Raw genomic sequence first — 57,671 nt, forward strand, 5'->3', positions numbered from 1 at the left:
GACGCACGCACGGGAATCGGCCATTTGCGGCGGGCCGGCCGGGGGGCGGTCTCCGACCTCAACGCGCACCCCCACCTCGACAACGCGGGCCGGGTGGCCGTCGTCCACAACGGCACGCTGGCCAACTCCGCCGCGCTGCGTGCCGAGTTGAGCGGGCGCGGCCACGAACTCGTCTCGGACACGGACACGGAGGCCGTCGCGCATCTGCTCGCCGAGGCCCTGTCGTCCTGCGGGGAGCTGGCCGAGGCCATGCGTCAGGTCTGCCGGCGGCTGGAGGGCGGCTACGCGCTGGTCGCCGTGCACGCCGACGCGCCGGGGGTCGCCGTCGGTGCCTGCCGGGGCGCGCCGCTCGCGGTGGGCGTCGCGGACGGCGACGGCGACGGCGAGTTCCATCTGGCCTCCGACACCGCGGCCTTCCTCGCCCACACCCGGGACGTGGTCGAGCCCGACCCGGAGCCCGGGCGGATCGTGGAGGTGCGCCGGGGCGGCGGGGTGAGCGTCACCGATCTCGACGGCAGGGCCGTCGACGCGCGGGTGCGGACCGCCGGGGAGGACCGTTGATCATCGGGGTGGGGATCGACGTCGCGGAGATCGACCGGTTCGCCCAATCCCTGGAGCGCACACCGCAGTTGGCGAACCGGCTGTTCGTCGACGCCGAGCTGTGGCTGCCCAGCGGGGAGCGGCGCGGTATCGCCTCGCTCGCCGCCCGGTTCGCCGCGAAGGAGGCGCTGGCCAAGGCGTTGGGCGCGCCGCAGGGGCTGCGCTGGACGGACGCCGAGGTCTGGGCGGCCGATTCGGGGCAGCCGTTCCTGCGGGTGCGGGGCACCGTGGCCGAGCGGGCGGCGGAGCTGGGCGTGCGCGGCTGGCATCTGTCGCTCTCGCACGACGCCGGGGTGGCCTCGGCCGTGGTCATCGCCGAGGGGTGATGCCGCGGGGCGCCGGGTGCGGGGCACTGGTGCCGGGGTGCCGGGGCCGGGCGTGCGGTGGGCGTCGGGTGTGCGGCGTGGGTGTGCGGCGTGGGGTGCGAGGGCGCGCGGTGCGGGCGGGGTGCGGTCGGCCTCGGGTGTGCGGTGGGGGCCGGGTGGGGCTGATGTGGTGGTGCGGGGTCCGGGCCGGGTGCGCACACTGGGGGGATGAGGAGTGGTTTCCGGGTCGAGACGGTGCGCGCCGCCGAGCGCGCGTTGATGGAGCAGCTTCCCGAGGGCGCGCTGATGTCCCGGGCCGCCGCCGGGCTGGCGGCGGCGTGCAGCACGCTGCTGGGCCGTACGTACGGCGCCCGGGTGGTGCTGCTCGTCGGCAGCGGCGACAACGGCGGCGACGCGCTGTACGCCGGTGCGCGGCTGGCCCGGCGGGGCGCGGGCGTCACCGCCGTCCTGCTGTCGCCCGAACGTGCGCACGAGGGCGGGCTGGCGGCGCTGCGGGCCGCGGGCGGCCGGACGCTGGTGGCGCCCGGCGCCGTCGTGGACGCGGAGGAGAACGCGGCCCGGCCGGTGGCGCCGGTGCTCGCCCGTGCCGATCTCGTCGTGGACGGCATCGTCGGCATCGGCGGCCGGGGCGGACTGCGGCCCGCCGCCGTGGAGTTGACCGATCTGGTGCGGGAGGCCGGGGTGCCGGTCGTGGCGGTCGACCTGCCCAGCGGGGTCGACGCCGACACCGGCAGGGTGGACGGGCCGGCGGTCGACGCCGCGGCGACCGTCACATTCGGTGCCTACAAGCCGGGCCTGTTGATCGACCCGGCGCACGAACGGGCGGGCGCCGTCCGCCTCGTCGACATCGGGCTGGGCCCCCATCTGCCGGCGACGCCCGACGTGGAGGCGTTGCAGCACGAGGACGTGGCGCGGCTGCTGCCCCGTCCGGCGCCGGAGAGCGACAAGTACCGGCGCGGTGTCGTCGGCGTCGCGGCCGGTTCGGCGACGTACCCGGGTGCGGCCTCGCTCACCGTCTCCGGTGCGCTGCGGGGCGGCGCCGGGGCCGTGCGGTTCCTCGGGGAGAGCGCGCAGGTGCGCGAGCACGTCATCCAGCGCTTCCCGGAGGTGCTGCTGTCCGAGGGGCCGGTGCGGAAGGCGGGCCGGGTCCAGGCGTGGGCGGTGGGGCCCGGCCTCGGGGACGGCGCCGAGGCCCGCAGGACCGTCGCGGACGTGCTGGGCACGCCCCTGCCGGTGCTCGTCGACGCGGACGGGCTGCGGCTGATGAGCGAGGGGCCCGACGGGCTGGAGGCCGTGCGGGCCCGGCAGGCGGAGACGGTGCTCACCCCGCACGCCGGCGAGGCCGCCGCGCTGCTCGGCTGCGCCCGCGAGGAGGTGGAGGACGCCCGGCTGGAGTCCGCGCGCCGGCTGGTGGAGCTGACGGGGGCGACCGTCCTGCTGAAGGGCTCGACGACGCTGGTGGCCTCACCGCCCGGCGCCGGCGGGGAGACGGTCCCGGTGCGCGTCAACCCGACGGGCACGGGATGGCTGGCCACGGCCGGCAGCGGCGATGTCCTCTCCGGGCTGATCGGCTCCCTGCTGGCGGCCGGCCTCTCCGGACGCGACGCGGCCTCCGTCGGCGCCTATCTGCACGGATACGCCGGGCGGCGCACCCGGGAGCCGGCCACCGCGCTCGGCGTCGCGGGCGCGCTCACCCGGGCGTGGGAGGACGTCTCGCACTCCGGCTGAGCCCGCGGCTGAACTTCTGGCTGAGCCCGCGGCTGAACCTCGGCTGAGCCCGCGGCGGGAACTCGGGCTGAGCCCGCCGCGGGAACTCCGGTCGGCTCCCGGACGCCGAGGAGGGACGGGCGGTCGTCGTTGTCGGACGGGACCGGCGGGACCGGCGGGACGGGGCTCCCGCGCGCTCTCCCGGGACGACGGCCGGGGCCTCCAGGCGCCGCGGAACCGGAACGGCCCGACCGGGTCGCGCCGACTCCGTCCGTCAGGGAAGCCGGAGGCTCTTGGCGAACCAGTGGTCGGCGTAGGGGGAGTCGTTGTACGGCGGGGTCTCGGTGTAGCCGTGCCGTACGTACAGCCGCTTGGCCTCCACCAGGTCCCGCCGGGTGTCGAGCCGCATCAGACCGGCGCCCAGCTCGCGGGCCGCGCCCTCGGCGGCGGCGAGCAGAAGGTCCGCGAGCCCGCAGCCGCGCACGGGCGGAGCCACCCACACCCGGCGCAGCTCCGCCGTCTCCGCGTCGAGCAGCTGCACGCCCACACAGCCGACGACGCCGACGACGCCGCCGACGGCCACGGTGCCGGCGCCGCTGCCGGAACCGTCCCTTCCGGCGTCGGCGTCGGTGCCGCCCCGCGTCCTCGCCAGCAGGAACAGGCCGTGGGGCGGGGCCATTCCGGCGTCGGGTTCCTCGCCGAGGGCCTCGTCGACCTCCTCGGCGGTGGCGGGGCGGCCGTAGTAGCGGTCGGCCAGTTCGGCCACGTAGCCGCGTATGGTCGCGGCGGCCTCGGGGCTGTCGACGGGCGTGGGCGCGATCGTCCAGTGCACGCCTCCAGTGTGCGGGCGGCCTCAAGCGGTTTTCCGGACGCCGCCGGAACCGGGGCGGCTGTCGGTGGCCCCTGTCACACTCCCCGGATGAGTGAACAGCACGCTGTCTCCCCTCCGGCCGCCCCCGCTCCGCGGCAACTCGCACCCCGTTGGCCCGGGGACCCGCGCGAGCCCCTGCCGCTCGTCGGCGACGAGCGCGAGGTCCTCACGCGTTATCTGGACTGGTACCGCGAGACGCTCGCCCTCAAGTGCGCGGGCCTGGCGCCCGAGTCGCTGTCCGAGCGCTCCGTCCCGCCGTCCGGAATGAGCCTGCACGGCCTGCTGCGGCACCTGGCCGGCTGCGAACGCTGGTGGTTCCGCATCCAGTTCGCCGGTGAGGACGTGCCGATGCTGCACTACTCCGACGACGATCCCGACCAGGACTTCGGGCGGCTGGACGGCGATCCGGACGAGGCGCTCGCCGTCTGGCGCGCCGAGTGCGCCCGCTCCCGGGAGATCACGGCCGCGGCCGGGCTGGACAGCACGGGCATCCACCGGGCCACGGGGCGTCCCGTCTCGCTGCGCAAGGTGCTCGTCCACATGCTCGCCGAGTACGCCGGGCACTGCGGTCACGCCGATCTGCTGCGCGAGCGCATCGACGGCACGACCGGCCTGTGAGGGCCCCGCCGGCCGCTCCCGGCGCTGTGCCCGGGGACGGCCGGAACGGTCCGATCCGGACACACCTGCGACACTGAAGCGGTGAACGCGCAGCAGGCCCCGTACTCCTCGTACTCCTCCGCCCCGCAGCCACCGGTGTCCGACGAGGTCGGACCGGACGAGCCGGCCGGGCACGGCACACCGGACGTCCCCGGGGCCGAGCGCGTACGCGCCGAGATCGATCTGGACGCGGTGCGGGCGAACGTCCGCTCCCTGCGCGAACGTGCCGCGGGCGCCCAGGTGATGGCCGTCGTGAAGGCGGACGGTTACGGGCACGGCGCGGTCCCCTGCGCCCGGGCCGCCCGGCAGGCGGGCGCCGGCTGGCTGGGCACGGCGACGCCGCAGGAGGCGTTCGCGCTGCGGGCCGCCGGCGACGAGGGCCGCATCCTGTGCTGGCTGTGGACACCGGGCGGCCCGTGGCGGACGGCGATCGAGCAGGACATCGACGTCTCGGCGAGCGGCCGCTGGGCGCTCGCCGAGATCGTCGCCGCGGCCCGGGCCGCGGGCCGTCCCGCGCGGGTGCATCTGAAGGCCGACACCGGGCTGGGCCGCAACGGCTGCCAGCCCGCCGACTGGCCGGATCTGGTCGCCGCGGCCCGCGCGGCCGAGGCCGAGGGCGCACTCCGGGTCACCGGCATCTGGTCGCACTTCGCCTGCGCCGACGAGCCGGGGCACCCCTCGATCGCCGCGCAGCTCACGGCCTTCCACGAGGCGCTGCGGGTGGCCGAGCGCGCCGGGCTCGACCCCGAGGTGCGGCACCACGCCAACTCGCCCGCGACGCTGACGCTTCCCGAGACGCACTTCGACCTGGTGCGGCCCGGTATCGCCGTCTACGGGCTGTCGCCGGCGCCGGAGATCGGCACGGCGCACGAGCTGGGCCTGCGCCCCGCGATGACGCTCAGCGCCTCGCTGGCCCTGGTCAAGCGGGTGCCCCGGGACCACGGGGTGAGCTACGGGCACACCTACCGCACGCCGGGTGAGACGACGCTCGGCCTGGTGCCGGCCGGTTACGGGGACGGGCTGCCGCGGCACGCGAGCGGCTGCGGCCCGGTGCTGGTGGCCGGCAAGTGGCGCACGGTCGCGGGCCGGATCGCCATGGACCAGTTCGTCGTCGACCTCGGCGGCGACCACGCCGAGGCCGGTGACCGCGCGGTCCTCCTCGGTCCGGGGGACGAGGGCGAGCCGACGGCGGAGGACTGGGCACGCGCCGTGGGCACCATCGGGTACGAGATCGTCACCCGGATCGGCCCCCGCGTGCCCCGGGTGTACCGGAACGTCTGAGGGGCAGACGGCAGACGGCAGACGGCAGACGGCGGACGGTGGGCAGCGGACGGCAGGCGGAGCCCGGTACCCGGCGCCCGGACGGGACGACGGGCCGGCACGAGCGGCGAGGGCGCCGGAGCGGGGGCGGGACGATGAGCGGAGCCGACGCGGTGCACGCGGTCGACGCGGCGAGCGCGGGGAACGCGGGAAACACGGCGGACGCCGCACGCGCGGTGCTCACGGCGGACGCGGCGCGGACGGCGGGCGGCGGGCTGTGGCCGCGCGGCGCCGGTCTGGCCGGGCTGGCGCTGGGCGTCGTGGCGGCGGGCGTCGCCGTGGAGCGGCTGACGGTGCACCGCGCGGTACGCCGCGAGGCACGCGGTGCGCTGGACGTCTCGGGCCCGTACGGCACCCTGCGCGGCACTCCCGGAACCGTCGCGGCCGAGGACGGCACGGAGCTGTACTACGAGATCGACGAGCGGGACGGGCCCACGGGCTTCGCGGGCGCCCCGGACGCGGGCGCCGCGGGCCGCGCGGGCGACGGCACAGGCGGCCCCCGGGTCCCGCGCGCCGAGCTGACCGCGTCCCCCGCCGGTACCGGCGACCGGCTGCCCGGGCTGCTGCGTCTGCTGCACGGCCCGGGCACGGCGGGCGGCACGGAAACGGCGGGCGGCACGGACGTCGGACACGAGAGCGCGGACGGGCCGGGCGAGAGCGAGGGCGAGGGCGAGGGCGGGGCCGGGGGCGTGCTGCCCACCGTCGTCTTCGCGCACGGCTACTGCCTCGACCAGGACAGCTGGCACTTCCAGCGCGCCGCCCTGCGCGGCGTCGTGCGCGCCGTCTACTGGGACCAGCGCAGCCACGGCCGTTCGGGGCGGGCGCCGGAGGGCGAGCCGGTCACCATCGAGCAGCTCGGCCGGGACCTGAAGCGGGTGCTGGACGCCGCGGTGCCCGAGGGGCCGGTGGTGCTGGTGGGCCACTCGATGGGCGGTATGACGGTCATGGCGCTGGCCGAGCAGTACCCGCGGTACGTGGCGGAGCGGGTGGCGGGCGTCGCGCTGGTCGGCACCAGCGCGGGCGGCATGGGCGAGGTGACCTACGGGCTGCCGGCCGCCGGGGTGCGCGCCGTGCGCCGTGCGGTGCCGGGTGTGCTGCGTGCGCTGGCCTCCCGCTCGGAGCTGGTGGAGCGGGGCCGCCGGGCCACGGCGGATCTGTTCGCCGGGCTGGTCAGGCGGTACTCGTTCGGGAACGCGGCGGACGTCGACCCCGGAGTGGCACGGTTCGCCGAGCGGATGATCGAGTCGGTGCCCGTCGATGTGGTCGCGGAGTTCTATCCGGCGTTCGGGGCGCACGAGAAGACCGCGGCGCTCGCCGCCTTCGACGGGATCCCGGCGCTCGTGCTGGCCGGCGACCGGGATCTGATCACGCCGTGGGAGCACGGAAGGCGCATCGCGCGGGCGCTGCCGTCGGCTCGGTTCGCCACTCTGGAGGGCGCCGGGCACCTGCTGATGCTGGAGCGGCCCCGGGAGGTCGGCGAGCACCTCGCCCGGCTGCTGGCGCGTACCATCCGGACGCATGGAAGCACCGCACCACCCGCGTCCGGCCGCGCCCGGGGAGCAGCCGCTCCCGGAGGCCCGGCAGGCACCGACACCGCAGGAGCAGCCCGTGAACCCGGCGCAGGAGAGGACGGCCGTCACCGTCACCGCTGAGACCGCCGAGCAGATGCGCGCCCTGGGCACCCGGCTCGCCGGGCTGCTGCGCGCCGGTGACCTCGTCCTGCTCACGGGTGAACTCGGCGCCGGGAAGACGACGTTGACGCGCGGGCTGGGCGAGGGGCTCGGGGTGCGCGGCGCGGTCACCTCGCCGACGTTCGTCATCGCGCGGGTGCATCCGTCCCTGGCCGGCGGGCCGCCGCTGGTGCACGTGGACGCCTACCGGCTGAGCGGCGGGCTGGACGAGATGGAGGACCTCGATCTGGACGTGTCGCTGCCCGAGTCGGTGGTCGTCGTCGAATGGGGCGAGGGACGCGTCGAGGAGCTGGCCGAGGACCGGCTGCACGTCGTCATCGAGCGCGCCCTGGGCGGCGACGGACCCGGCGCGGTGGACGACGCCGCGGCGGGCGGGACGGACGACGGCGCGGAGGACGTGCGCACCGTGACGGTCACCGGCGTCGGCGCCCGCTGGGCGGACGCCGACCTCTCCGCACTGCGCGCCTAGCGCCGCTCCCGGCTCCCTCCCACCGGCGCCGGGCCGCAGTAGGCCACGCACCCCTTCCCGGGTGCGTGGCCTTCGTCGTTCCGGGCCGGTCCACGTGATCGGCGCCGTGCGCGGCCCGGCCCGGTGCGCGATTCCGGTGCGACGGCCCGTGCCGCTGTGCTGCGCCGTTGTGCCGCGCTGTCGTGCCGTGCCGTCGTACCGACAGGGTGTCGGCAAATTGTTGCGCGGGCGGTGGGGGCCGTGGTCCCATGGGAGGTACGACGACGGTTAGGTAAGCCTAAGTCGGATGGCCGGCGGGCCGCTGGGTCCGCCCGGCTTCCGCGATCACGGCGCCTGGAGCCCCCGGGAGGGAGCATGACGGCACACGAGCGCGCTCAGCGGCCGGGGACGGCCCCCGCGCGTGCGGCGTCCGGCGCGGCCCGTGCGGAGCGGATCGCTCCGGTGCCGCCGATGAGCACGCTGCTCGCCTCCTGCGCCGCGGCAGCCGCGGTCTCCCAGCCCCCGGACGAGCGGGAAGCGGACGAGCGGGAGCACACCCCCGCCGAGCCCGTGGAGCTGAACCTTCCCGCCGAACAGCCGGACCGCGGGGCCGCCTAGGCTGCTCGGCCTCCGGGCCGCCCCGGGGCGGCAGGCCAGGTCAGGGCGTGGGGCAGCGGAACGGCGAGCGGCAGCGGCGGGTCAGCGGACGACGACGACCGGGGTGCCCACCGGCGCGTGCTTCCACAGAGCCGCGCCGTCCTCGCGCTTCTCCCGGACGCCGCCCGTGCGGTGCGAGGCGTCCGGGTCGGGCATCGATCCGTCGAGCGCGGCGCTGAACCCGATGGTCACGCCGTCCACGGTGGTGAACCGGACGACGTGTTCGATCGGCACACCGTCCGAGCCGGTCACATGCGCGGAGCGCGAGGTGACCTTGTAGGAGCCCGGCTTCGGGCTGACCGTGCTGGGCACGACGGCGAACGTCCGCTCCGCCCGGCCGTCCTCGCCGACGAGCCACACCCGGCGCTCGGCGAGCGCGTAGACGATCCGCTCACCCGTGCCGGAGTTCTTCGGCAGTGCCGTGCTCTTCTCCTTCTTGTGTCCCTTGTCACCCGAGGAGGAGCCGGGGGAGGACGAGGGAGAGGCCGAGTGCGAGGCGGACGGCTTCTCGGCACGGTCCTGCGCGGCGGACGCCTGGTAGGCGAAGAAGCCGATCACCGCGAGCGCCGCCACCGTCAGACCGGTGACGACCACCCCCGCGCTGCCGCCGCTCTTGCGTGCCACCGTCTGCCGCCACCTCTCGTGCCTGTGGCCGCCCGTGCGGCCGTGCGTGCGGCCGCCGGGGCGGCCACGGAACCGGTGGGGCGGCGTGCGCCGGTGCCACCGCGCGCCCTCGAACCGACGGTAGCAGCAGACGCGTTCGGGCCGGAGCGCGCGAGCCGGGCAGCGGGCCGGAGGAACCCCGGTGCACGGCGGCCGGGACCTGCCGGTGGGGCCCTTCCGCGAGGGCGCCGACGGGGTTTCGGCGGGGGCCCGGGAGGACGCCGCCGGGGCGCCGGGGGAGCCCCGGGAGGTCTCCGTGAGGTCTCCGAGCGGTATCCGTGAGGTCTCCGACGGGACTTGGAGTAACGCCCGGGCCTGTGTTCGCATATGGCGATGACCCCCCACGGTTCATCGACTCCCCCCACAACCCCCATACCGAGGTCATCGAACCCCTACGAGGAACTGGCCTCACTCGCGCCGCCGGACGCGCCGGAGCCCACGGGCCCGCCCAAGCCGAATCCGTACGAGGCGCTCGCGGAGGAGCCCGCACCGGGAGACAACCCGCACGATCATCCCTACGAGGAGGGCCCGCTCGGCTTCAGCCTCCGCTCGGACTACGACGAGCCCGAGTACGAGGACCGCATGCCCTATCTGCGGGCCGTGCGCAGGCGGCGCCGCTCGCGGCTCACGATGACGGTCAAGCTCGGCATCGCCTGCCTGGCGCTGCTCGCCTTCGTGGCGCTGGGGGACCGCTGGGCCGCGCTGTACGCGGAAGGCCAGGCGGCGGACAAGGTGCAGGAGGCGCTGAAGCTGCACGCGCGGCCCGAGGTGCACATCGAGGGCTTCCCCTTCCTCACCCAGGTCGCCGGCGACCGGCTCGACCACGTCGAGGTGAAGATCCCGGACGTGCCGGCGGGCCGGGTCTCCGTCGCGCAGGTCAGCGGCACCGTCAACGATGTGCGGATCGTCGGGGACGCGCCCTCCTCCATCAAGGGCGCCGTCCTCGGCCGGATGAAGGGCAGGGTGCTGCTGGCCTTCGACGACCTCGACCGCGAACTGGGCACCTCCCAGGTGAAGTTCACCGCGGGCGGCCGGAACACCGTGCTGGCCGACGGGCGGCTGCCCGTCGCCGGTACCGAGGTCAAGGTGCGGGCCCGCGCCGCCGTGCAGCGCACCGGCGACCACGCGGTGGGCACCACCGTCGACAACATGCGCCTCGACGTCCCCGGGCTGTTCCGCTTCGTCCCCGGTACGGGCGACGGCGCGGGGCTGCGGCTGTCCCGGCCGCTCGCCCAGCGCATCCAGCACGACGCGGCCAAGGCCAAGGCGCTGTTCGGGGTGCGGGCCGTCGCGCAGCGGTTCGGGCTGACGCCCGAGCGCGCCGAGCGGGTGCGGCAGAGCGAGGACGAGCTGCACCGGGTCACCGGCGCCCCCCGGTTCGTCGACAAGCTGATGCGCGTCAACATGCTGGACGCCCTTGTCGACCACCCGTGGCTGCTGAAGAAGATCGGGCTCGATCCCGCGCTGATCGAGGGGCTGAAGAAGATCGAGGAGCCGAAGCTGGCCGACCGGCTGGCGCTCAACCTCCAGCTGCCGAAGATGCCCGGTGACGTACGGCTGCGCGGCATCAAGGTGGAGAAGGACGGCATCCGCGCGGACGTCACCGGCAGCGAGGTGCCCTTCGGTGACGCCGCGAAGAAGCAGACGGCCGCCCACGGCCCGGCCCGCGGACAGGCCGGCGGCTGAGGGGCCGCCGGGCCGACGGCCCCAGGGCACGGCCGCGGGCGCCGTAGGCTGGTCGGGTGTTGATGCTCGCCCTGGATACCGCCACACCCGCCGTCACCGTCGCCCTGCACGACGCGGACGGCGACCGAACGCTCGCCGCCGGCCACCAGGTCGACGCCCGCCGGCACGGTGAGCTGCTGCTCCCCTCCGTCGACCGCGTCCTGAGCGAGGCCGGGCGCAAGCTCACGGATGTCACGGACCTGGTGGTCGGCGTCGGCCCGGGCCCCTACACGGGGCTGCGGGTCGGCCTGGCGACGGCCGAGGCGTTCGCCGCCGCGCTCGGCCTGCCCGTGCACGGCGTGTGCACGCTGGACGGCATCGCGTACGCCGCCGGGCTCGACGAGCCGTTCCTCGTCGCCACGGACGCACGGCGCAGGGAGGTCTACTGGGCCCGCTACGCCGACGCGCGCACCCGCGTCGGCGAGCCCGCCGTCGACCGCCCCGCCGAGCTGGCCGAGGCACACCCCGAGGTGACCGGGCTGCCCGCCGCCGGCGCCGGCGCGCTGCTGTACCGGGACGTCTTCCACGGCGCCCGCGAGGATCTGCCCGCCGACCAGTCGGCCGCCGCGCTCGCCCGGCTCGCCGCCGAACGCCTCGCCCGCGGCGAGGAGCTGCTGCCGCCCCGCCCGCTGTACCTGCGCCGCCCGGACGCGAAGGTCCCGGCCAACTACAAGGTGGTCACCCCCCGGTGAGCCCGCAGGCAGCGGCCCCGCCGGACGGCACCGGGATCCTGCTGCGCGAGATGCGCTGGTGGGACATCGACCCGGTGCTCGCCCTGGAGGACGAACTCTTCCCCGAGGACGCCTGGTCGGCCGGCATGTTCTGGTCCGAGCTGGCACACGCCCGGGGGCCCTTCGCCACCCGGCGCTACCTCGTGGCCGAGGCCTCCGACGGGCGGCTCGCCGGCTACGGCGGGCTCGCCGCGGTCGCCGGCACCGGCGACATCCAGACCATCGGCGTCCTGCCCGCTCACCGCGGCACCGGCCTCGGCGCCCGCCTGCTGCGCGCGCTGCTGCGGGCCGCGACCGACTTCGAGTGCGGGGAGGTGCTGCTGGAGGTGCGGGTCGACAACGCGCCCGCCCAGCGGCTCTACGAGCGCTTCGGCTTCGTCCCGATCGGCATCCGGCGCGGCTACTACCAGCCGGCGAACGTCGACGCACTCGTGATGCGGCTCGCGGACCCGGCCGACGCCGAACCCTCCGCGCCCCCGGAGCCCGCCGCGCCCGCCGATCCGCCCGAGCCCGCCGGGCCTGCTGAACCGCCCGGGTCCGCCGCGTACGCCGAGCCTCCGGAGCCCGCCGAGCCCGCCGACCCGCCCGCGCCCGCGGGGTCCGCCGCGCACGCCGAGTCCCCGGAGCCGCCGGAGCCCGCGGGGCCCTCGGGGTCCGCCGCGCCCCCGACGGCCCCCGGCACGCCTCCCGTTCCCGGCGCATCCCCGGCCCCCGGCACGCCCCCCGTTTCCGGCCCCGGTTCCGAGGAACCCCACGGTTCCGGTGGCGCACCTCCGCCCGGCGGCCCGCACGCCCCCGCACCGCACGACCCCGGCGGCCCGGCCGGCCCCACGCGGCGCCGCACCGGCCCGTCCGCTCCCCGCACCTTCCGGGACACCCGGCAGACCACCCAGCACACCCCTCAAGGAACACGAAGCGATGGCTGACGAACCGCTCGTCCTCGGTATCGAGACCTCCTGCGACGAGACCGGCGTGGGAATCGTCCGCGGACACACCCTCCTCGCCGACGCCGTGGCCTCCAGCGTCGACGACCACGCCCGCTACGGCGGCGTCGTCCCCGAGATCGCCAGCCGGGCGCATCTGGAGGCCATGGTCCCCACCATCCGCCGCGCCCTGGACGAGGCCGGCGTCGCCGCCTCCGACCTCGACGGCATCGCCGTGACCGCCGGGCCCGGCCTCGCCGGTGCGCTCCTCGTCGGCGTCTCGGCGGCCAAGGCGTACGCCTACGCGCTCGGCAAGCCGCTCTACGGCGTCAACCACCTGGCCTCGCACATCTGCGTCGACCAGCTCGAACACGGCGCGCTGCCCGAGCCCACCATGGCTTTGCTGGTCTCCGGCGGCCACTCCTCCCTGCTGCTCGCGCCCGACATCACTTCCGATGTGCGGCCCCTCGGCTCGACGATCGACGACGCGGCCGGCGAGGCGTTCGACAAGGTCGCGCGCGTGCTGAACCTCGGCTTCCCCGGCGGCCCGGTCATCGACCGCTACGCACGCGAGGGCGACCGGGACGCCATCGCCTTCCCCCGCGGCCTGACCGGCCCCCGCGACGCCGCGTACGACTTCTCCTTCTCCGGCCTCAAGACCGCCGTCGCCCGCTGGATCGAGGCCCGGCGCAACGCCGGCGAGGACGTGCCCGTCGCGGACGTCGCCGCCTCGTTCCAGGAGGCCGTGACCGATGTGCTCACCCGCAAGGCGATCCGCGCCTGCAAGGAGGAGGGCGTCGACCACCTGATGATCGGCGGCGGTGTCGCCGCCAACTCCCGGCTGCGGTCCCTCGCCGAGGAGCGCTGCGCCGATGCCGGTATCACCCTGCGTGTGCCGCGCCCCAAGCTGTGCACGGACAACGGCGCCATGGTCGCCGCGCTCGGCGCCGAGATGGTCGCCCGCAACCGTGCCGCCTCCGACTGGGAGCTGCCCGCCGACTCCTCCCTGCCGGTCACCGACCCGCACGTGCCGGGCACCCGCCCGCACGGCCACGCACACGGTCACCCCCACGCGCACGGTCACTCGCACGACCATGTGCACGAGCTGAGCCGTAAGAACCTGTACGCCGGGTGATCCCCGCGTACACCCCCGCCCCCGAGCAGCACTGGAGCGTACCGATGTCCGTCGTCGCACTGATGTGGGAGGCCAAGGCCGCCCCCGAGCAGGGGCACGCGCTGTTGCAGTGGGCCCGCGCCCAGGCGCTGGAGCCCGCGCCGGTCCGCCGGGAGCACTTCACCGCCGAGGGCGGCCGCGTCCTCGTCATCACCTGGTGGGAAGGCGACTACCCGACGCCCGGCCACGCCGACGTGCCCGAACTCCCCGATCCGCCCGGCGACCTGACGGCCCGCCCGGTGCACCGCTGGCGCTTCGCACGCGCATGAGCGCCACCCCGCCGGAGGGGTGCACGGCCGCACCCCGGCGGCCGGAGGACGCCGAAGCCGTACTCGAAGCCCTCGGCCGGTCCGCCGACAGCGCCCGCGCCGTCCTCCGCCCCGGCCGGCGCCCGGCGGCGGGCCGGGCCCGGCGCCCGCCGGTCCTGCGCGACGCCCGCGGCGCGGCTCAGCCCTCCGGCTGAGGCCCGGGCTCCTCCTGGCCGCGGCCGTACCGCGCCGGCGGCACCGCCGTGCGTTCCGCGACGAGGACGAGCCAGGCCGCCGGGGTGTACGGGGCCGGCGGGTCGACCTCCATGCCCAGTTCGGCGACGGCCCTCGCGTAGTCCGGCTCCGCCAGGTCCAGCGCGAGCAGCTCCTGGAGCTCCCCGCACACGCGGGCCACCAGGCCCGGGTCGGTGGTGGCCAGATAGTCGGCGAGGGCCGCGTCGTGGTCGTCGAACTCGTCCGGCATGTCCTGGGAGAACCAGCCGCCCAGCAGCTGTCCCAGCTCCGGGAAGCGCGCGTGCCACTCCCACCGGGTCTGCGGCGGTGCCGGCGGCGGCACGTCGCCGCTCTCCACACTCGCGCGGATGTGCTGCGCCAGCAGCCGCAGCCACTCCTGGACGCCGCTCTCCGGAACGCCCACATCCGGTACGGCGTAGAACTCGCCCAGCTCGTGCCGCAGCCGCCCCGGCGGGTTCTGCGCGTACTCCCGCAGCTGCTGCTCCGCCGCGCCCAGCGCCCACGGGCGGGTGTGCCAGGTGTGCCGCAGATACGCGGTGAGCGCCGCTCCGCGCCGCTCGGCCGTGTCGTCCGCCGGCTGCCCGAGATAGGCGCCGACGACCTGGTCCAGCTCGCCGTACTTGCGGTCGTGGACGAGGGGTGCCATGGACATCCGGGGCTCCTGCGGGGAGAGGGGGCGGCGAGCGGGGCTACAGATGGACGGGGAACGAGGCGTGCACCGAGAAGCCGTTGGGCTGCGCCGGATCCCGCTTGAGGATCACGCGGGCCGCGCGGACGTCGACGGCGCCGCGCCCGGCGAGCATCATCGCCTGCAACAGCACCCGGCCCACCGGCTCCTCCCGCGACGGCCACGCCGCCTCGATCGTCAGCCGCTGCCGCGTGCCCTGCGCCAGCCACCGGTGGATGCGCTGCTCGTTCTGCGTCACGACCTGCTGGGTGCACCACTGGGCGGTCGCGGAATCCGGATAGCTCGCGGCTCTCGTACGGGACGTCACGTCCGCACCTTAACGGGGGAGCGGCCCGGCCCCACCGGCGCGTTCACCGGCGCTCCCAGGACAGCGGGTGGTGCTCCCGCATGTGCTCGATGCACAGCCCGGCGAGCATCGGGAGGAACTCGGTGAAGTCGGCATCGCCCGAACCCCCGTGATTCTCCTGGCAGAAGAACCGGTCCAGCTCGTCCTCGGTGTGGAACAGGGCGAGAGCTTCGTTGCATTCGGCGGCGAGGGCCGGGAGTTCCCCCTCGCAGTCGTTCGGATGCGACTGCCCGATCCACATCCGGATACCGTCCTCGGCGGTCGCGTCCGCCATGTCGTTCTCGACGGCGAGGCCCCCCTGGCCGAAGTAACTGCCCAGCCTCCGGGTCAGCATCGGGAAGAACAGCCGCAGCTCGCCGGTGGTTCTCGGGGCGGAACGGAGGCGTTCCGCTGTGGGGCGTTCCGTCCAGGTGGCGGCGTAATCCGCGATCTCGCGCAGGACCGCCGATGTGTCCCGGGCGGGGTCGGTCACCGGGAAGGCGAACCGTTCACCGAGTTCCTCCGGGGAGTGTCCGTCGGCGAACCCGGCCGCCTGGCGCAGCTGTGCGGCCACCTCGTACAGGGTGCGACCGCCCCGCTGCTGGCGGAACCAGATGCCCCGGGCCAGCGGGGCCAGCGCAGGCTCCCACACGTCGCGGGCGCGAGGGAGTGTGCGCGGACGCCGGTAGGGCGCCAGCAGCGTTCTGGCGCCCTCGAAGGCGAAGAATTCGGCGTGATCTGCGCGGGCCATTGCGGTTCGGATCCTCCAGTCACTTCACCGGCATCGAGGACAGCACGGTGAACGGCGGGTCGAGGTCGGGATCGTAGACGAGTTCGGTGCGCACCCCGTGGACGGTCTCGGCCTTGTCCGCCGGGAAATCCGACTTCTGGAGGTGTTCCTTGTCGATGTTCCGGCCCGTGGCCCCGTACGGCGTGGAATCCGAGGTGAACGGCTCGGCCTTTCCCGGCTCCGGGCCGGATCTGAGCCATTCCTCGATCGCCTCGCCGTTGTTGTCGATGTTGTACTGGGTGGCCTTCTGCGCCGTGTCCATGTCGGGGAACGTCGAGGCATTGCCGATCTTCGGTTGCCCGTACTTCCACTTCGTCGGCTCCTGCCCGTTCTTCGGCGGCGGGCGGTCCTCCGGGTACTCGGTGGGGGTCTTCTTCAATTCGTCCCGCAACCGCATGGCCAACTGCTCGTCCGTGAGCCCCACATGCTTGTTCACCGTGTGGGAGTTGTTGATTCCCTCGGTGCCGGCCAGGTCGATGACGTATCGGCCGTCCTCGGTGTCGCCCTTCTTCGTCCACCGGTGGCGGTTTTTGAATTCGTCCAGGGAACGGGCGCCGTACGCCTGGGCGCGGGCGGCCTCGGCCTTGTAGGTGGGGGCCTTGTGGTACGCCTCCTCCAGTTCCGGCAGGAGTTTCCGCAGGGCGTCGGCGCCGGTGTGGAACGCCTTCTGGTAGGCGTCGACGGCGCGGTCGACGCTCTCCTTGTCCATGTGGGAGCGGAACGTCATGACGATCTCGCCGAACGCCAACGTGGCGGTGAGCCGGGTGAGTTCGCCCCAGTCGAGGTCGGTGGTCAGATCCCGCCAGGTGGCCTTTCCGGCCTCGGCGCCCAGCCGTGAGGTGGTCTCCCGCGTCTCGTCGGCGACCCGCGCGACGGCGTCGAACTCCTTCTTCACGGCCTTGGCGGTCTTGTCGAGGATCTCGATGACGGGCCGCCGGTCCTCCGGCTTGATCTTCTCGTTCGTGCGCCACTCGCGGTCGTCCGGCTGCTGTTTGTTCCGCAGGACCTGCCGCCCGCCGCGGGTGCGCGGTGCGCCCCAGGCGGTGGTGCCCCAGATCTGCTGGCAGAACCGGTTCATCGCGGCCTGCCACTCGTCGTTGCTCTCGTCGGTGAGGTAGCCGATGTGGCCGGTGAGCCGGCCCGCGGCGGTCTCCGCCGCCTGGCCCGCGGCGTGCCAGGCGTTGCCTATCGTGCGCAGGTCGCCGGTGTCGGCGCCGGGTGTGATGTCGTGGGTCTTGCCGAGGCGGAGTCCTTCCTTGATGGCCGGTTCTATGACCTCGGAGAGCCAGTCGGGGAAGTTGCCCATGGCGGCGATCAGCGGAATGTCCGTGCCGTCACCCGTTCCGGTCCACTTGATGTCGGCCAGCGAGCCGTAGTCGGCCTTTCCGACGCCGATCGGGGCCTCGCGGCGCGGCGGCGGCCCGTACTGGCCGTGCGAGAACCACTCGGCGGAGCGGTAGTTGTTCGCCGTCTCGTTCAGCCCGAACGAGGCGCCGCCGACGGACTGGATCGCACGCGACCACACGCCGAGGAACTTGGCGGCGACCTTCGCGTACACCTCGGCGAAGTCGTCGGGCCCCGAGCCCTTGCCCGCGGCCTGCCGGCAGTCGGCGTCGTCGACGAGCCGGTTCAACGCCTTGTGCAGCGCGAACTGTTCGTCCCGCACCAGGGCCGAGACGTAGTAGACGTGGCTCGGCTTGATGTGGAAGCCCGTGCCCGCGTTGGGCGGTGCGGGGCGCAGCTTCCTGCGTTCCCAGGCGCGCCGTTCGTCGCTGGGCCGCCCGTCGTGCCCCTTGCGGTCGGGCTCGGGCTCGTAGTCGGGGTCGGGGGAGTGGCCGGGCGACGGCTCGGGTGTGGGCTCGGGGCCGTCGTCCTTCCCGCCGCCCCCGCCCCGTTCCGCGTCCCCGGCCGACGGCGTCTCGGACGGGGTCGGCTCCGGGGTGGGCGTCGCCATCAGGCGCCGCCCCAGCCGTTCAGCACCGCGCGGTGCGCCGAGGCGTAGTTGACATGGCCGTTGGTGACGACCTCGTGCAGCCAGCTCTGGGCGCCTTCGAGGTCCTGCACGGACCGGTCCCAGCGGTCGAGGACGTCCACGCACATCTCGCGTGCCTCGCCTTCCCAGCTGCGGACGACCTTGCCCGAGCGGGTCCAGAGCGTGTCGAGTTTCTCGGTGAGGTCGGCGAGGATCTCCTCCATCTCGCCGGACAGCCGCTTCAGCGTCGCGAAGTCGACCGCGAGGTCGTCGTCGTTGTGGTCGCCGGACACCTGTGCTCCCCTCCCACCGCTCGCGCGGGGCCTGCCTGGTGTGCCTCCCGGGCGGAGGGCCACTGACCGTCGGGACGTGTGCGCGCCGCCGCCCGGTTCACAGCTCGGACAGCTTGCTCTTCGGCAGCCCCGGCTCGGGGGCGGCGTCCGCCATGCCCAGCAGCCTGTCCTGGCCCGCCGCGGTGTCCTGGAGCTTGCGCATGGCCTGGAGGACGTCCAGTTCCTGTGCGGTGAAGCCGTCCCTGCTCGCCTTGACGGCCTCCTCGATGAGGACCAGGGACTCGCGCACGGTGCGGGCGTCCTCGTTGACGCTGCGCTGAAGGTCCTTGTAGGCGCTCGCCGTCGGGCCGCGCCAGCGCTGTCCGACGATGTCGAGCAGGCCGTCCATTCTGTCGATCTTCGCCTTCAGATAGCGCTCCATCTCGTCCAGGTCCGAGATGAGCTGGGCGAGATCGACGCCGTGAACCTTGAGCCGCTCCATCTGTTCACCCCCGTGAGCCGGTCCTTCCCCACAGCACGGCGAAGCGGCTGTCCGCGGTTCCCTCCTCTGCTGCGGGAGCCGGACGTCTCCCGGCGGGCGAGCGGCGGGAGCCCACCGGGCGCTCGACGGGGCTCGACACGCTCACCGGGTGCTCGACGGGTCTTCGGCGGGTGTCCGGCCCCCGTCTCAGACGGTTCCGGAGCCGCCGAGCCCCGCCGGCTGCCCCAGCAGCACGCTCGGCGCCCCGTCGACCCGCGTCAGGAAGACCACGCACGACTCCCGGTCGGTCCGGGGCGTGAGCTTCAACTTCCGGCGCAGCTCCTCGGGTTCGACGGCCGAGCCGCGCTTCTTGACGGTGACGATCCCGATCCCGCGCTCCCGGAGCACCGCCCGCAGCTTCTTGACGTTGAACGGCAGCACGTCGGTGAGCTCGTACGCGGTGGCGAACTCGGTGGCGACGGGCGCATCGGCCGTCACATACGCGATGGTGGGGTCGATGAGCCGCCCTCCGATCGCCTCGGCCACCCGTCCGACGAGGTGTGCGCGGACGACGGCACCGTCCGGCTCGTACAGATACCGCCCCACGGGCCCGGCCGCCGCCGCCGACCGGTCGTGCGAGTGCAGACAGGCCCCGCCGGGCAGCAGGGTCGCCCGGACGCCGCCGGCCCCGTCCGGGAGGCCGGACCACAGCACGGCCTCCTTCACGTCGCCGCCGTCCGAGACCCACTCGGCCTCGGTGTCCTCGGGCACCGCCTCGTGCGGGATGCCGGGCGCGACCTTGAGCGCGGCGAGCGGCGCGGCGCGGGCCGCCCGGAGGGCCCAGCTGAGCGGCGGCGAGTAGGACTCCGGGTCGAAGATCCGCCCCCGGCCGCCGCGCCGCGCGGGGTCGAGGAAGAGCGCGTCGCAGCCGTCGGTGCGTACCTCGGTGACGTCCGCGCACCGCACCTCGACGCGGTCGGCCAGCCCGAGGGCCTCGGCGTTCGCCCGTGCGACGGCGCAGGTGAGCGGGGAGCGGTCGACGGCGAGGACGTCCATGCCGGCGCGGGCGAAGGCGAGCGCGTCCGCGCCGTTGCCGCAGCACAGATCGGCGACGCGGCGCGCGCCGGCGGCGCGCAGGCGGGCGGCCCGGTGTGCGGCGACGGGCGCGCGCGTGGCCTGCTCGACCCCGTCGGGGGTGAAGTACATGCGCTCGGCGTCCGCGCCGAACTTGGCCCGGGCGCGCTGCCGCAGCCGGGCCTGGGCGAGCGCGGCGGAGACCAGCGCCGGGTCGTGCGCCCTGCGCAGCCGGGTCGCGAGCGCGAGTTCGTCGGCGGGGTCGTGTGTGCGCAGCGAGGCGAGCAGCTCCTGGCCCTCGGCGGTCAGGAGTGCGGAGAAGGTGTCGAGCTCGTCCACCGCCCCATTGTCGCGGTCGCCGGCACCGCCTTGCCGGGCGCCCCGGGCGGCGGGCCGGAGCGGGACCCTCCGGGCAGGTGCGGGCCCGTCCGGAGCCGTGGGGAGCGGGCGCCTCGCCGGACGGCTAGCACTCCGCTTGACCGAGTGCTAACCCCGGCATAATCTCGACCCTGGCACTCTCCCAGCGGGAGTGCCAGCAGTTAGCGACGGGCAGATCCGGCACCCGCGACGGCGGATCCACCTGGTCGCCACCCCAGACATAAGACCCCATTTGAGATCTCCGAAGGGGGAGGTCGGATCGTGACGACCGCCAGCTCCAAGGTTGCCATCAAGCCGCTCGAGGACCGCATCGTGGTCCAGCCGCTCGACGCTGAGGAGACCACGGCCTCCGGCCTGGTCATTCCGGACACCGCCAAGGAGAAGCCCCAGGAGGGCACCGTCCTGGCCGTCGGCCCGGGCCGCTTCGAGGACGGCAACCGCCTGCCGCTCGACGTCAAGGTCGGCGACATCGTGCTGTACAGCAAGTACGGCGGCACCGAGGTGAAGTACAGCGGCGAGGAGTACCTCGTCCTCTCGGCGCGCGACGTTCTCGCGATCGTCGAGAAGTAATCAGGTCCAGTCGCAGCCCAGCCGCAGCAGACTGCACAGTGAACCGCGCCCTGGTGCCCGCTTCCCCATCGAGGTAGCCGGGGCCAGGGCGCGGCGCGTGCGAGAAGTGTGAGAGGACACGACAGCTCCCATGGCGAAGATCCTGAAGTTCGACGAGGACGCCCGCCGCGCCCTCGAACGGGGTGTCAACAACCTCGCCGACACCGTCAAGGTGACCATCGGCCCCAAGGGCCGCAACGTCGTCATCGACAAGAAGTTCGGCGCCCCGACCATCACCAACGACGGTGTGACGATCGCCCGTGAGGTCGAGGTCGAGGACGCCTACGAGAACCTCGGCGCCCAGCTGGTGAAGGAGGTGGCGACCAAGACCAACGACATCGCGGGTGACGGCACCACCACTGCCACCGTGCTGGCCCAGGCGATGGTCCGCGAGGGCCTGCGCAACGTCGCCGCCGGCGCCTCCCCGGCCGCCCTGAAGAAGGGCATCGACGCCGCCGTCAAGGCCGTCTCCGACGAGCTGATCTCCACCGCCCGTCCGATCGACTCCAAGGAGGACATCGCCTCCGTCGCCGGGCTGTCCGCGCAGGACAAGCAGGTCGGTGAGCTGATCGCCGAGGCGATGGACAAGGTCGGCAAGGACGGCGTCATCACCGTCGAGGAGTCCCAGACCTTCGGCCTGGAGCTGGACTTCACCGAGGGCATGGCCTTCGACAAGGGCTACCTGTCGCCCTACTTCACCACCGACCAGGAGCGTATGGAGGCCGTCCTCGACGACCCGTACATCCTGATCCACCAGGGCAAGATCAGCTCCATCCAGGACCTGCTGCCGCTGCTGGAGAAGATCATGCAGGCCGGCTCCAGCAAGCCGCTGCTGATCATCGCCGAGGACGTGGAGGGCGAGGCCCTCTCGACGCTGGTCGTCAACAAGATCCGCGGCACCTTCAACGCCGTCGCCGTGAAGGCCCCCGGCTTCGGTGACCGCCGCAAGGCGATGCTCGGCGACATGGCGACGCTGACCGGCGCCACCGTCATCGCCGAGGAGGTCGGCCTCAAGCTCGACCAGGCCGGGCTCGACGTGCTGGGCACCGCCCGCCGCGTGACCGTCACCAAGGACGACACCACCATCGTCGACGGTGCCGGCAAGGCCGAGGACGTCCAGGGCCGCGTCGCCCAGATCAAGGCCGAGATCGAGACCACCGACTCCGACTGGGACCGCGAGAAGCTCCAGGAGCGCCTCGCGAAGCTGGCCGGCGGCGTGTGCGTGATCCGCGTCGGCGCCGCCACCGAGGTGGAGCTGAAGGAGAAGAAGCACCGCCTGGAGGACGCGATCTCCGCGACCCGTGCGGCCGTCGAGGAGGGCATCGTCTCCGGCGGTGGCTCCGCGCTGGTGCACGCCGTCAAGGTGCTGGAGGGCAACCTCGACAAGACGGACGACGAGGCCACCGGTGTCGCCACCGTGCGCCGTGCCGCCGTCGAGCCGCTGCGCTGGATCGCCGAGAACGCCGGTCTGGAGGGCTACGTCATCACCTCCAAGGTGGCCGAGCTGGAGGCCCCTCAGGGCTTCAACGCCGCCACCGGTGAGTACGGCGACCTGATCAAGGCCGGCGTCATCGACCCGGTCAAGGTCACCCGTTCCGCGCTGGAGAACGCCGCCTCCATCGCCTCGCTGCTGCTGACGACCGAGACGCTGGTCGTCGAGAAGCCGGCCGAGGAGGATGAGGGCGCCGCCGCGGGCCACGGCCACGGCCACGCCCACTGAGCCCGGCTCGGCCCACCGCTTTCGGGCGCACCCCTGCCGCGGGGGTGCGCCCGACGCGTGTGTCCGGCCCCGTGCCCGCGACCGGCGGGCGGCGGGCCGGGGAGCAGGGGGACGCCCTCAGTGGTCCGTCGTGAGCATCGGCAGGGCGTCCAGATGCTCGTCCGGTACGGCGAACGCCTCGACCAGCGCGTCCTGGTACTGCCCGAGCCGCCCCACCAGCACCCGCTCCCGCTCCGGCATGGCCAGTACCTGCTCGGCCGTCAACCAGCCCTCGGCCAGCAGCAGTCCGGCCCGCGGCCGCACCATCCGCACCAGGAACAGCCGCAGCAGATCCTCCAGCACGGCCCGCGCGGCGTCCGGGATGCCGTCCCGCGCGAGCGCCGTGGTGAACGCGTCGGCCGCGAGCCCCTCGGCGTGCGCCGAGACCAGCTCCAGCGCCGCGTCGCAGGCGTTGTTCCACCGGCCGAGCGCGTCCGCGGCCCCCGGCCTGCGCAGATCCTGCCGGGCCCGCTCGCGCCAGAAGCCCTCGGCGGCGGCGAGCAGCGAGCGCCAGAAGCGCGGATCGTCGGCGTCGGGCCGCCCGCCGGGCAGGGCGGGACCCGTGTCGGGCCCGTCGAACAGCATCTCGGCCGCCGCCTTGCTCCACACCGCGAGGTTGTCGCCCTCGGCGGTGACGGCGCCGTCGGCGTTGGCCGGGTACTCGGCGAGCCCGTTGACGGGGAAGAGCCCGCGGGCGCCGCAGCGTTCGCGGCACTCGATGGTGATGCCGCGCGCCCGCCAGGTGATCCAGCCCTTGGCGACGGCCACGTGGCGTTCGGCCGCCCGCTCGTCCCCGGGCGTCCGGCGTGCCCACCGGTCGGTCACCGACCGGTGCAGGAAGGTCATGGCGTAGGCGTCGGCGAGGTGACCGACCAGCCGGGCGTAGTGGCCGCGGTGGGCGGCGAGGGGCACACGGCTGCCCTTGGCCGGGCCGGAGACGTGCCGGGTGAGCGAGTAGCGGACGGCGACGGCCAGCGCGGCTCGCGAACCGCCGAGGGTGGCGGCACTCATGCACAACTTGCCGGTGGTGACCCGGCCGATGGAGTGCAGGACGCGTCGGCGGGGGCTGCCCAGCGCTGAGGCGAGGGACCCGTCGGGCAGCAGCCGGCCGTGCGGGCCCTGGACGAGTGCGGAGCGCTCCAGCGCGACGTGGTCGAAACCGGTGACGCAGTGGTCGACGGGGCTGCCGGCGCGCTGCGGCAGGGGTTCGACGGTGACGCCGGGCAGCGGGCGGCCCCGCTCGTCGGTCAGATCGGCCAGGAACAGGAAGACGCCTTCGTCACGGCCGTCGACGAGCAGCCGCGCGGCCACCAGCGCGCTCTTCGCCCCGCCGGCGGGGCCGGTGTTGGGCATGTACTTCTGGGCCGGGCGGCCGGGGGTGTGCAGGGTGAAGCCGCCGGTGGCGGGGTCGAGGCGTGCGGTGGTCTCCAGCGCCGAGGCGTCGTTGCCGTGGCCCCGCTCGGTGCACAGGAACGTGCCGATGCGTTCCATGGTGAGGAAGCGGTCGAGGTCGCGGGCGGGGGAGACCCGGTCGTCGAGCAGGCTGCCGAGGAAGAGGTTGTAGTGGATACCGGCCACGGTGGAGGTCGCCCCGTCCACGATCGCCGTCCACTCGTGCAGCGCCGCGAGCGCGCGGGGATCGTCGGCCAGGGCGCGCGGTGCGGCGGCCGAGCGGTTGAGCAGGCGCAGCCGGTCGTAGGCGAGTTGCCACCGCTCCCGGGTACGGGCCCCTTCGGGGTGGCGGAAGAGCGGATCGCGTACCGCCTCCCGCCACCGGGTGTGGACGTCGTCCGGGCTGTCTTCGAACAGCACCCCGGTGAGGTGTGCGGCGACGGGCGTGCGGTGCGGGCCCTTCGCGTCGGTGTCGCATCGCTCATCTGTTTCCAGCATGCGCTGTACAACGAAACGGTGCGGCCCGGGGCAAGGACGATTTTTAGCCCGGCCGCGGAACGGAACCGGCCCATCGGCGGCCGTCCGGCGGCTACTTGGGGCCGTACTTGCGGCCCGTCCCGGTCGAGGCACGGGCCAGCACCGCCCGCGGCACCAGGCGTGAGGCGCCGAGCAGCGCCTTGTACCGCGGGTCGGGCACGCACAGCGTCCTGCCCCGGGCGAGATCCCGCAGCGCCGTGTCCACGACCCGGCCGGCCTCCAGCCACATCCACCGGGGGACGTCCCCGGCGTCCATCCCGGCCCGCGAGTGGAACTCCGTCTGCACGAAGCCGGGGCACAGGGCCATCAGCCGCACCCCGGACCCGGCCAGATCCTGGGCGACGCCCTGGGTGAACTGGGTGACCCATGCCTTGGAGGCGCCGTAGGTGCCCCGGGGGAAGAAGGCGGCGACGGAGGCGACGTTGATGACGCCGCCGCGCCCGCGCTCGCGCATGGTCCCGGCCGCGGCGGTCGTCAGCCGCAGCACCGCCTCGCAGTGCACCTTGAGCATGGTCAGTTCGTCGTCGACCGGGACCTCCAGAAAGCGCCCCTTGTTGCCGAAACCGGCGTTGTTGACGAGCAGCTCGACGGGCTCCCCGGTGTCCCGCAGCCGCTTCTCGACGGCGGCGATGCCGTCCTCCGTCGACAGGTCGGCGGTGAGGATGGCGACTTCGACGCCGTACCGGTCGTGCAGCGTCGTCGCCTCGTCCCGCAGCCGTTCGGTGTCGCGCGCCACGAGGACGAGATGGTGGCCGCTGCCGGCCAGCCGGCGTGCGAAGGCCGCGCCGATGCCGGCGGTGGCTCCGGTGATCAGTGCTGTCGTCATGCCGGAACGCTATCGGCTCCGCGTACGACCCCGTCGCGCGGCGGAACCCGCGGCGCCGGACACCGGAAGCCCAACGCGGCCGCACCGCGCGGGCGTTGCGCACCGCCCGCGACACCTCCCGGCCACCCCCGGCTCTCCCCGCCCGCAGCCGCACGGCGGGCGGACGGGCCCCGGCGGAGCGGACGGGCCGGAGCGGACGGGCCGGAGCGGGGCGGAGCCGGGCGGACGGGGTGCGCGGAGGAGTCGGGGCGGAGCGGGCGCGCGCCCGGGTCATCCGCGCCGGGCGCGCGCCGGGCTCATGCGGTACGCCGCAGCGCCCGGTCCCGCGTCAGCGGATGCAGCGCGTCACCCGCGGCGAGGACGCGGGGCAGCAGGGCCGGCTCCCGGGTGAGCGCGCGGAACGCGAAGGAGACCGTCACCTCGTGCTCGGGCCGGTGCGCGATCTGCACGGCGTCGCCCGCGCGCACCTCGCCCGGCTCGATCACCCGCAGATAGGCCCCGGGCATGGCGTGCGCCATGAACCGCTTGACCCAGCCCTGCTCGCGCAGCCACCCGGCGAACGTCCGGCACGGGATCCGTCCGGCGGACACCTCCAGCAGCGGTCCTGTCCCCGGCTCACCGATCCGCCACCGCTCGCCGATCAGTGCGCCGTCGACGTCGACGCCGCTGGTGGTGAGGTTCTCCCCGAAGACGCCGCTGGCCAGCGTGCGCCCCAGCTCGCCCTCCCAGTGGTCGAGCTGCTCGCGGGCGAAGGCGTAGACCGCCTGATGCTCGCCCCCGTGGTTGCGCAGATCGCACACCGCGTCGCCGAGCAGCCCGCTGCCGCCCACCCCGGGGGCCCCGGGCGGAAAGACGGAGACGGGCCCCTCGACGGGCCGCTTGTCGATGCCTGTCCGTCCGCCGGGCGCGTCGGTGTGCTCCGAGGGGACGGGCCTTCCGATGTTCACAGTCAACAGCCGCATCCTCCGAGGCTAGAGCCGATGCCCTCCAAGGCGGACCCGAATTTTCCGGTTGTCGCCCAAGGCGCGCTTATGCTCGAAGGGTGATCGAACCCCGTCATCTCCGCGTCCTGCGCACGGTCGCCGCCACCGGCTCGTTCTCGGCAGCGGCACGCGAACTGGGCTGCACCCAGCCCGCGGTCAGCCAGCAGATGAAGGCGCTGGAGCAGTCGGCCGGCACCCCCGTTCTGGTCCGGGCCGGGCGGGAGATGCGGCTGACCGAGGCGGGCGAGGCCCTGGTGCGGCACGCCGCGGGCATCCTCGCGGGGCTGACCGCCGCCGAGGAGGAGGTCGCGGCGCTGGCCGGGCTGCGCGCCGGACGGGTGCGGCTGGTCTCCTTCCCCAGCGGCAGCTCCACGCTGGTGCCCACCGCGGTCGCGGCCATGCGCGCCGACCACCCCGGCACCCGGGTCTCCCTCGTCGAGGCCGAACCCCCGCGCTCGGTCGACATGCTGCGCGCCGGCGACTGCGAGATCGCGCTGGCCTTCCGCTACGACGCGGCCCCCGAGTGGGACGACCTGGTGGTGCGCCCGCTGCTCACCGACCGGCTGGTCGGCCTCGTCCCGGAGGGCCACGCCTTCGCCGACGCCACGGAGGTCGGGATCGGCACCCTCGCCGAGGAGCCCTGGATCGCGGGCTGCCCGCGCTGCCGGCGGCACCTGGTCGAGGTGTGCGAGGAGGCGGGCTTCACCCCGCGCATCGACTTCGCCACCGACGACTACCCGGCGGTCGTCGGCCTCGTCGGCGCGGGGCTGGGCGTCGCCGTGCTGCCCGAGCTGGCCGTGGAGTCGGTCCGCACCAAGGGCGCCCGCGCGGTGCGGGTCACCCCGGCCGTGCAGCGCGAGGTGGTGGCGCTCACGCTCCCGGACCTCGACCAGGTGCCGGCGGTCGGCGCCATGCTGGACCGGCTCGCGGCCGCCGCCCGGCGCTGACCCGGCACGGACGCACGGGCCCCGGGCTGCACGGGCTCCCGGGCCGCACGGGCTTCGCGTACTCCCGGGCCCCGGGCCGCACGGCCTTCCGGGCCTCGGGCCTTCGCTCGTCACCCGCCAGGAGCGTCGCCCGTCGCACGTCCGCAGCGTCGCCCGTCGCCCGTCGCCCGTCAGTCCTCGCCGGAGCCCGGCGCCGAGACGAGCCGGTTGCGTGCGCGGCCGAGCAGCTCCTCCCGCTCGTCCTCGGTCAGCCCGCCCCACACGCCGTAGGGCTCGCGCACCTGGAGCGCGTGTGCGGCGCACTCGGCGCGCACGGGGCAGCGCATGCACACCTCCTTCGCCGAGGTCTCCCGGGCGCTGCGCGCTGCTCCGCGCTCCCCCTCGGGGTGGAAGAAGAGCGAGCTGTCCACGCCCCGGCAGGCGGCCAGCAGTTGCCAGTCCCACAGGTCGGCGTTGGGTCCAGGAAGGCGGGAGAAGTCTGCCATCGCGTCTCTCCTCGTTCTGCGGTTCTGCGGGTCGCTGCGGGTCCGCCGTGATCTCAAGGGCTCTGACGAGCCGCTCGTGCGTAAATATGACTCTTTGGGAATCTAGCCAGTGATCCCACAAAACGGAAGGAATGGATCCAAATAGGGCACTTCGGGATGGATGCCAATGGGGTGGTCACCTCGCCGTCCATGGCTCGGGATGGTGCTGATCTGTGCTCGCTTGCTCACGTAGAGTGCTGACGACGACCCCGGGGAGCCGTAACTCTTTCGGGTGACCGTCGTTGAGACAGCGAAAGCGGTTGGCGGCCAATTCGCAGGGGCACAGGTGTCCGAGCCGGTCAACCGCGCAGGTGATGAATCCGACGAGCAGCCTGGAGGCTCAAGGTGATGCGCATCAGCAGCGGAGGGCGGCCATGACATCCGTCCTCGTATGCGACGACTCCCCGCTTGCCCGAGAGGCGCTGCGCCGCGCGGTTGCGACCGTGCCCGGTGTCGAGCGCGTGACGACGGCGGCCAACGGCGAGGAAGTCCTCCGCCGCTGGGGCGCCGACCGTTCCGACCTGATCCTGATGGATGTGCGGATGCCGGGGCTGGGAGGGGTGGAGACCGTCCGCCGGCTGCTCTCCGCCGACCCCGGGGCGCGCATCATCATGCTCACGGTGGCCGAGGACCTCGACGGCGTCGCACTGGCCGTCGCGGCCGGAGCACGCGGCTATCTGCACAAGGACGCGTCCCGCGCCGAGCTGCGCGCGACCGTCACCCAGGCCCTGGCCGACCCGACCTGGCGGCTCGCCCCGCGCAGGCTCCGGTCCGCCGAGATGGGCGCGGCGCCCACGCTCACCGCGCGGGAGATCCAGGTGCTCGAAGGCATGAGCCACGGGCGCTCCAACGCCGAGATCGGCCGTGAGCTCTTCCTCTCCGAGGACACGGTCAAGACCCATGCCCGCCGGCTGTTCAAGAAGCTCGGCGCCTCGGACCGCGCACACGCGGTCGCGCTGGGCTTCCGCTGGGGGCTGGTGCGCTGACGGGCGGACGGCCGGCGGCCGCGGTGGGCCACGCGGCAGCCGGCGCCGACCGTCCCTCTGCCCGCCGGGCCCCGCCCGGCCTGCCCCGTATCTCCGTCTCCCACTTCTCCCGGCGTCCCCGGCGTCCCTCGCGTCCCGGCATCTCTCGCCGTCCGCCGCCGTCCGCCGCCGTTTCCCGACGTCCCCCGATGCCTCCTGACGACTGCCGACGACTCCCGACGTCCCCCGGCGGCGCCCGGCCCGGCCGCCGGATCCGTCACGACTCGACCGCCCTCCCCGACCGCCGCGAGCGGGCGCGCGGGACGACGAGGAGGGCCCAGCACCCCGGGGGGAGCCGGAAATCCGGCGCGTGCCGCATCCTTGAAACATGGAGTTCCTCGGGGAACGGTCGGCCAGGCGTGAGGGGAGGGCTCGCAACATGAAGGTGGGAACGCCCGCCCATAACGCTTCGGGCCACATCCGTACGGGCGGTGCGGCGGACCGCGCGGGGTCCGTGCACCATGGACCGATGCGCGACGACGAGAACGGGCCACCGCCCGCGGCCGGTTCCGGCCAGGGCGAGGCGTCCGGTGTGGCCGCGGAGGTCAGCGAGCTCGTCCGGCGCGCCGTCGAGGGGGACCGGCAGGCCACTCACGACCTCCTCGCGCACGTGCACCCGCTGGCGGTGCGCTACTGCCGCACCCGGCTGACCCGACTGCCCGGTGACGCGCGCCACTTCGTCGACGACCTCGCCCAGGAGGTCTGCATCGCCGTGCTGTGCGCCCTGCCGCGCTACCGGGACACCGGCAAGCCCTTCGAGGCGTTCGTCGTGGCCATCGCCCAGCACAAGGTCGCCGATCTCCAGCGGGCCGCCATGCGCGGCCCCGGCAGCACCGCCGTCCCCTCGGACGAGATGCCCGAGCGGCCCGACGACTCGCTGGGGCCCGAGGAGCGCGCGCTGCTCAGCAGCGACGCCGAGTGGGCCAAGAAGCTGCTGGCGAACCTGCCGGAGCACCAGCGTGAGCTGGTCCTGCTGCGGGTCGCCGTCGGGCTCACCGCCGAGGAGACCGGCCAGATGCTGGGAATGTCGCCCGGTGCCGTCCGCGTTGCGCAGCACAGAGCGCTGAGCAGGCTGCGTGCGCTGGCCGAGCAGTAGCCGGCCGTGGCCGGGAGGTTTTCCACAGGCCGTCCGGCCACCCTCGCGGGGCCGATAGCATGGAGCGTGCGGCTGGACAAGCAGCGGTAACCCGCCGAGCGGGGGAGATCCGGGAAAGGTGTCATGACTGAGAACGTCGACGGAGTGCCCGCCAAATTCGCCACCATGGGGTTGACCTACGACGATGTCCTGCTGCTGCCGGGCGAATCGGACATGGCCCCGCAGGACATCGACACCGGGTCGTACATCTCGCGCAACGTGCGGGTGAACGTGCCGCTGCTCTCCGCCGCCATGGACAAGGTCACCGAGGCCCGGATGGCCATCGCGATGGCGCGCCAGGGCGGTGTGGGCGTCCTGCACCGCAATCTGTCGATAGAGGACCAGGCCAACCAGGTCGACCAGGTCAAGCGCTCCGAGTCCGGCATGGTGGCCGACCCGATCACCATCCGCCCGGACGCCACCCTGGAGGAGGCGGACGCGCTGTGCGGCAAGTTCCGCATCAGCGGTGTCCCGGTCACCGACGGCGCCGGCAAGCTGCTGGGCATCGTCACCAACCGCGACATGGCCTTCGAGCTGGACCGCAGCCGCGAGGTCCGCGAGGTCATGACGCCGATGCCGCTGGTCACCGGCCGGGTCGGCATCTCGCGTGACGACGCGATGGAGCTGCTGCGCCGCCACAAGATCGAAAAGCTTCCGCTGGTGGACGACGCCGGTGTGATCAAGGGCCTGATCACGGTCAAGGACTTCGTGAAGGCCGAGCAGTACCCGAACGCGGCGAAGGACTCCGAGGGCCGACTGCTGGTCGGCGCGGCCGTCGGCGTCGCCGGTGACGCGTACGACAGGGCCGAGGCGCTCATCGAGTCCGGCGTCGACTTCGTCGTCGTCGACACCGCGCACGGCCACTCGCGGCTCGTCGGCGACATGGTCGCCAAGATCAAGTCCAACCACGCGGGCGTGGACGTCATCGGCGGCAACATCGCCACCCGGGACGGCGCCAAGGCGCTCGTCGACTCCGGCGTCGACGGCGTGAAGGTCGGCGTGGGCCCCGGCTCCATCTGCACCACACGGGTCGTCGCGGGTATCGGCGTCCCGCAGGTCACCGCCATCTACGAGGCGTCGCTCGCCGCCCAGGAGGCCGGAGTCCCGGTCATCGGGGACGGCGGCCTCCAGTACAGCGGCGACATCGCCAAGGCACTGGTGGCCGGTGCGGACACCGTCATGCTCGGCAGCCTGCTGGCCGGCTGCGAGGAGTCCCCGGGCGAGCTGCTGTTCATCAACGGCAAGCAGTTCAAGTCGTACCGGGGCATGGGCTCGCTCGGCGCGATGCAGACCCGCGGCGGCAACAAGTCCTACTCCAAGGACCGCTACTTCCAGGAGAGCGTCAGCGGGGACGACAAGCTGATCCCCGAGGGCGTCGAGGGCCAGGTCGCCTACCGCGGCCCGGTCTCCGCCGTGGTCCATCAGCTGGTGGGCGGGCTGAAGCAGTCGATGTTCTACGTCGGCGGGCGCACCGTCCCCGAGATGAAGGCCCGCGGCCGCTTCGTCCGCATCACCTCGGCCGGCCTCAAGGAAAGCCACCCGCACGACATCCAGATGACCACTGAGGCTCCGAACTATTCCCGTAGCTGAGGTGTCGGCCGGGGGTTCGGGGGTTGTCCCCCGGGGGTGTGGGGTCAGATGACCACTGAGGCTCCGAACTATTCCCGTAGCTGAGGTGTCGGCCACTCCTGTAGCCGAGGTGTCGGAGCCGGGGTCCGGGGGTTGTCCCCGGGCCCCGGTGTCTGCGGACGATGGGGCCCGTGGGGCCGTGGGGGCGGTCGGGGATACTGGGGCGGTAACCGTAGAGAAGGGCCACATTCGTGACTGAGATCGAGATCGGGCGCGGGAAGCGCGGGCGGCAGGCGTACGCCTTCGACGACATCGCCGTGGTGCCGAGCAGGCGTACCCGCGATCCGAAGGAGGTCTCCATCGCGTGGCAGATCGACGCCTACCGCTTCGAGCTGCCGTTCCTCGCCGCGCCGATGGACTCGGTGGTCTCCCCCCGGACGGCCATCCGCATCGGTGAGATGGGCGGCCTCGGCGTCCTCAACCTGGAGGGGCTGTGGACGCGGTACGAGGATCCGGAGCCGCTGCTGGCGGAGATCGCCGAGCTGGACGAGGCCACGGCCAACCGCCGTATGCAGGAGATCTACGCCGAGCCGATCAAGGAGGAGCTGATCGGCCGGCGGATCAAGGAGGTCCGGGACTCGGGTGTGGTGACGGCCGCGGCGCTGTCGCCGCAGCGCACCGCCCAGTTCTCCAAGGCCGTGGTGGACGCGGGCGTCGATCTGTTCGTCATCCGGGGCACCACCGTCTCCGCCGAGCATGTGTCCTCGGCCGCCGAGCCGCTCAACCTGAAGCAGTTCATCTACGAGCTGGACGTTCCGGTGATCGTCGGCGGCTGTGCCACGTACACCGCCGCGCTGCATCTGATGCGGACGGGCGCGGCCGGTGTGCTGGTCGGCTTCGGCGGCGGTGCCGCGCACACGACGCGGAACGTGCTGGGCATCCAGGTGCCGATGGCGACGGCCGTCGCCGACGTGGCCGCGGCGCGGCGTGACTACATGGACGAGTCCGGCGGGCGGTACGTGCACGTCATCGCGGACGGCGGCGTCGGCTGGTCCGGGGATCTGCCGAAGGCGATCGCCTGCGGGGCGGACGCGGTCATGATGGGCTCGCCGCTGGCCCGGGCCACGGACGCGCCCGGCGGCGGCCGGCACTGGGGCATGGAGGCCGTGCACGAGGAGCTGCCGCGCGGGCGCTGTGTGGACCTCGGCGCGGTCGGCACCCTGGAGGAGGTGCTGCTCGGTCCTTCGCACACGCCGGACGGGGCGATGAACTTCTTCGGTGCGCTGCGCCGGGCGATGGCCACCACCGGGTACTCCGAGCTGAAGGAGTTCCAGCGCGTCGAGGTCACCATCGGCCCCTCGCGCTGAGCCGGCCGGGCGGTCGGGTTCTCCGGCTGCCCGGTTCACCGGGTCCACCCCGTTCTCAGGGTTCACCCGGTTCTCAGGGTTCTCGGGGTTTCCAGGGTTCTCCAGGGTTCTCCGGGTTCTCGCATACGCGGGCGCCGTGAGCGTCGGGCACCGGCCCGCTCACGGCGCCCGCGTGTGCGCCGTCCCGTTCGCCGCCGGGTCCGTCCCGTCCGGGTGCGGGGGATCAGAGGCGGTGTGCGGCGCCCGCCGGGCTCGCGCCGCGGGTGTCGAGGAGGAGCTGTGCCTTGGCCGCCAGGCCCTGGAGGTCGTAGGTGCGGTGGTTCTGGAGCAGCACCGTGAGGTCCGCACCGGCGGCGGCCTCGTACAGCCCGTCGGCCCGGGGCACGGGCCGGCCGTTCACGTGCCACCGGGGGACGTAGGGGTCGTGGTAGCTGAGCTGGGCGCCCAGCTCTTCGAGGCGGGCGGCGATCTCGCGGGCGGGGGCGCCCTCCTGGCTGGCGAGGTCGGGCTTGTAGGTGACGCCGAGCAGCAGGATGCGTGCGCCGCGGGCGGATTTGCCGTGTTCGTTGAGGAGTGCGGCGGCGCGCTGGGTCACGTAGCGCGGCATACGGGCGTTGACCTCCCGCGCGAGTTCGACGATGCGCAGCGGGTGGCCGAGTGAACGCCCGTGCTGGGTGAGGTGGTTGGGGTCGATGGGGACGCCGGGCCCGCCGACGCCGGGGCCCGGCCGGAAGGACTGGAAGCCGAACGGCTTGGTCTCCGCGCAGCGGACGACGTCCCACAGGTCGATGCCCATGTCGTGGCAGAAGACGGCCATTTCGTTCATCAGCGCGATGTTGACCTGCCGGTAGTTCGTCTCCAGCAGTTTCGCGGTCTCGGCCTCGCGCGGGCCGCGGGCGCGGACGACCTTGTCGGACAGCCGTCCGTAGAACGCCGCGGCGGCCTCGGTGCAGGCGGGGGTGAGGCCGCCGATGACCTTGGGGATGCTGCGGTAGCTGTGCTCGCGGTTGCCCGGGTCGATCCGGCTGGGCGAGCACGCGAGGTGGAAGTCGCGGCCGGCGCGCAGCCCGGAGCCCTCCTCCAGCAGGGGGCGGATGACGTCCTCCGTGCTGCCGGGGTGGACGCTCGATTCGATGATGACGGTCGTCCGCGGGCGCAGCCGGGCCGCCAGGGTGCGGACGGCGGTGTGCACGGCGGTCAGATCGACGGTGCGGTCGGCGCCGAGCCGGGTGGGCGCGCAGATCACGGCGGTGCGTACCCGGCTGAGGACGGCGGGGTCGGTGCTGGTGCGGAATCCCTTGGCGAGCATCCGGCGGACGTCGGCGGCCGTGAGCGGTCCGTCCCCCGGAGGGCGGCCGGCGGCGATACCGCTGACGGCCGCCTCGTCGGGGTCGTACCCGATGGTGCCGATTCCGCTCGCGGTGGCGGCCTGTGCGAGCGGCAGCCCCGAATGGGCGAGTGAGAGAACGGCGAGGTCTGCGGGCATGACAGCGGTCTTTCCTTCCCCTGTTGTCCCGGGCGGGCCGGGAGGAGCTGTGGAGGTCACGGACGGCGCGGAGTCGCGGACGGCACGGGATCGCGGACGGCGCGGGGCGTCGGAGCGGCACGGGGCTGTGGGTGGCACGGGAGGTCGGGCGGTACGGGCTTTTCGGGGCGGCGCCGCGGTGGTGAGCAGCGCGCTTTAAGGTTACGGGCCTATTTGACAGATATGTCGGATTAGCCGTGCAGCGCTCGCCGACGAGCGGCCAAAGTCGTGGAAATGGGGGACCATCGAGGCAGCGCCAGGGGGCACCCGGTCGACCGGGAACGCGGCGACGACGCGAGCACCATGGGAGGCAGCAGTGAGGACAGCGGCACTGGGACCGGAGCAGCGTGCGCAGGCTCTGGCGTCGATGGCCGAGACCGAACTGGATGTGCTGGTGGTCGGCGGCGGCGTGGTCGGCGCCGGTACGGCCCTGGACGCGGTGACGCGCGGGCTGGCCACCGGCATCGTCGAGGCCCGGGACTGGGCCTCGGGCACGTCCAGCCGTTCCAGCAAGCTCATCCACGGCGGTCTGCGCTATCTGGAGATGCTCGACTTCGCGCTGGTGCGCGAGGCGCTCAAGGAGCGCGGGCTGTTGCTCTCGCGCCTCGCCCCGCACCTCGTCAAGCCCGTGCCGTTTCTGTATCCGCTGCAACACCGCGCCTGGGAGCGGCTGTACGCGGGGTCCGGTGTGGCGATGTACGACGTCATGTCGGTCTCGTCCGGGCACGGGCGGGGGCTGCCCACGCACCGGCACCTCACGCGGCGTCATGCCCTGAGGGTGGCACCGGCGTTGCGGAAGGACGCGCTCGTGGGCGCTCTCCAGTACTACGACGCACAGGTGGACGACGCCCGGTTCGTCGCCACGCTGGTGCGCACGGCCGCCGAATACGGGGCGCTCGCCGCCAACCGTGCGCGGGTGGTCGGCTTTCTGCGCGAGGGCGAGCGGGTCGTCGGCGCCCGCATCGAGGATCTGGAGCAGGGCGGCGAGTTCGAGGTCCGCGCCAAGCAGGTCGTCAACGCGACCGGGGTGTGGACGGACGACACCCAGGGACTGATCGCCGAGCGGGGGCAGTTCCATGTCCGCGCGTCCAAGGGCATCCATCTCGTCGTCCCCAAGGACCGCATCAACTCCTCGACGGGGCTCATCCTGCGCACCGAGAAGAGCGTGCTGTTCGTCATCCCGTGGGGGCGGCACTGGGTGGTGGGGACGACCGACACCGACTGGGACCTGGACAAGGCGCACCCGGCGGCGTCCAGCGCCGACATCGACTATCTGCTCGACCATGTCAACGCCGTGCTCTCGGTGCCCCTCACCCGGGACGACGTCCAGGGCGTCTACGCGGGGCTGCGCCCGCTGCTGGCGGGGGAGTCGGAGGCGACGAGCAAGCTGTCGCGGGAGCACACCGTCGCCCATCCGGTGCCGGGGCTCGTGGTGATCGCGGGCGGCAAGTACACGACGTACCGGGTGATGGCCAAGGACGCCGTCGACGAGGCCGTGCACGGGCTGGACCACAACGTCGCGGACTGCGTCACCGAGGAGGTGCGGCTGGCGGGCGCCGAGGGCTACCACGCGCTGTGGAACGGCCGGGCCAGGATCGCCGAGCGGGCCGGGCTGCACGTGGCCCGGGTCGAGCATCTGCTCGGCCGCTACGGCTCGATGGCCGACGAGGTGCTCGCGCTGATCGACGAGGATCCCCGGCTGGGCGAGCCGCTGCCCGCCGCCGACGACTACCTCAGGGCCGAAATCGTCTACGCCTGCACGCACGAGGGCGCTCGCCATCTGGACGACGTGCTGACCCGGCGCACCCGGATCTCCATCGAGACCTTCGACCGCGGGACGCTCAGCGCCCGCGAGTGCGCCGAGTTGATGGCCCCGGTCCTCGGCTGGGACGCCGGCCAGGTCGACCGTGAGGTGGCCCACTACGAGAAGCGCGTCGAGGCCGAACGCGAGTCCCAGCTTCAGCCCGACGACCAGACCGCGGACGCGGCCCGGCTCGGCGCCCCGGACATCGTCCCCCTGTAGCCCGGCGGCGGTCCGCGGCGGTCCCGCAGGTCGGGGCCCCGCTGCCGACACCGCCGCCTCGTGGGTCCCCCGTAGGGCTGGTCCCGAACCGGCCCGTGCCGTCACCGGTGTTGACGGTGAGCAGCGCTGTGAGAAGTGGTGGGGCTGTGGTGTAACTGTGCTGCCCCCGTACACGTCTTGTCAGAGCGATGGTTCACAATGAAGGCTCTGCCGGGGGCGGCACGCAGAGGGGACACAAGGGGATTCATGAGCGAGGACACGGGACGGCTGGTAGGCGGGCGCTATCGGCTCGGGGAGGTCCTCGGGCGCGGTGGTATGGGCACCGTCTGGCGTGGTGAGGACGAGATCCTCGGCCGGCGCGTGGCGGTGAAGGAACTGCGGTTCCCCTCGTCGGTCGACGACGAGGAGAAGCAGCGGCTCATCACCCGGACCCTGCGCGAAGCCAAGGCGATCGCCCGGATCCGCAGCGGCAGCGCCGTCACCGTCTTCGACGTCGTCAACGAGGACAGCCGTCCCTGGATCGTGATGGAACTGGTCGAGGGCCGCTCCCTCGCCGACAAGATCAAGGAGGACGGCCCGCTCAGCCCGCAGCGCGCCGCCGAGGTGGGGCTCGCCATTCTCGATGTGCTGCGCGCGGCGCACCGCGAGGGCATCCTGCACCGCGATGTGAAGCCGTCCAACGTGCTGTTGGAGGACGGCAGCGGCCGCGTCGTGCTCACCGACTTCGGTATCGCGAAGGTCGAGGGCGACCCCTCCGTCACCTCCACCGGCATGCTCGTCGGCGCCCCCTCCTACATCTCGCCCGAGCGCGCCCGCGGCAAGCCCCCGGGCCCGCCGGCGGACCTGTGGTCGCTCGGCGGGCTGCTGTTCGCCGCCGTGGAGGGCCGCCCGCCCTACGACAAGGGCTCGGCGATCTCCACGCTGACGGCCGTGATGACCGAGCCCGTGCCCAGCCCGGCCAACGCCGCCGAGCTGAGCGAGGTCATCGCCGGACTGCTGGTGAAGGACCCGGACAAGCGGCTCGACGTGGACGGCGCCCGGCGGCTGCTCCAGCCCGTGGCGTCCGGGCTGACGAGCGCGCCCGCGCGCGGCGCCGACTCCGAGCGCACCTCGGTGCTGCCCACCCCCGTCCCGGCAGGCGGTGACGGTCCGTCCACCGGCCGGGGCGGCTCCGGCGGCGGTGCCGCTTCCGGCAACGGCCGGGGCAAGCGGCGTGCGCCGGGCAGCGGTTCGGGCGAGCGGCTGCGGGACGCCTTGAAGTCCGTACGGAACGCCGCCGGCGGCGCCGCAGCGGCCGGTTCCACGCGGGCCGCCGACGCGGGCGGCCCCGCTGCCGGTGCGTCCGGCTCCTCGCCGTCCGCCGGCGCCGGAGCGCGCTCCGGCCCGGCCGCCGGCTCCGGCCCGGCCTCGTCGCGGGGCACGCGCTCCGCGGGCGCGGCCTCCGGCGGGGCTTCCGGCCGCTCCCGTAAGGCCGGTGACGCCGCGTCCGGCGCCGCACGGGGCACGCGCGCCTCCGCGGCCGGGGTGCCGCCCGCGCCCTCGGTGCCGCCCCGTCCGACGACGCCGCCGCCCTCGGCCGCCCCGACGACCTCCGGCTCCTCCGGCTCGGGCGCGTCCGGGACTTCCGGCGCTTCCGGTGCTTCCGCTTCGGGGCCCGGCGCGGGACCCGGTGCGGGGAAGCCGCTGCCGTCCGCGTCCGGCGGCTCGCGGCCGTCCTTCCGCAAGGACGACAGCGCGAACGGCGGGCAGGGCGGGGCGTCCGGCACGTCCTCGACGGGGCTCGGCACCGGCTCCGGCAGCAGGGCGCTGCCGCCCGAGACCGGCGGCAGCGGGGCCATCACCTCGCTGCGCGATCTGCGGGAGCTGCCCGAGCTGCGGAAGGGGATTCCGCGCCGGACGATGGCGATCGGCGCGGCTGCCGTGGTCGCGGTGATCGTCCTGATCGTCGTCATCGTGGTCGCGACGAGCGCCAGCGGGGACAGCGACGACAACGGCGCCGGCCGTGGCGGCCAGGGCGGCGCGCAGGCCGAGGCGACGAGCGAGCACGGCAGCGCCCCGGAGGACGGGAAGTCCGACGACGGCTCCGCCGAGGGCGGGGAGAAGTCCGGCGGCGAGCAGGGCGACGGCAAGGACGAGCCGGCGGCCGAGCCGGGGACGCCCCCGGGGTACGCCAAGGTGTCGGACGACCGGTTCCACTTCTCCATGTCGCTGCCGAAGGGCTGGGAGCGCACCGGGATCGCCGGGCAGAACTCCGGCGGCAAGTACTCGCGGCCCGGCGGCGGGCTCCCCAAGATCCAGGTGGACTTCAACAACAAGCCGGCCGCCGACGCGGCAAAGTCCTGGCGGCAGTTGGAGCCCGCCGTCAAGGGCGCCAGCGACGGCTACCGGCCGCTGGGCATCGAGAAGAACCAGTGGCGCGGCTATCCGACCGTCGCCGACTGGCAGTTCACGCGGGACGAGAACGGCACGCGGGTGCGGGTGCTCAACCGGGGCTTCAAGGTCGACGGCGGCCGCGGCTACGCGATCATGATCACGTGCAAGGCCGACGGCTGGGACGACAAGCCCTGCACGACACTGCGCCGCGCGGCTTTCGCCTCCTTCCGCCCGGCGGACTGAGCCCTTCCGCCCGACCGCCGCGTCCTCCCCTCCGACAGGCTGCCTCCTCCCGTCCGGCGGGCCGAGTTCTCCCTTCGCCGGACCGAGCGCCGCCCGGGGGCGGGTTTCCGCGTCGGGGGGCTGAGTTCCGGCTCCGCCGGGCTGCCTTCCGGTGCGGTTCGACCGCTCTCTGTCCGGCCCGGACGGGGCGGTGCGGCCGATCCGGACGGGGCGGTGCGGCCGGGTCGGATTCCGTGTGTGTGGGCCCATGTCCCCGGGGCCGGGCTGATGTCCGCGCCGGGGCTCTCCGGGGCTTCGGCGCGTGCGTGGGGTCCCCGGGCTTCGCCGTACGGCTACGGTCCCCCCGGGCTTCGCCGTACGGCTACGGCAGTCGCCCTATGTGTGCGGCACGCGTTCCACGCGGACGGAACTCGCCGGTCGAGTACGGCACTCGCCCTACGGCTGCCGAACCTGCCCTACGAGCTTTGCCGTACGGATTGCGCCCAGCGAAGCATGCCCCTACGGATGTCGCCTGATGTGGCGTACGCGTTGTGCCTGACAGACGTCCTGCGTTCTGCGCTGCCGTCCGCGTCGGGCGCCCGGACGCCCGTTCTTCGCGGTTTCGTCGGAAGGAACCGGCGTTCCTTCACCTTTTCGGGGGGAGGATGCGGGGAAGACGCCGGGCGGGGGCGGGCGCACGCCCCAGGCCGAGGGGCGGGACCTTTCGGCGGGCTGCGGTGCGCTCGGACGGCCGGAGTATCGTGAAGGGCGCAGCCCGTCAGCATCCGCAACGTGGCGGAGAGAGAACGGAGTTGGCGGTCTCACGCGCGAGGGGAGGCGCTGTGGAGGAGTACGGGGAGTACACGGGCCGACTGCTCGCCGACCGCTATCGCCTGCCGGGCGCGCCCTCCGACGCACACGAACTCGCCGAAACCCTCGCGTGGGACACCGCGAGCGGGCAGGAAGTGCTCGCCCGGCAGGTGCCGTTGCCGGAGGTGGTCGACGCCGAAGTCGTCGAGCGGTTCGAGCGCTTCGAGCATTCCGGGCCGGGAGAGCCCGTCGACCCGGCTCCGCCCGGCGGCGGTCTGTACGGCTCGCCCGGGCGTGCCACACGCCGGCCCGCCGACCCGGTCGTCCGCCGCGCCGTCGAGGCGGCCGTCGCCGCCTCCCGCGTTCCCGACCACCCCCGGCTCGATCAGGTCTTCGACGTGTTCGTCGAGGGTGACGGGCTGTGGATAGTGAGCGAACTGGTCCCCGCGCGCCCGCTCGCCGCGCTGCTCGCCGATCGTCCGCTGGGCGCCCACCGCGCCGCCGAGATCGCCGCCGACCTGCTCGCGGCGCTGCGCGTCGTGCACGCGCACGGCTGGACGCACCGCAACCTCACCGCGCGCACCGTGCTCATCTGCGAGGACGGGCGGGCGCTGTTGACCGGGCTGGCGGTGGGCGCCGCCGAGGAGGCGCTGTGCGGGTACGACCCGCTGCCGGAGTCCGGCGCGCCGCCGGCACCGCCCGTGGGCGGCAGCGTGGTGCCGCGGTCCGCGCCCCCGCGGTCCCCGGCGCACGGTTCGCCGCACACAGCCCCGCCCTACGACTCTCCCGAGGTCCCGTCGGAGGCCGCACCGGAGGCCGCGCAGGAGGAGTTCGACGCGTCCGGGACCGAGGTGCCGCCCGGGCGCTCCGGTACGCCGTCGGCCCCGTGGGCGCGCGCGGCGGGCGCGGGGGCGGACGCGGCGCGCGACCGGATGTCCGCCGCCCGGGACGCGCTCGCAGCCGCCCGCGACGAGGACCCGGGCGGAGCAGCTCCGCAGCCCACGGACCCGTCCGCCTCCAGCGACCCGTCCGCCTCAAGCACCCCGTCGGCCTCCGGCGGCCCGTCGGCCTCCGCCGAGGACGCCGCCCCGCACGGTCGCCCCTCCCCGGCCCGGCCGGGCGGGGAGCCTGCGCCGAATGCCCCGGCCCCCGGCCCCTCCACCTGGACGGGCCGAGCGCTGCCCGAGGGGTTCGTCGCCCGGCAGGACGATCCGCCCCCGCGCCCCGGCGACGAACTCCCGTACGGCCAGGAGGGCCAGGCGTCCCCGTATGCCGGGGGCCCGTACCCGGTGGACCCGTCTGTGGATCCGTCTGTGGCCCCGTCCTCGGCGGGCCCGCGCCCGACGGCTCCGTACCCGGCGGGCCCGCACCCGACGGCTCCGCACCCGGTGGACCCGTCCGCTCCGCCGTACGGCGAGGAACCGGAACCGCCGGGGGCGCCGCCGTACGGCACGGTTCCGGGCGGTCTCGTCCCCAGGGAATCCGGCCCGCACGGCTTCGCCCCGCAGGGGCCCGGCCCGTACGGCGGCGCGGAGCACCGGGTGGGCCCCGAGTCCGACGAGGTGCGGCGCGGAGGCGCGAGTCCCGGGGCGGGCGCGTACGGCAGGCCGCGCGGATCCGGGGCGCGCCCCGCGCTCGGCAGCGATGCGCGCAGCCGCGGCATCTTCGGCTTCGACGGCGTCACACCGGAGGACGCCCCCCTCGATGGCCTCGACGGTACCGACGGCCTCGACGGCGCAGACGGGTTGGACGGCTTGGACGGGCCGGACGGTCTCGTCGGGCCGGGGGGCCTCGGGGGCCCGGGCAGGCGCGGCGGGGCGGGCGGTCCCGGCGCTCCGGGAGGTCTCGACGGCCCCGCCCGGTACGGCACCCCGGGCGGGCTCAACGGGCCGGAGGCGCGCGGCGATGCGGCCGGGCACGGCACCCCCGGCGGTGACGACGCCCCGGGTGAACACGACGCGTCCGGCGAGGACGGCGGCCCGGCTCATCGGCTCCTCGGGCCACGTGGGCAGGACGGCCGCGGGCCGGGTGGGTACGGGGAGCCGCCCGGGGCAGGGGCGGCGGGTGGTGCCGGCCGCGGGCGCCGGGCCGGTGGGCCGCCCGTTGCGCACGGCTACGAGACGTCGGACGAGGTGACGGCGCGGGCTGCCCGGCGTGGCGCCATCGCGGCGTACCGGGAGGGCGCACGGCGTGCGACGGCGGACCGTGACGGCGCCCGGCGTTCCGGCCGTGGCCACGGCGACGGCGGCGCGGGCCCGGGCCGCTCCGGCTCCGCCGCGTCCGCCGGACAGGGCGGCGGCACGGACTGGTGGGCGACGCCTCCCGGTTCCGGCGAGCCGTCGCACGGCGGCCCCGGGGGCGCGCTGGACGACGATGTGCGCTGGCTGCCCTCCGGCGAGGACGAGGTGTTGCCGGAGACGCTCCCGGGCGGCGGCCGGGGCGTCGAGCGCGAGGAGATCTACGGGCCGCGGGCCGTCGGTCCGTACGGAGAGGCGGAGCACCGTCCGGCGCCGGGCACCGGCCCGACGGCGCTGCCCGGGGACGCACGGGCAGCGGGGCAGCGCAGTGTCCCGGCCCCGTGGTCGACGGGCGGCGCGCGCACCGGCGGCACGCCGGGCGGGGCAGCCGGAAGCGGGGCGCCGGACGGGCCCGGGGGCGAACTGTCCGGCGTGGACGGGGAATACGAGGCGACCGCGTCCGGGAGCCGGGCGCAGCCCTGGCACGACGCGTACACCGTGCCCGGCGAAGACGGCTGGGGCGACGGCCGTGGCGACGGCGCAGGCCCCGGGGCGTACGGCCCCCGGCGCTCGGGGCACGCCGATGCCTCCGGGGCGGACGACGCCCTCGGGCGGGGCGGTGCGGAGCCGGAGGTGCGTTTCGCCAAGGGCCGCCCCGGCGGCGGGGAGGCGGAGTCGGCCGGGCCCGAGACGTACGCGGATCCGCACGGCGGGGGCGGCGCGGCGCCGGAGGAGAGCCTCCGGGACGCGGCGGACGGCGACACCGGCGCGGGCGGCGGGTTCGGCGGGCCCGACGGGTTCGGCGGGTTCGACGAGATCGACGGCGACGGCGGGTTCGACGGGGACGGCGAGGCCGGGCGGCCCTGGGGGCTGCCGGACGGCGGCGGTGAGCCGGGGCGCTACCGGGGGCCCACGACGGCGCTCGCGGCCGAGCGCGCGCGGCATGCGCGGATGACGATGGTCGGGCCGGTCACCGAGCGCTGGGCGCCCGAGCAGGCGGGGCCGGTGTACGACAACTGGCGGCTGGCACCGCCCGTCGGTCCCGCGGCGGATCTGTGGGCGCTGGGTGCGCTGCTGTTCCGCGCCGTGCAGGGTCATGCGCCGTATCCGGAGGACAGCGCGGCCGAGCTGGTGCAGATGGTGTGCGCCGAGCCGCCCGCCTTCGCCGAGGACTGCGGTCCGCTCCGGCCGGTCGTCGAGTCGCTGATGCGCCAGGACCCCACGGAGCGGCCCGACTTCGAGGAACTCCGGGGCTGGCTGCGCTCGCTGATCCGCTCGGCGCCCGAGCCGGACATAGGGCTGCGCATCGTCGCGGCACCGCCCTCGCTGGAGCCGGGGCAGCCGGCCGATCCGCGTCGGCTGCCGATCGTGCGGCGGCGCGGCGAACTGGTGCGCCGGCGGCGCCGTCGGCGTGCGGAGCGTGCCGAGCGGGCCGCGCGCCCCCGGACGGAGGCTCCGGCGGAGCCGGTGGAGGAAGCACCGGAGCGGCTGTCCGAGCTGTTCACGGAGCCGGCCGAGCCGCCGGAGCCCCGGCCCCAGGGGGACGGTGGGGATGTGCGCGGGGCCCGCGCGGGCCGGCGGCCCCGCCGTCTGGGCCGGGTCCTCGTCGGCCTCGTCCTCGTCGGGACGGCGGGCGCGGTGGCCTACGCGACGTGGTTCATGCCCGGCCGGGAGGACGGGGTGGAGCAGCAGAAGGGCTCGGTCGTCGTCCCGGAGGGCTCCGAGGACGGCGGTGCTGCGGACGGCGGGTCCGGCGGCAAGGAGCATCCGGACGGTGAGCCGGGCTCGGAGGCGGGCAAGGGCCCGGAGCAGGGGTCCGGCCACGAGTCCGGCAAGGGGTCCGGCAAGGATTCCGGCAAGGGGTCCGGGAACGGGTCGGGTTCGGCGGCCGTGCGGGTGCCCAAGGGGTACAAGATGGGCAACGACCCGGCGGGCTTCCGGGTGGCCGTTCCGGAGAAGTGGGACAGGCGCACCGTCGGCAGCCGGGGTGAAGTGCACTACAACGGCGGCCAGGTGGAGATGGTGCTGGCCGCCGGGCGGGACACGACGGCGAAGTACGGCAAGGACCCGATGGTCTACCAGAGCCGGGACGAGCCCGAACTCGCCGCCTACCGCGCGTCGGACTGGGCGACCACGACGGGCACCCGGCGGATCGACGTCGGCGAAACGGCCATGGCCGAGGGGAAGTTCTCCTGGAAGGACGGCAGCGGGCGGGAGGTGTACGCCCGCAACCGGGCGATGATCCTCGACGGGCGCTACCACGTGCTGCTCGTCATGGGGTCGCAGGCGCAGAAGAAGGAGATCGACCGGCACTTCGAGGCCGTCGCGGACACCTACCGCGCCACCCGGTGAGTGCGCCTCCCCGACGCTCCGGTCCCCCTCCCCGCCGTCGTGACCGTGCTCACCCGGCGCCGTTCCAGGGCTTGTTCAGAGCTCGCTCAGGCTTTTCCCGGGCTCGCTCAGGGCTCGGTCAGGGCTCGCACCGGCCCCCTTCAGGGCTTCGTCCACCCGAGGCGCCGTGTCAGCAGTGCGAGTACCTCCTCGGGCGGGTCCATCGCCGCGATCTCCTTGGCCACCGCGGCGGCGCCGTCGGCCGTCGCCCGGTCGGTGAGCAGCCGGGTGACCGCCGGAGCGATCTGCTCGGGGCTGTCGACGACCACGGCCGCGCCCGCCTCGGCCGCCCTGGCCGCGTTGACGGGCTTGTCCAGACCCATCGGGAGCAGCACCATCGGCAGCCCCTGGCTCAGGACGGAGAGCACGCTGCCGGCACCGCCGGACGAGACGACCACGTCCACCCCGTCGAGCAGTTGCCGCATCGGCACGAAACCGGCGAAGTGCACGCGGTCCGAGTCGCCCTGCCAGCCCTCGGCGTCCGACGCCCTGTGCGGGGCGACGACGACGTTCACGCCCAGCTCCGCCAGCGAGTCGAGGATCGCGGCCAGGGCGACGGAGTCCTCGACGACCGTGCCCAGCGTCACCAGGACCACCGGACGGTCCTCCGCGAACCGCGGCCGGGTCCACGCGTCGGTGTCGTCGGAGTGCGGCTCGGGACGGATGGCGATCCGCTCGGCCGGCAACGCGTAGCCCTCGCGCAGCAGACTCTCGGGCCACGGGTCGAGATACGCGAGCGGAGCCGTGGGCACCACGCCGTACTGTGCGAAGCGTGCGGCGGCGGCCCGGTCGAGCGCGGCGGCCAGCCGTGCGTCGGTCGGCAGGGCGGCGCCGTGTGCGACCCAGGGGACGTCCAGCGCGGCGGCGGCGAGCGGCCCGAGGTGGTCGACCTGGTCGGCGACGACGAGGTCGGGGCGGAAGTCGGTGGCGGCGGCGAGCGCGGCCCGCGCGCCGAGGCCCACCCGGGACTCGATGAAGAACTCGACGGGCCCGGCGGCGTCCTGCATGGCGTCGACGCCGGAGCGCCGGGCGACGTCCTCCAGTGCCTCCGGGAGGCTCGGGCCTGCCGGGAGCAGCGGCATCGGCGCGACCCCGGCCATCGACGGATGGCTGAGCAACGCCGTCTCGTGACCGTCCCTCCGGGCCGCGGCGGCCAGCGGCAGCATCGGCAACAGGTGTCCGAAGGCGGGCGTACTGGAGAACAGTATGCGCATGGGGGCTCCTCAGAGCAGGGGCTGCCGGGGCGGGCACCGTTCGACGGCGTGCGGGCAGGGCAGCGGGCATAGTGGGAAGCGTCGGACCGTCCGGCCCGGCCGTCAGGATCTGTCCGGTACCGAGCCGCACCGCGGGACGGTGACCGGCCGGAGCCGAAGCGCGGGTTCGCTGACGGCAGTTACCGTAACAGAAAAGTGAAGGGCTATTCACTTTGCCGAAAGTCACGGCGGCCTACTTCGATGCCCGGCGTCAAGAGATCCTCACGGCCGCACGCGCACTCTTCGCCGACAAGGGCTTCGTCCGCACCTCCATGTCGGACATCGCCGCCGCCGCGGGCCTGTCGGCCGGGGCGGTCTACCGCTACTTCCCGAGCAGGAGCCATCTCGTGCTCGCGATGTGCGGGGAGGAGGGCGGGGGAGCCGCGGAAGCGACGGGGGGCACCGAAGCCACGGGAACGACGGAAGCCGCAGGTGGGGACGGGGAGCCGGCTCTCGGCGGGACCGCGGCCGAGTCCGTCGAGACGCTCCGGCGGCAGGTCGACCCCCGTGCGCAGGGGCTGCAACAGGCGCGGCTGGTCACCCAGATCTGGGGAAGCGCGGTCACCGACGACTCCCTCGCGACCGTCGCCACGCGGCGGCACGCCGCGCTCCGCGATCAGCTCGCGGGCCTGATCGAGCAGGGCGGGGCCGACGGCGGCGGGCGGCCCGCGCCGCGTGACGAGGCCGAGTTCGCCCTGGCCGCGCTCATCGGCTACGCGGCGCTCGTCGCCACCGACGCACCGGTCGACCACGACGGTTTCGCCCGGGCGCTGTCCCGTGTCCTCGGCTGAGGACCGCGCCGGCGGACGGTGGCGGATTCGGTGAAAACCGGTTACCGCCGGGTATACGAGCGTGCTGCGTGAGCCGTACGCTCGATCCATGACGGACACGCAGGACAGCACCGGCCCGCAGACGGAAACCCCCGGTCAGAGCCCTGACGACGAACGCGGCCGCAACCCGGTGGCCCCCGTGCCGACGGGCTCCCGCACGGCCCGCGACGTGGTCACCCCGGAGCTGGTGACGGCGCTCACCCGCGGTGTGGCCGGCAGCGGTACGACGCGCAGCCACACTCCGTTCACCGGCGAGGTGCTCGCCGAGCTGCCCGAGTCCACCCCCGAGGACGTCGAGGCGGCGTTCGCCGCCGCCCGCACGGCACAGCGCGCCTGGGCGCGGGTGCCGGTGCGGCAGCGGGCCGCCGTGCTGCTGCGCTTCCACGACCTGGTGCTGGCCCGCCAGTCGGAGGTCCTGGACCTGATCCAGCTGGAGACGGGCAAGGCCCGGCTGCACGCGCACGAGGAGGTGCAGGCCGTCGCCGTCGCGGCCCGGCACTACGGCCGCAAGGCACCCGGCTATCTGCGGCCGAAGCGGCACACGGGCGCGATACCGGGGCTGACGAAGGTCACCGAACTGCGCCATCCGCGCGGTGTGGTGGGGCAGATCGCCCCGTGGAACTATCCCTTCGAGCTGTCGGTGGGCGACGCGCTGCCGGCCTTCGCCGCGGGCAACGCGGTCGTGATGAAGCCGGACACGGAGACGGCGCTGACCGCGCTGTGGGCACGCAAGCTGCTGATCGAGGCGGGCCTGCCGCCCGAGGTGTGGCAGGTGGTGATCGGGGACGGGCCCGTCGTCGGCCCCGAGGTCGCCGACCGCGGCGACTACGTCTCGTTCACCGGCTCGACCCGCACCGGCCGCGAGGTGGCCCGGCGTGCGGCGGCCCGGCTGGTGGGGTGCTCGCTGGAGCTGGGCGGCAAGAACGCCATGATCGTGCTGGCGGACGCCGACCTGGACAAGGCCGCGGCCGGCGCGGTGCGCGGCGCCTTCTCCTCCGCCGGGCAGCTGTGCATCTCGATCGAGCGGCTCTATGTCCACGAGTCGGTCGCCGACGCCTTCCTGGAGCGGTTCCTGGCCCGCACCCGCGGGCTGCGGCTGGGCACCGGGCTCGCCTACGGGGCCGACATGGGATCGCTCGTCTCCGAGCGGCAGTTGGAGACCGTGCGACGGCATGTGGAGGAGGCCGTCGAGAAGGGGGCGAGGGTGCTCGCCGGGGGCCGGGCGCGGCCGGACGTCGGTCCGCTGTTCTTCGAGCCCACCGTCCTGGAGGGCGTCGAGGCCCCGATGGCGGTGTGCGGGGAGGAGACCTTCGGCCCGCTCGTCTCCGTCTACCGCTTCAGCGACGAGGACGAGGCCGTCGAGCTGGTCAACGCGTCCCCCTACGGGCTCAACTCCAGCGTGTGGAGCGGCAACGGCCGGCACGCCAGGGAGCTGGCGGCCCGGCTGCGGACCGGCACCGTCAACGTCAACGAGGGCTATGCCGCGGCGTACGGCAGCGCGCAGGCGCCGATGGGCGGCATGGGCGACTCGGGCCTGGGCCGGCGGCACGGCTCCGAGGGCATCCTGAAGTACACCGAGCCGCAGACCGTCGCCCATCAGCGGGTGCTGCCGATGGCACCCTCGCTCGGCATGGACGACGCCAAGTACGCCGCGTTCATGTCCCGTTCGCTCAAGGTACTCAAGGTGCTCCGCTTCCGCTGACCCCTCCCGGGGGCACACCACCCGCCGCCGTCCGCCCCCGTCCCCTCGCGCGGCCCGCCCGCCTCGCCCGTCCCGCCCGTTCACCGTCCCGCTCGTTCACCGTCGAACCGGAGGTACCCGTGTCCCAGCCCACCCCTGCCCGGAAGCGGACGGACGCCGAGGCACCCGAGGGCACCGGGACCGCCGGTGTCCGCGAGGACGCCGGCGGATCCGGCGACGGGCCGTTCGACTACGACGTGCTGGTCGTCGGATCGGGCTTCGGCGGCGCGGTGTCGGCCCTGCGGCTGGCGGAGAAGGGCTACCGGGTCGGGGTGCTGGAGGCGGGCCGGCGGTTCGGCCGTGACGAACTGCCGCGCAACTCCTGGGACCTGAAGAACTATCTGTGGGCTCCGGCGCTGGGGCTGTACGGGATCCAGCGCATCCATCTGCTGGCGAACGTGATGGTCATGGCCGGAGCGGGGGTGGGCGGCGGCTCGCTCAACTACGCCAACACGCTGTACGTACCGCCGCCGGCGTTCTTCACCGACCAGCAGTGGGGCCACATCACCGACTGGCAGGCCGAGTTGGAGCCGTACTACGACCAGGCCCGGCGCATGCTCGGCGTACGTCTGAACCCGACGACGACGCCCTCGGACGTCCATCTGAAGGCGGCGGCCGACCGGATGGGCTACGGCGACAGCTTCCACATGGCGCCGGTGGGCGTCTTCTTCGGCGACGGGCAGGACGCCGGGGGCATGGACCGGGTGGAGCCGGGAACGCGCGTGCCGGACCCGTACTTCGGCGGCGCCGGGCCGGAGCGGCGGGCGTGCGTCGAGTGCGGCGAGTGCATGACCGGGTGCCGGCGCGGCGCGAAGAACACCCTGATGGAGAACTATCTGTATCTGGCCGAGCAGGCAGGTGCGGTGATCCACCCGCTGACCACGGTGAAGGGCATCCGCGAGCGCGTACCCGCCCGGGCCGGGGCGTCCGCCGACGGCACCGACGGGCACGACGACACCGCCGGGTACGAGGTCGCGGTGGTGCGGACCGACCGGCGGAAGGCGCGGCCGAGGATCCTGCGGGCCCGCAAGGTGGTGCTGGCCGCCGGCACCTACGGCACCCAGAGCCTGCTGCACCGGATCCGCGACGCGGGCACCCTGCCCCGGCTCTCCTCCCGGCTGGGCGAGCTGACCCGCACCAACTCCGAGGCCCTCGTGGGCGCACAGACCTACCCCCGGCGCTTCCACCGGAAGTGGGGCAGGGGCACGGAGCTGGACTTCAGCAAGGGCGTGGCCATCACCTCCTCGGTGCACCCGAACGAGACCACGCACATCGAGCCCGTCCGCTACGGCAAGGGCTCCAACACGCTGAGCGCGCTCACCACGCTCCAGGTCCCGCAGAACTCCCCGCTGCCGCGCGGCCTCGCCCACGTCCTCAACTGCCTCGCGCATCCCGCGCAGTTCGTGCGGTCCATGTCGCCGCGCCACTGGTCCGAGCGGATCATCATCGGCCTGGTGATGCAGACCCATGACAACTCCCTGACCACCTACCGGAAGGACAAGGGCCTCGGCAAGGGCCTGTTGACGGCCCGTCAGGGACACGGTGCACCCAACCCGGTGCACATTCCCGAGGGCGCCGAGGCGGCCCGGGCCCTGGCGGAGGAGATCAACGGCTTCGCCGGCACCAACATCGGTGAGGTGATGGGCACTCCGCTGACCGCGCACTTCCTCGGCGGCTGCCCCATCGGCGACAGCCCGGAGCACGGTGTCATCGACCCCTACCACCGGCTGTACGGGCACCCCGGCATCAGCGTCGTCGACGGCTCCGCCGTCTCCGCCAACCTCGGTGTGAACCCCTCGCTCACGATCACCGCGCAGGCCGAGCGCGCCATGTCGTTCTGGCCCAACAAGGGTGAGCCGGACCCGCGCCCGGCGCAGCACGAGCCCTACCGGCGGCTCGGCCCCGTCGCACCGGCCCGACCGGCCGTCCCCGAGGGCGCGTTCGGCGCACTGCGGCTGCCGGTGCTGCCCGTCCCCGAGGTGCCGCGGGCGCGCGTGGACGGTGCGCCCGAGGCCCCGCGTGACGGGGACGGCGCCGAGGGGGCAGCCGGCGGGAGGTGAGCCGCCGCCCCGCGGCGTGCCGCCGCGGGGCCCCTGCGCAGGGCCCCGCCACTGCAAAGGCCCCGAGTGCCGGCCGGGTGGGGTGGCGGCTGCTCGGGGCCCTTGGCGGTCAGCACGGACGTCAGGGCAGCGTCCGCGCTGAGGTGCGGCGCCGGGGGGTAGCGCCGCCGTATGTGGTTCAGACCAATGGTGGTGCGCGGCCCACACGTTCCCGAACGGGAACGGAGGCCGTGCGCAGTGCTGCGAGGCACTCCCAGCATCGTGCGCGATGCCCTTCGCCGTGCGCAACCGTTTCGACGCAGTCGGAACCGGTGTCTCCGGTGGTGAACGGCCTGCGGAGCGTGGGGAGTCGGGCCGCCGGCCCGTCCTGCGCGGGCACCGGTGGAACCAATGTCGGTGGGGCGGGCGATGCCAACGCGCGGCGGAGGGAAGGGCGTTGGACGGGGGAGGGAAGAGAGAGGGGCGAGCGTGAAGGGGGCCGCGGAGCGGCCGGTCCTGAGCGTCCTCGGGACCGGCCGCTGTCGTGACCGGGCTGCTGTCCCCTGCTGACCGGTCACAGCACCGGAGCGAGGTCCCACGACACCTCCGGTCCGCCCCTCGCGGGGCGGACGGGCGTCTCATCGCTCCGGTGACGCCGCCCCATCGGCCGCCGGGCGCCCGGCGGACATCAGGGACACCCCGTCCAACGAAGCCCTTCCGGGGCGGTCACGCTCCGTACGGGTGAGGAGGGACGGCCCCGCCGCGGGCTGTGCACGGCGGGGCCGTGGCGCTCCGTGGCGGTGCCGCCGCGGAGGGTGCCGACCGGCCGGTTCGCGCCCTGCCGGCCGGGGTGCGGCGCCGGGTCAGCGGCCGCGGCAGAGGCCCAGCAGCGTCATCGCCAGCTCGCGGCCGGGGCGGTCCAGCTCCTGGCTGTAGTGGTCGAGGATCTCCATCTCGCGGGAGAGGTGGAGGCGGCGGCCGCCCGCGGCGATCCGGGCCTGCTGGATCGTCTCCGAGATCGTCATCCGCTGCCGGACGAGATCGATGATCCGGGCGTCGAGTTCGTCGATCCGGGCCCGCTCGGCGGCGATGAGACCTTCCGGGCCCTGCACGTCGTCGGCCGCTTCGGGGGCGCCGGACGCGGCGGGCGCCGCGCAGGCCGCCGGGGCTTCGGTGGCAGATGTCTGCATGGGGTGTGTACTCCTCGATCGGTCGGTCGGGCGGCCCGGGGGCCGTTCCGGCCCGGGAACCGAAGGAAACCGACGACGCCCCGGACCGGTGTGGGTCCGGGGCGCCTGGAGGTTCTGTGTCGGTTGGCTCACACAGGACGGCCATGGCAGCCGGTCGGACCGGTGCTGCCATAGAAAAACCAGAAGGCCGTCTGTGTGCGCATGGGAGCCAGTATGCCCCGGCCCCCGGGGAGGACCAAGGCCGGGTCGGAGCCCGGTGGGGGCTCGTGCGCGGGGGGCGCCGGGGCGGGAGCCCGGGGGAGCGCGGGCGGGAGCCGGTGGGGCGACGTGCCTGCTCCGGGGCGCCGCCTGCTCGGCCGTCCGGGTGTCCCGCGGGGGCCGTTATCATCGGGAGCACACCCCAGCATCACCGCCGAAAGGCAGCTTCGTGGCTCCCACCTCGTCCGAGAACGCTCCGGACACCGTCCTCGTCGTCGACTTCGGCGCGCAGTACGCCCAGCTCATCGCGCGCCGCGTGCGCGAGGCCCGGGTCTACAGCGAGATCGTGCCCTCGACCATGCCCGCCTCCGAGATGCTCGCCAAGAACCCGAAGGCGATCATCCTGTCGGGCGGCCCGTCCTCCGTGTACGCCGAGGACGCCCCCTCGCTGGACCGCGAGATCTTCGAGGCCGGCGTGCCCGTCCTGGGCATCTGCTACGGCTTCCAGCTGATGGCGCAGGCCCTCGGCGGCACCGTCGACAACACCGGCAGCCGCGAGTACGGCCGCACCGGGCTGACGGTCAGCAAGCCGGCCTCCACGCTGTTCGAGGGCACCCCCGTCGAGCAGCAGGTGTGGATGTCGCACGGCGACGCCTGCTCCGAGGCGCCCGCCGGGTTCACGGTGACCGCCTCGACGGACGAGGTGCCCGTCGCCGCGTTCGAGAACGACGAGCGCAAGCTGTACGGCATCCAGCACCACCCCGAGGTGATGCACACCACCTTCGGCCAGCAGGAGCTGGAGCACTTCCTGTACCGGGGCGCGGGCCTGACCCCGTCCTGGACGACGGAGAGCATCGTCGACGAGCAGGTGGAGGCGATCCGCGCCCAGGTCGGCAGCCGGCGGGCGATCTGCGCGCTGTCCGGCGGTGTGGACTCGGCGGTGGCGGCGGCGCTGGTGCAGAAGGCCATCGGCACCCAGCTGACCTGCGTCTACGTCGACCACGGGCTGATGCGCAAGGGCGAGACGGAGCAGGTCGAGAAGGACTTCGTCGCGGCCACCGGGGTGCAGCTGAAGGTCGTCGACGCCTCCGAGCGGTTCCTGGGCGCGCTGGCCGGGGTCAGCGACCCCGAGCAGAAGCGGAAGATCATCGGCCGGGAGTTCATCCGGGTCTTCGAGCAGGCGCAGGCGGAGATCGTCGCCGAGGCGCCCAGCGACGAGCCGGTCGCCTTCCTGGTGCAGGGCACGCTCTACCCCGACGTCGTCGAGTCCGGCGGCGGCACCGGCACGGCGAACATCAAGTCGCACCACAACGTCGGCGGCCTCCCGGAGGACCTGGAGTTCGAGCTGGTCGAGCCGCTGCGCAAGCTGTTCAAGGACGAGGTGCGGATGGTCGGGCAGGAGCTGGGGCTGCCCGCCGAGATCGTCCAGCGGCAGCCGTTCCCCGGCCCCGGCCTGGGCATCCGCATCATCGGCGAGGTCACCCGCGAGCGGCTCGACCTGCTGCGCGAGGCCGACGCCATCGCCCGCGAGGAGCTGACGGCCGCCGGCCTGGACGGCGACATCTGGCAGTGCCCCGTCGTCCTCCTCGCCGACGTCCGCAGCGTCGGCGTCCAGGGCGACGCCCGCACCTACGGGCACCCGGTCGTGCTGCGCCCCGTCTCGTCCGAGGACGCCATGACGGCCGACTGGTCGCGGCTGCCGTACGACGTGCTGGGCCGGATCTCCACCCGCATCACCAACGAGGTCTCCGAGATCAACCGCGTCACCCTCGACGTCACCAGCAAGCCCCCGGGGACCATCGAGTGGGAGTGACCCTCGACTGAGGGCCGCGCCCGTTCGGCAGGACCCCGTGTACGCCGCCGTTCCCGCAAGGGAGCGGCGGCGTACGTGCGTTGTGACCGTTTGCCTCCTGCGCGGCCCGGACGCTGCCAGGGCTTTTCGGGGGTGGCGGCTCCCGGTGGCCGGGGAACGCGTGTGCGGATCGGGGAGCGGGATAGCGTGCCGGGATGTCCGAGGGGTCCGGGAGAGAAGCATCGGCGGGGACGGCGCGCGAGCACCGGGTGCGTCAGGAGCCGGATACGCGGTCGGCGTGGCTGGTCCGGCACGAGGAGCACCGGAGGAAGGCGCGGCGGCGCACGCGGTTCGCGTGGCTGGTGGTGTCGGTGGCGCTGGCGCTCACGGTGGCGGGGTGTCTGCTGAAGCCCGTCGTACAGGACGCGTTGATCGTCTCCCGGGCGTGTGACGGGGCACTGGCCCAGGGAGCGCTGGAGGAGCTGCTGGCGGGATCGCGGCCCGGCGGGCAGAGTTCGACCACCGAGCGGCGTGCCGGCTCCTACCGCTGCGGGGTCATCGACGACGAGGACCGGCTCGTCTTCTCCGTCCACACGTACACCGAACGGGACGCGATCGACCGGCGGATGGCCGCGTACACCGACGACAGATCCGCCGAGGCGCTGCCGGCGGGGCTGCCCGGATATGTGATCGGGGACTCCGGGCACGCGCTGCTGCTGCGCTGTCCCGGCCGGGGCAAGGACGCGGCGGGGCGCACCGGCCGGCTGCTGGTGCGTGTGCACAGCTCCGCCGCGCTGCCGGCCCAGGTGCGGGCGGGCGCCGCGGTCGCCGGCAAGGCGGCGGAGAAGCTGGGGTGCGGGGCGAAGCCGCCGGCCGTGCCCTCGCGGAGCGCCGCCGGGGCCGGGCCGGTACCGCTCGCGAAGACGCGGGGCACGGCGTGTGCCGCGCTCGCCGACCTCGCGCACCTCTTCCCCGGCGCGCGCGCCGAGGTGCGTGCCGGGGCACGGCACTCGCCGCTGACCAGCTGCACGGTGCTGGGCCCCGGGACGGACGGCGAGTACGACCACCGCCTTCTCCAACTGCGCGGCTGGTACGGCGACTGGGCACCGCTGCGGCAGGCGACGGCGGCGAAGGGCACCTGGGAGACGCGCGCCCACAAGGACGGGCGGCCCTGGCTGGTGGAGCGCGAAGGGCCCGGCACCGGCATCGGCTGGGCGACCTCCCGGTGCGGGAGCGAGGACGCCGGGTTCGAACTGCGGGCCGATGCCGAGGCGAAGCCGTCCGAGAAGCGGCGGGCTCCCTCGCGCGAGGAGATGCGCCGGGTGCTCAAGGCGTTCGCCGAGGACCAGAGCGAGCGCCACGGCTGCCGGGCGCCGCGGACCCCGGAGCGGTGAGCAGGAGCGGTGAGCCCGAGCCTTGCCCCGGCGCCTGACCCGATGCTTCACCCGGCGCTTGACCCGGTACTTCACCCGGTACTTCACCCGGTACTTCGTCCGGCGCTCGCCCGGTGCTTCCTCCGACGCCTCACCCGGTGCTTCATCAGGCGCTCAAGTAGGCGCGCAGCGCGCCGAGTCGGAGCTGTTCGCGGCTGCTGTCCGGGATGCCGCGGGCGTCGGCCCAGTCGTCCAGGGCGCCGAACATCTGGATGCGGCCGTCCAGCAGCCGCTCGGCCGCGCGGGCGCCCTTGCCCGCCGGGGCGGACGGGCGGCGCTGTGCGAGTGTCACCGCCGGCTGCCGGGTGCGGACCTGCCGGTCCCGGGCCCGGTGGACGCCCCGGGAGTGGCGCAGGACCGCGCGGTCGTACGCCTCCGGATCGCTGATCACGCCCTCGCGTACCGCGTTCTCCCGTGCGCGGGAGAGGGTGCCCAGCAGGTCCGCTGTGTACCGGACCTCGCTCTCGGTGCCGTCGAGACGGCCGTCGTCGGTTCTCGCGCCCGGTATACGCGCGGTGTCGTCCAGATGCTCCAAGTAGGAGGCGAAGTAGGCGCGTTCGGCGTCGTACAGCGTCGCGAAGGCGCGCGGGGAGGGGGTCAGGCGCCGGATCAGCCGGGAGACGTTCGGGCCGTGCCGGTCGTACGGCGTGTGCTCGGCGCCGGGGAACGGCCCGAAGGCGACGTGCGGCTCGTCCCCGTACGTCAGCGCGCCCAGGCGGAGTTCGACGAGGTCGCTCCGGCTCGGGCGTCTCGTCGGCTTCCGGTAGTCGATGTCCTCGGCGCCCCGCACCGCGCGGCGTACGTCGTCGATGTAGGCCGCGAGGGCCTCGGCGACGTACGGGGCGAGGCCGTCCGGCAGCCGTTCGCTGTGGCGCGCTTCGCTCAGCAGGAGCGCCACCCCGTACAGGACACGGGCCTCGGCCTCCCGGTGCGCGCGGCGCGGGGCGTGGGCGTCGCCGGCGGCGCGGCCCGTGGTGGCGGCGACGACGGCGCGGCCCGCGGCCCCGGTTCCGGCGGTGTCCGGGCACAGCGGGTGGCCGGAGGTGCGCAGCAGGCGGGCGAGGGAGCGGATGCGGCCCATGTCCGCGCCGGGGTCGAGCGCCGCGGTGGCACGCGCGGGGTCGCGGGCGAGCGCCCGCGCCTCGGCGGGCGCCGGACGGCAGCGGGCCCCCGGATCACCGCCCTCGGCCGTCGCCAGCGGCACCCCGACCGCGGCCCCGGCGGCGAGCACGGCGGCGGCCCCCAGGGCGAGGAGTCGGGTACGGCGGCGGGTACGGCGCAGGCGGCCCAGGAAGTCCATGCGGTGAGGGTAGTGAGGGGCGCTAGGTTGGTTGTGCGGCAGGCGAGTTGAGGGGGAGAAGGGGGAGACGTTCGTGGCAGGTGAGGGCATATCCGGCGGCCGTACCGGGGATCCGGACGAGGGAGCGGCCGAGGAGCCCTCGGGCACGGGCGCACGTGGCGAGGGGCCGGGTGAGGGCGCCGGGGGTGAGGGCGCTGCGGGCGAGGTCCGCCCCGGCGGGGGCACTTCGGACGAGGGGGCTTCGGACGAGGGGGCTTCGCGTGACGGCTCCCCGGTGAGCGGCCCTCCCACCGCCGGGGCACGTCCCACCGGCTCCCTCGGGCAGCGGGCGAGGGCGTGGCTGCGGCGGCACCGCAAGGGGGCGTGGGCCGTCGTCGGCGTGGTCGTCGTGCTCGCGGCGGGCGCGGGGCTGTTGCAGTCGCCTGCCGGGCAGGACTGGCGGCTGGCCCGGAAGGCGTGCGAGGGGAAGCTGCCGGGGGACGACCTGGAGACGCTGCGCACCGCCGGGCACCTGGAGGACGAGGAGACGTTCTCCGCGCCTCAAGTGGGGCAGTACGGCTGCCTGTTGCGCAACGACGAGGGCAAGGTCGTCGTGTCCGTCCAGGCGTTCACACGGGCGCGGGACCAGCGGCGCGTGCTCGGACGGCTCGGCGAGGAGGCGCCGCCGTACCGGCTGCTTCCCGGCGCGCTGCCCGGGTACGCGGGCGACGACGGTGAGATCCATCTGATGCCCGAGTGCCCGAAGTTGGGGAAGGACACGGCAGGCGACCCCCGGCGGATGCTGGTGACGACCTGGGTGCCGTTCCTGGAGTCCCGCGCCGAGCGGGCGGCGCTGCTGCGGACGGCCGTCACCCTGACCAACCACGCCTCGGAGCGGCTCGGTTGCGACGACCGGCAGCTCGCGGCGCCCCGTGACGGCGCGGTGCCGCACGACGGTGCCCAGGTGCGCCTGGCCGAGGTCTCCCGGACCCCGTGCGCCGCGCTGAGCCGGGTGCCGCTGGGAGAGGGGGCCGAGGGCGCGAAGGTGCGGGTGCGGGTGTCCGAGCGGACGCCCGTCGCCCGGTGCTCGCTCTCCGTCTCCGGGGCGGACGGACGCCGGCCGGTGCTCGATCTGGTGGCCTGGTACGGGAACTGGGGCGCCGATTCGGACGCCCAGGGCGTCGGGCAGGACCGTCGGGGGAGGGACGCGGACGGCGATCCGACACCGGTGTGGGACGCCTCCCGTGCCTGGGCGACGGCCCGGTGCGGGGGCGAGGCGGCGTCCTTCGACGCGCACTGGCACAGCGGCGGGACGGCGGACGGACGGGCGGAGCGGCGTGTGCTGCCGCGCACGGACGAGGAGAAGGGCACGGTACTGCGGGAGACCGTCAGCCGGTTCGCACGGGACGAGGCCCGGCGGCGGGGCTGCGACGGGCTCGACCTGCCGGGGGCGGACGACCGTCTCCCGGAGTGACGGCGGGCGGGCGCGTGGCGGTCAGTGGTCCAGCAGGGGCCCGTCGGGGTACCGGAGGTCGATCTGGAGCTCGCGGGAGCGGGCGAGGGCGCCACGGAGCCGCTCGGCGGTGTCGGCGGGTACGTGGCGGCGGGCGATCCACAGATCGACGGTGCGGCGGAGCTGCTGCTCGTAGTCCATGAACCAGTCGGCGGCGCGGGGTCCGCCCGTCG

45 protein-coding genes and 2 pseudogenes (2 of these 47 running past the window's edge) are annotated in these 57,671 nt (G+C 74.5%); 29 read left to right on the top strand and 18 right to left on the bottom strand.

What is annotated here, in order from left to right; all coding sequences use genetic code 11:
- From SCA03_RS06460 to SCA03_RS06470, 3 genes and pseudogenes are all read left to right on the top strand, one after another.
- Positions 1 to 534, top strand: a pseudogene (locus SCA03_RS06460) (glutamine--fructose-6-phosphate aminotransferase) (its annotated part extends 204 nt beyond the left edge of the window); the annotation flags it as partial.
- Positions 535 to 557: 23 nt separating this feature from the next.
- On the top strand, positions 558 to 926 hold the full coding sequence (locus SCA03_RS06465) for a holo-ACP synthase (RefSeq protein WP_030883987.1): 369 nt from the start codon (positions 558 to 560) through the stop codon (positions 924 to 926).
- Positions 927 to 1,133: 207 nt separating this feature from the next.
- Positions 1,134 to 2,654 (top strand): NAD(P)H-hydrate dehydratase, encoded by a 1,521-nt coding sequence (locus SCA03_RS06470; RefSeq protein ID WP_141275246.1) that lies wholly within the window; start codon positions 1,134 to 1,136, stop codon positions 2,652 to 2,654.
- A 253-nt stretch (positions 2,655 to 2,907) separates the two neighbouring features.
- Here SCA03_RS06470 and SCA03_RS06475 read toward each other — a convergent pair whose 3' ends face one another.
- Complete coding sequence (locus SCA03_RS06475; protein WP_086815929.1) at positions 2,908 to 3,465, bottom strand: GNAT family N-acetyltransferase; 558 nt, start codon at positions 3,463 to 3,465, stop codon at positions 2,908 to 2,910.
- 87 nt (positions 3,466 to 3,552) lie between these two features.
- Here SCA03_RS06475 and SCA03_RS06480 point away from each other — a divergent pair, with 87 nt between their 5' ends.
- The 5 genes from SCA03_RS06480 (at position 3,553) to SCA03_RS06500 (ending at position 8,238) form a co-directional block, all read left to right on the top strand.
- Entirely contained in the window at positions 3,553 to 4,122 is a 570-nt protein-coding gene (locus SCA03_RS06480) for a DinB family protein (RefSeq protein ID WP_030888858.1), read from the top strand.
- A gap of 216 nt (positions 4,123 to 4,338) precedes the next feature.
- Positions 4,339 to 5,442, top strand: coding sequence for an alanine racemase (gene alr / locus SCA03_RS06485; protein ID WP_030884007.1), 1,104 nt, complete (start codon positions 4,339 to 4,341; stop codon positions 5,440 to 5,442).
- A 134-nt stretch (positions 5,443 to 5,576) separates the two neighbouring features.
- Positions 5,577 to 7,133 (top strand): alpha/beta fold hydrolase, encoded by a 1,557-nt coding sequence (locus tag SCA03_RS06490; RefSeq protein WP_086815927.1) that lies wholly within the window; start codon positions 5,577 to 5,579, stop codon positions 7,131 to 7,133.
- Complete coding sequence (tsaE, locus tag SCA03_RS06495; protein ID WP_030884013.1) at positions 7,090 to 7,641, top strand: tRNA (adenosine(37)-N6)-threonylcarbamoyltransferase complex ATPase subunit type 1 TsaE; 552 nt, start codon at positions 7,090 to 7,092, stop codon at positions 7,639 to 7,641. Before SCA03_RS06490 ends, tsaE begins: the two co-directional genes overlap by 44 nt.
- Positions 7,642 to 7,995: 354 nt before the next feature.
- A complete protein-coding gene (locus SCA03_RS06500) occupies positions 7,996 to 8,238 on the top strand; it encodes a hypothetical protein (RefSeq protein WP_078874854.1) in 243 nt (80 codons plus the stop codon).
- Positions 8,239 to 8,319: 81 nt separating this feature from the next.
- Here the strand turns inward: SCA03_RS06500 and SCA03_RS06505 are convergent, their stop codons facing one another.
- Positions 8,320 to 8,901 carry a L,D-transpeptidase gene (locus tag SCA03_RS06505; RefSeq protein WP_030884016.1) on the bottom strand — a complete coding sequence of 194 codons (582 nt, stop codon included), beginning with the start codon at positions 8,899 to 8,901 and terminating at the stop codon, positions 8,320 to 8,322.
- 372 nt (positions 8,902 to 9,273) lie between these two features.
- Between SCA03_RS06505 and SCA03_RS06515 the strand changes: the two genes are divergently transcribed.
- The 5 genes and pseudogenes from SCA03_RS06515 (at position 9,274) to SCA03_RS06535 (ending at position 13,762) form a co-directional block, all read left to right on the top strand.
- Positions 9,274 to 10,626, top strand: coding sequence for an LmeA family phospholipid-binding protein (locus tag SCA03_RS06515; RefSeq protein WP_030884019.1), 1,353 nt, complete (start codon positions 9,274 to 9,276; stop codon positions 10,624 to 10,626).
- Between the two features lie 56 nt (positions 10,627 to 10,682).
- Positions 10,683 to 11,357: a tRNA (adenosine(37)-N6)-threonylcarbamoyltransferase complex dimerization subunit type 1 TsaB gene (tsaB, locus tag SCA03_RS06520; protein ID WP_030888872.1), complete on the top strand. Its 675-nt coding sequence runs from the start codon at positions 10,683 to 10,685 to the stop codon at positions 11,355 to 11,357.
- Positions 11,354 to 11,926, top strand: a pseudogene (gene rimI / locus SCA03_RS06525) (ribosomal protein S18-alanine N-acetyltransferase); the annotation flags it as partial. The gene tsaB and the pseudogene rimI, both read left to right, overlap by 4 nt.
- A gap of 388 nt (positions 11,927 to 12,314) precedes the next feature.
- The gene (gene tsaD, locus SCA03_RS06530; protein WP_086817566.1) at positions 12,315 to 13,454 is read left to right on the top strand and encodes a tRNA (adenosine(37)-N6)-threonylcarbamoyltransferase complex transferase subunit TsaD; all 1,140 of its coding nucleotides are present in this window, start codon (positions 12,315 to 12,317) and stop codon (positions 13,452 to 13,454) included.
- Between the two features lie 44 nt (positions 13,455 to 13,498).
- Positions 13,499 to 13,762: a hypothetical protein gene (locus SCA03_RS06535; RefSeq protein WP_030884032.1), complete on the top strand. Its 264-nt coding sequence runs from the start codon at positions 13,499 to 13,501 to the stop codon at positions 13,760 to 13,762.
- A 178-nt stretch (positions 13,763 to 13,940) separates the two neighbouring features.
- On the opposite strand, the gene SCA03_RS06540 is transcribed toward SCA03_RS06535, so the two are convergent.
- The 7 genes from SCA03_RS06540 to SCA03_RS06570 all read right to left on the bottom strand — a co-directional run bounded on the left by SCA03_RS06540 (position 13,941) and on the right by SCA03_RS06570 (position 19,937).
- A complete protein-coding gene (locus tag SCA03_RS06540; protein ID WP_086817570.1) occupies positions 13,941 to 14,648 on the bottom strand; it encodes a contact-dependent growth inhibition system immunity protein in 708 nt (235 codons plus the stop codon).
- Between the two features lie 37 nt (positions 14,649 to 14,685).
- Entirely contained in the window at positions 14,686 to 14,991 is a 306-nt protein-coding gene (locus SCA03_RS06545; RefSeq protein ID WP_030874757.1) for an RNase A-like domain-containing protein, read from the bottom strand.
- Between the two features lie 43 nt (positions 14,992 to 15,034).
- On the bottom strand, positions 15,035 to 15,760 hold the full coding sequence (locus SCA03_RS06550) for a hypothetical protein (RefSeq protein ID WP_086817572.1): 726 nt from the start codon (positions 15,758 to 15,760) through the stop codon (positions 15,035 to 15,037).
- Between the two features lie 19 nt (positions 15,761 to 15,779).
- A complete protein-coding gene (locus SCA03_RS06555; RefSeq protein ID WP_030888891.1) occupies positions 15,780 to 17,753 on the bottom strand; it encodes an RNase A-like domain-containing protein in 1,974 nt (657 codons plus the stop codon).
- Positions 17,753 to 18,064, bottom strand: a complete 312-nt coding sequence (locus SCA03_RS06560; RefSeq protein ID WP_030874752.1) for a WXG100 family type VII secretion target — start codon at positions 18,062 to 18,064, stop codon at positions 17,753 to 17,755. Before SCA03_RS06560 ends, SCA03_RS06555 begins: the two co-directional genes overlap by 1 nt.
- Positions 18,065 to 18,161: 97 nt before the next feature.
- Positions 18,162 to 18,545, bottom strand: a complete 384-nt coding sequence (locus tag SCA03_RS06565) for a WXG100 family type VII secretion target (protein WP_086817574.1) — start codon at positions 18,543 to 18,545, stop codon at positions 18,162 to 18,164.
- Between the two features lie 186 nt (positions 18,546 to 18,731).
- Positions 18,732 to 19,937, bottom strand: a complete 1,206-nt coding sequence (locus SCA03_RS06570) for a THUMP-like domain-containing protein (RefSeq protein ID WP_086817576.1) — start codon at positions 19,935 to 19,937, stop codon at positions 18,732 to 18,734.
- A 300-nt stretch (positions 19,938 to 20,237) separates the two neighbouring features.
- Between SCA03_RS06570 and groES the strand changes: the two genes are divergently transcribed.
- Positions 20,238 to 20,546, top strand: a complete 309-nt coding sequence (gene groES, locus SCA03_RS06575) for a co-chaperone GroES (RefSeq protein WP_016473371.1) — start codon at positions 20,238 to 20,240, stop codon at positions 20,544 to 20,546.
- Between the two features lie 130 nt (positions 20,547 to 20,676).
- Positions 20,677 to 22,305, top strand: coding sequence for a chaperonin GroEL (gene groL, locus SCA03_RS06580; protein ID WP_030874744.1), 1,629 nt, complete (start codon positions 20,677 to 20,679; stop codon positions 22,303 to 22,305).
- Between the two features lie 117 nt (positions 22,306 to 22,422).
- Here groL and SCA03_RS06585 read toward each other — a convergent pair whose 3' ends face one another.
- From SCA03_RS06585 to SCA03_RS06595, 3 genes are all read right to left on the bottom strand, one after another.
- Positions 22,423 to 24,234: an acyl-CoA dehydrogenase family protein gene (locus SCA03_RS06585; RefSeq protein WP_086817578.1), complete on the bottom strand. Its 1,812-nt coding sequence runs from the start codon at positions 24,232 to 24,234 to the stop codon at positions 22,423 to 22,425.
- Positions 24,235 to 24,325: 91 nt separating this feature from the next.
- A complete protein-coding gene (locus SCA03_RS06590) occupies positions 24,326 to 25,099 on the bottom strand; it encodes an SDR family NAD(P)-dependent oxidoreductase (protein ID WP_030888900.1) in 774 nt (257 codons plus the stop codon).
- 296 nt (positions 25,100 to 25,395) lie between these two features.
- Entirely contained in the window at positions 25,396 to 26,061 is a 666-nt protein-coding gene (locus SCA03_RS06595; RefSeq protein ID WP_086816813.1) for an MOSC domain-containing protein, read from the bottom strand.
- A gap of 80 nt (positions 26,062 to 26,141) precedes the next feature.
- On the opposite strand from SCA03_RS06595, the gene SCA03_RS06600 reads away from it, so the two are divergent.
- The gene (locus SCA03_RS06600; protein WP_030874736.1) at positions 26,142 to 27,029 is read left to right on the top strand and encodes a LysR family transcriptional regulator; all 888 of its coding nucleotides are present in this window, start codon (positions 26,142 to 26,144) and stop codon (positions 27,027 to 27,029) included.
- A 170-nt stretch (positions 27,030 to 27,199) separates the two neighbouring features.
- On the opposite strand, the gene SCA03_RS06605 is transcribed toward SCA03_RS06600, so the two are convergent.
- The gene (locus tag SCA03_RS06605; RefSeq protein WP_030874734.1) at positions 27,200 to 27,514 is read right to left on the bottom strand and encodes a WhiB family transcriptional regulator; all 315 of its coding nucleotides are present in this window, start codon (positions 27,512 to 27,514) and stop codon (positions 27,200 to 27,202) included.
- A gap of 413 nt (positions 27,515 to 27,927) precedes the next feature.
- On the opposite strand from SCA03_RS06605, the gene SCA03_RS06610 reads away from it, so the two are divergent.
- The 4 genes from SCA03_RS06610 to SCA03_RS06625 all read left to right on the top strand — a co-directional run bounded on the left by SCA03_RS06610 (position 27,928) and on the right by SCA03_RS06625 (position 32,649).
- On the top strand, positions 27,928 to 28,539 hold the full coding sequence (locus SCA03_RS06610) for a response regulator transcription factor (RefSeq protein ID WP_003948568.1): 612 nt from the start codon (positions 27,928 to 27,930) through the stop codon (positions 28,537 to 28,539).
- A gap of 508 nt (positions 28,540 to 29,047) precedes the next feature.
- On the top strand, positions 29,048 to 29,674 hold the full coding sequence (locus SCA03_RS06615) for a sigma-70 family RNA polymerase sigma factor (RefSeq protein WP_280526395.1): 627 nt from the start codon (positions 29,048 to 29,050) through the stop codon (positions 29,672 to 29,674).
- Positions 29,675 to 29,797: 123 nt separating this feature from the next.
- The gene (gene guaB, locus SCA03_RS06620) at positions 29,798 to 31,303 is read left to right on the top strand and encodes an IMP dehydrogenase (protein WP_030874730.1); all 1,506 of its coding nucleotides are present in this window, start codon (positions 29,798 to 29,800) and stop codon (positions 31,301 to 31,303) included.
- Positions 31,304 to 31,533: 230 nt separating this feature from the next.
- A complete protein-coding gene (locus tag SCA03_RS06625) occupies positions 31,534 to 32,649 on the top strand; it encodes a GuaB3 family IMP dehydrogenase-related protein (protein ID WP_030874728.1) in 1,116 nt (371 codons plus the stop codon).
- A gap of 223 nt (positions 32,650 to 32,872) precedes the next feature.
- Here the strand turns inward: SCA03_RS06625 and SCA03_RS06630 are convergent, their stop codons facing one another.
- Entirely contained in the window at positions 32,873 to 34,135 is a 1,263-nt protein-coding gene (locus tag SCA03_RS06630; RefSeq protein ID WP_030874726.1) for a nucleotide sugar dehydrogenase, read from the bottom strand.
- A 355-nt stretch (positions 34,136 to 34,490) separates the two neighbouring features.
- Between SCA03_RS06630 and SCA03_RS06635 the strand changes: the two genes are divergently transcribed.
- The 3 genes from SCA03_RS06635 (at position 34,491) to SCA03_RS35680 (ending at position 44,191) form a co-directional block, all read left to right on the top strand.
- A complete protein-coding gene (locus SCA03_RS06635) occupies positions 34,491 to 36,197 on the top strand; it encodes a glycerol-3-phosphate dehydrogenase/oxidase (protein WP_030874724.1) in 1,707 nt (568 codons plus the stop codon).
- Between the two features lie 246 nt (positions 36,198 to 36,443).
- Entirely contained in the window at positions 36,444 to 38,813 is a 2,370-nt protein-coding gene (locus SCA03_RS06640; protein WP_086816812.1) for a serine/threonine-protein kinase, read from the top strand.
- Between the two features lie 821 nt (positions 38,814 to 39,634).
- Complete coding sequence (locus SCA03_RS35680) at positions 39,635 to 44,191, top strand: serine/threonine kinase C-terminal domain-containing protein (RefSeq protein ID WP_218037774.1); 4,557 nt, start codon at positions 39,635 to 39,637, stop codon at positions 44,189 to 44,191.
- Positions 44,192 to 44,331: 140 nt separating this feature from the next.
- On the opposite strand, the gene SCA03_RS06655 is transcribed toward SCA03_RS35680, so the two are convergent.
- The gene (locus tag SCA03_RS06655; RefSeq protein WP_086818210.1) at positions 44,332 to 45,444 is read right to left on the bottom strand and encodes a glycosyltransferase; all 1,113 of its coding nucleotides are present in this window, start codon (positions 45,442 to 45,444) and stop codon (positions 44,332 to 44,334) included.
- A gap of 212 nt (positions 45,445 to 45,656) precedes the next feature.
- On the opposite strand from SCA03_RS06655, the gene SCA03_RS06660 reads away from it, so the two are divergent.
- The 3 genes from SCA03_RS06660 to SCA03_RS06670 all read left to right on the top strand — a co-directional run bounded on the left by SCA03_RS06660 (position 45,657) and on the right by SCA03_RS06670 (position 50,114).
- Positions 45,657 to 46,274, top strand: a complete 618-nt coding sequence (locus SCA03_RS06660) for a TetR/AcrR family transcriptional regulator (protein WP_086818211.1) — start codon at positions 45,657 to 45,659, stop codon at positions 46,272 to 46,274.
- An 88-nt stretch (positions 46,275 to 46,362) separates the two neighbouring features.
- On the top strand, positions 46,363 to 48,015 hold the full coding sequence (locus SCA03_RS06665) for a succinic semialdehyde dehydrogenase (RefSeq protein ID WP_141275248.1): 1,653 nt from the start codon (positions 46,363 to 46,365) through the stop codon (positions 48,013 to 48,015).
- Between the two features lie 119 nt (positions 48,016 to 48,134).
- Entirely contained in the window at positions 48,135 to 50,114 is a 1,980-nt protein-coding gene (locus SCA03_RS06670; protein ID WP_078872713.1) for a GMC family oxidoreductase, read from the top strand.
- An 842-nt stretch (positions 50,115 to 50,956) separates the two neighbouring features.
- Here the strand turns inward: SCA03_RS06670 and SCA03_RS06675 are convergent.
- On the bottom strand, positions 50,957 to 51,283 hold the full coding sequence (locus SCA03_RS06675) for a chorismate mutase (RefSeq protein ID WP_141275249.1): 327 nt from the start codon (positions 51,281 to 51,283) through the stop codon (positions 50,957 to 50,959).
- A 427-nt stretch (positions 51,284 to 51,710) separates the two neighbouring features.
- On the opposite strand from SCA03_RS06675, the gene guaA reads away from it, so the two are divergent.
- Positions 51,711 to 53,294 carry a glutamine-hydrolyzing GMP synthase gene (guaA, locus tag SCA03_RS06680; protein ID WP_030874711.1) on the top strand — a complete coding sequence of 528 codons (1,584 nt, stop codon included), beginning with the start codon at positions 51,711 to 51,713 and terminating at the stop codon, positions 53,292 to 53,294.
- Between the two features lie 194 nt (positions 53,295 to 53,488).
- A complete protein-coding gene (locus tag SCA03_RS06685) occupies positions 53,489 to 54,667 on the top strand; it encodes a hypothetical protein (protein WP_141275250.1) in 1,179 nt (392 codons plus the stop codon).
- Positions 54,668 to 54,812: 145 nt separating this feature from the next.
- Here the strand turns inward: SCA03_RS06685 and SCA03_RS06690 are convergent, their stop codons facing one another.
- Positions 54,813 to 56,006, bottom strand: a complete 1,194-nt coding sequence (locus SCA03_RS06690) for a hypothetical protein (RefSeq protein WP_086815501.1) — start codon at positions 56,004 to 56,006, stop codon at positions 54,813 to 54,815.
- 73 nt (positions 56,007 to 56,079) lie between these two features.
- Here SCA03_RS06690 and SCA03_RS06695 point away from each other — a divergent pair, with 73 nt between their 5' ends.
- Positions 56,080 to 57,459, top strand: a complete 1,380-nt coding sequence (locus SCA03_RS06695; RefSeq protein ID WP_086815500.1) for a hypothetical protein — start codon at positions 56,080 to 56,082, stop codon at positions 57,457 to 57,459.
- Between the two features lie 21 nt (positions 57,460 to 57,480).
- On the opposite strand, the gene SCA03_RS06700 is transcribed toward SCA03_RS06695, so the two are convergent.
- A protein-coding gene (locus tag SCA03_RS06700; RefSeq protein WP_141275251.1) for a hypothetical protein crosses the window boundary here: on the bottom strand, positions 57,481 to 57,671 show its final stretch. The gene runs 1,246 nt beyond the window's last position; 191 of the gene's 1,437 nt are visible here — the last part of the coding sequence; its start codon lies off the right edge, out of view; its stop codon occupies positions 57,481 to 57,483.

Origin of the sequence: Streptomyces cacaoi (genome assembly GCF_006539165.1) — a bacterium.
In the GTDB taxonomy this organism is placed as follows: domain Bacteria; phylum Actinomycetota; class Actinomycetes; order Streptomycetales; family Streptomycetaceae; genus Streptomyces; species Streptomyces cacaoi.

Bases quoted from the DNA above. Each gene is read 5' to 3' on its own strand.
- SCA03_RS06610 (WP_003948568.1), top strand. From the start codon at position 27,928: ATGACATCCGTCCTCGTATGCGACGACTCCCCGCTTGCCCGAGAGGCG.
- SCA03_RS06595 (WP_086816813.1), bottom strand. From the start codon at position 26,061: ATGCGGCTGTTGACTGTGAACATCGGAAGGCCCGTCCCCTCGGAGCAC.
- SCA03_RS06555 (WP_030888891.1), bottom strand. From the start codon at position 17,753: ATGGCGACGCCCACCCCGGAGCCGACCCCGTCCGAGACGCCGTCGGCC.
- SCA03_RS06685 (WP_141275250.1), top strand. From the start codon at position 53,489: ATGTCCGAGGGGTCCGGGAGAGAAGCATCGGCGGGGACGGCGCGCGAG.
- SCA03_RS06470 (WP_141275246.1), top strand. From the start codon at position 1,134: ATGAGGAGTGGTTTCCGGGTCGAGACGGTGCGCGCCGCCGAGCGCGCG.
- SCA03_RS06540 (WP_086817570.1), bottom strand. From the start codon at position 14,648: ATGTCCATGGCACCCCTCGTCCACGACCGCAAGTACGGCGAGCTGGAC.
- SCA03_RS06615 (WP_280526395.1), top strand. From the start codon at position 29,048: ATGCGCGACGACGAGAACGGGCCACCGCCCGCGGCCGGTTCCGGCCAG.
- SCA03_RS06665 (WP_141275248.1), top strand. From the start codon at position 46,363: ATGACGGACACGCAGGACAGCACCGGCCCGCAGACGGAAACCCCCGGT.
- SCA03_RS06640 (WP_086816812.1), top strand. From the start codon at position 36,444: ATGAGCGAGGACACGGGACGGCTGGTAGGCGGGCGCTATCGGCTCGGG.
- SCA03_RS06605 (WP_030874734.1), bottom strand. From the start codon at position 27,514: ATGGCAGACTTCTCCCGCCTTCCTGGACCCAACGCCGACCTGTGGGAC.
- guaB (WP_030874730.1), top strand. From the start codon at position 29,798: ATGACTGAGAACGTCGACGGAGTGCCCGCCAAATTCGCCACCATGGGG.
- SCA03_RS06500 (WP_078874854.1), top strand. From the start codon at position 7,996: ATGACGGCACACGAGCGCGCTCAGCGGCCGGGGACGGCCCCCGCGCGT.
- tsaD (WP_086817566.1), top strand. From the start codon at position 12,315: ATGGCTGACGAACCGCTCGTCCTCGGTATCGAGACCTCCTGCGACGAG.
- SCA03_RS06655 (WP_086818210.1), bottom strand. From the start codon at position 45,444: ATGCGCATACTGTTCTCCAGTACGCCCGCCTTCGGACACCTGTTGCCG.
- SCA03_RS06550 (WP_086817572.1), bottom strand. From the start codon at position 15,760: ATGGCCCGCGCAGATCACGCCGAATTCTTCGCCTTCGAGGGCGCCAGA.
- SCA03_RS06480 (WP_030888858.1), top strand. From the start codon at position 3,553: ATGAGTGAACAGCACGCTGTCTCCCCTCCGGCCGCCCCCGCTCCGCGG.
- SCA03_RS06630 (WP_030874726.1), bottom strand. From the start codon at position 34,135: ATGCCCGCAGACCTCGCCGTTCTCTCACTCGCCCATTCGGGGCTGCCG.
- SCA03_RS06675 (WP_141275249.1), bottom strand. From the start codon at position 51,283: ATGCAGACATCTGCCACCGAAGCCCCGGCGGCCTGCGCGGCGCCCGCC.
- SCA03_RS06565 (WP_086817574.1), bottom strand. From the start codon at position 18,545: ATGGAGCGGCTCAAGGTTCACGGCGTCGATCTCGCCCAGCTCATCTCG.
- SCA03_RS06585 (WP_086817578.1), bottom strand. From the start codon at position 24,234: ATGCTGGAAACAGATGAGCGATGCGACACCGACGCGAAGGGCCCGCAC.
- SCA03_RS06690 (WP_086815501.1), bottom strand. From the start codon at position 56,006: ATGGACTTCCTGGGCCGCCTGCGCCGTACCCGCCGCCGTACCCGACTC.
- SCA03_RS06590 (WP_030888900.1), bottom strand. From the start codon at position 25,099: ATGACGACAGCACTGATCACCGGAGCCACCGCCGGCATCGGCGCGGCC.
- groL (WP_030874744.1), top strand. From the start codon at position 20,677: ATGGCGAAGATCCTGAAGTTCGACGAGGACGCCCGCCGCGCCCTCGAA.
- SCA03_RS06490 (WP_086815927.1), top strand. From the start codon at position 5,577: ATGAGCGGAGCCGACGCGGTGCACGCGGTCGACGCGGCGAGCGCGGGG.
- SCA03_RS06535 (WP_030884032.1), top strand. From the start codon at position 13,499: ATGTCCGTCGTCGCACTGATGTGGGAGGCCAAGGCCGCCCCCGAGCAG.
- SCA03_RS06515 (WP_030884019.1), top strand. From the start codon at position 9,274: ATGACCCCCCACGGTTCATCGACTCCCCCCACAACCCCCATACCGAGG.